This is a genomic window from Pseudovibrio sp. Alg231-02, from assembly GCF_900143565.1.
GTDB lineage: Bacteria > Pseudomonadota > Alphaproteobacteria > Rhizobiales > Stappiaceae > Pseudovibrio.
In genome coordinates this window covers 1035134-1092576 of sequence record NZ_FREX01000001.1, presented here as the reverse complement: position 1 = coordinate 1092576, position 57443 = coordinate 1035134, and the positions used below count along the sequence as shown (strand labels likewise).

Here is a 57443-nt window from a genome sequence, read left to right as displayed (position 1 = left end):
CAGCAGGTCTGAAGTTCGGTGTGACCATCCCGGTGGATTGCTCCAACAAGCATTTAGTCGGCGGTGCGAGCTTTGCCTCCTGTGAACGGACACAGCTCGGTTTTGATGCACAGATGACGGCAAAGTACCCGATCCTGAAAGGGGCGGTGCAACTTTTCCATACCTACGCGCAAGAACCTGAAACCCTGAGTGAGTTCTTCGGGTTCACGCCGAGAGAGCATGAATGTCTGCTGTGGTTGACGGCAGGGAGGGCAAATAAAGAGATCGCCCACATCCTGAATCTCTCAGAGAAAACCGTAGAACATCACATCAAACGGGCCTGCAAAAAGCTGCGAGTAACGAACCGGACGCATGCAGTTGCTCGTGCTATGACCTTTCAGTTGCTTTCGCCCTAGACCTTTGCAACTTTAAGGCGTTAGGGAAAATCCCCCATTGTTATGAGTTGTGCATTTATGCATAATCAAAATTGCTAGAGGTTGCACTTTAGCTCCTGCATGGCAACTTTTCGCCTCGTGCAGTTGTTTGTGGTAGTTTATCAATTTGATCTGTTGGTTGGGCACAGGCTGTCGTTGTCCGACTGAAAGTGTAGATAAATATAACTCCTCCGAAGTTCGCTTCGGAGGATTTTTTTTGGCAATTGTATTCAGTCGGCACAAAAAAAGAGCGGCTCGAAAAGCCGCCCTTTGTAAATATGTCTAGTCCTGCAAAAGAGCAGATCAGTCCTGCTGCTCACGCTCAACTGCGCGCCAGCCGATATCTTTGCGGTAGAACCCGCCCGGCCAGTCGATCTTCTCAACAGCCGCATATGCTTTTTCACGCGCTTGAGAAACAGTCGCCGCCCGCGCTGTGATGTTCAGAACACGGCCACCATTGGACAGCAGTTTCTCATCAGCAACCACGGTGCCGGCATGGAAAATCTCTACGTCTGGATCAGCTGCAGCTTCTACCAGACCTTTAATCTCGCTCAACTTCTCATAGGAACCCGGATAGCCATTGGTCGCCATCACAACAGTGATCGCAGGATCTGTGTGCCATTCCGCATCCACCAGATCCAATGTCCCTTCAGCGCAGCCAAGCAGAATCGGCAGCAGATCGGTCTTCAGGCGCATCATCAGAACCTGACATTCCGGATCGCCAAAGCGCACGTTATACTCAATCAGCTTCGGACCGTCCTTGGTGATCATCAAACCCGCATAAAGCACGCCTTTGAACGGGCAACCCTGCGCTTTCATGTCTGCAATGGTTGGGTGGATGATCTCTCTCATCACCCGGTCCATCATCTCCTCGGTCATCACTGGTGCAGGGGAGTAGGCACCCATACCGCCAGTATTCGGGCCTTCATCACCATCGAATGCTCGTTTGTGATCCTGTGCTGTCGCCAGCGGGAGAGCATTCTTACCGTCTGAGAGAACAAAGAAGCTGGCTTCTTCGCCTTCAAGGAATTCTTCAACAACCACTTCCGCGCCAGCAGCACCGAAGGCACCGTCAAAGCAGCTGTCGATTGCATCGAGTGCTTCCTGCTCGTTCATGGCCATGATGACGCCCTTACCTGCAGCAAGGCCATCTGCTTTCACCACGATCGGAGCGCCTTGCTCACGAATGTAGGACTTGGCAGCCTCGGCATTGTCAAACCGGCCATACGCAGCGGTTGGCACATTTGCGCGGGAGCACATGTCCTTGGTGAAGCCTTTGGACCCTTCCAGCTGCGCAGCAGCAGAAGATGGACCAAATACACGAAGGCCAGCATGGGTAAGACTGTCAGACAGGCCATCAACCAGTGGAGCTTCCGGGCCAATTACAACAAAATTGATGTCGTGGAGGCGGCAGAACTCGATAACACTGCGATGATCAGTCGGGTCCAGTGCAATACACTTGGCAAATTGCTCGATGCCTGCATTGCCCGGGGCAACAAACAGTTCGTTTAGCACCGGAGATTTCGCCAGAGACCATGCCAGCGCATGTTCACGCCCGCCAGAACCGATCAGCAGAATATTCATTGAAGTAGACCCTGAAAATAAGAAGGGAACAGGTTCCCCAGTTGTGCGTCTAGGATGTGATGCAGCCTGTAGCATGAGTATGGCTCACAGTAAACGAACAACAGCTCTGGAGAGACCAAAATGCCCCGTCCATCAGTCGAACTGTTGCTGGTTACACCACTGTTTATGAATGAATTCTTCGAGCTGCTGGCAAAATGGGGAGAGCAAGACACCCTTTCAGAGCCGGTTCGTTCACTGGAAGAAACCGCCCGCAGGTTGCTGGTTGACCCAAGTGCAGGGCAGGCATGGTTGGTCAGGAGCACGGGAAAAAGCCTCGGGTTTGTGCTTGTAAGCTACCGGTACAGTGTCCGGGCCGGTGGCAAAGTCGGGTTCATAGAGCAGGTGGCGCTCGCTCCAATGGAAGGGATTGAGCGGCTGTTACCGCCTGTGCTGCAGGCACTGGAGGATGATCTGGCACAAAAGTCGGTCGTTAAGATGGAAGTTTCGCTGAAGAGACCAGAGCGAAAGACCAGAAAACAGTTCTTCGAGGAATTTGGCTTCTTGACGCAAAGTGTTGATCTGTTGGAAAAGACAATTCACTACGAAGAGGAATTTCCTCTCAGCTTTTAAAGCGAACTTGGAACTTGCTGTGTGAAGGGAAACGAACGCAGATAAGCTCCAGACATGACGGTGAGGTGGCAATGTTCAATACCAAAGACACTGGTCCAGTTGCAGATGCAGTAAAGCGTCATTGGGTTGATACGCGCTTGCCGCCAGGCCTTCGCCCCTTTGCTCGCCTTGCCAGGTGGGAGCGGCCAATCGGCTGGTATCTGCTTATGTGGCCGTGTTTGTGGTCTCTGGCCCTTGCATCCAATGCAGCAGGATCTGCCATCCCAAATATCTGGTACGCTGTGCTGATGTTTATCGGCGCAGTGGCAATGCGCGGCGCAGGCTGCACCTACAATGATATCGTTGATAAGGATATTGACGATAAGGTCGAGCGCACACGCTCTCGTCCAATCCCCTCAGGTCAGGTCTCCAGCAAACAAGCCAAAATCTTTATGGCACTGCAAGCACTCGCCGGTTTGGTCGTACTGCTGCAGTTCAACACCTTCACCATCGTCCTGGGCATATCCTCTCTGGCAATTGTTGCTGCCTACCCATTCATGAAACGCATCACCGACTGGCCACAGTTCGTGCTTGGTCTGGCGTTCTCCTGGGGCGCATTGATGGGGTGGGCCGCTGTCTTTGGCAGTCTGTCACTGGCACCGGTGCTGCTGTATTGCGGGGGTATCCTCTGGACAATCGGCTACGACACCATCTACGCCCATCAGGATAAAGAGGACGACGCTTTGGTCGGCGTGCGCTCAACAGCGCGATTGTTTGGCGAAAAAACCCGTCAGGCTCTGGTCATTCTTTATGGCGCAACAGTTGTTCTGTTTGCAGGAGCCTTCATTGCAGCAGGCAGTGGCCCGCTTGCATTTGCCGGATTGGCGCTCGGTGCATTTCACTTGCTGAACCAGATCCGCGTGTTGGACATTGATGATGGCGACCAGTGCCTTCAGCTCTTCAAGTCCAACTCAACCTTCGGCTTGATCTTGTTTATCGGATTGGTGCTGGACGGCCTTGCGGCCTATTACCTTTAAGAGTTTCAGCGCCGCAAAGATGTGAAACGGCGGGAGCTGGCAAATATCTTCTGCAACCGTGTTGGTTTACCTGTTTCGCGGCCAACAAGAAAACGCGGACGTCGTCCAGTCAACGCTCGAAGTTTTCTGCGTGGCAGCGCCTCTCCTTTGGAGCACGTGTTAAGCCCAAGACGCGCCAGTTTGGAGGTGCCATCGCTGTCGATCATGAGAAGCGGCAGTGCCAAAACATCTGACCAGGCTTCCCAATAATCCGCTGTCAGCTCCATATCTGTGCTGGTATAAAGCGGAATGCTCAAAGCATGATCGCGATGCAGCAAAATGACCTGATACTCCAGCTCATCGCTGATCTTGCTGACTGTCGCTCTCGCTCCAACACCAGAGTAAGACCCAAGCGGAACGGTTAAAGTAAGCGGAAGCCCACCCATCTCACGGCGAATAAGCACCTTGTCCGGATCAATGCGAATATCGGATCTGTTAACGCCCGGTGTTTCAAGAAGATCATCAGGAAGGTCCGCCTGCATGCGAAACGGCAGCGATACACTCACACGATTAATGTGGTTGTCGTTGCTCGCAAGGCCCAAAAACTGCGATTTGTAGTTGATCACGGAACTGCCCCTCCCTCCACAGGTGTGGAGGTTTCAATTCATCTTCTTTTCAAACTAGAGGAAAATTACAGGGTAGAATCTGCGTAAGTCCTTAACTCGAATGGTTAAAAAACTCTGATTTTAAAGAGGCTTAGCGAACCTCTTCCGAACTTGCTAAAATTCTAACTATCTTTAAGTGGGCTCACCTATGTGCAAAGTCATGCCCAGCAAGCCGCTGCAATTTCTGCGTACAGCCCCGCGATTATTGGCAGGTGTGCTTGCTCTTAAGACAGGCACGCCCTAAACACGAAGAGCAAGAAAACAGGAGGTCCATGCGAATGTCTGACGCAATTGCCAATTCAAAGCTTGAAGAGCAAGCAGTGAGCTTGGTGGAAGCTGCAAAAGCAGCCGGCGCCGATGCAGCAGACGCAATCGCAGTTACGGGCATGTCATTGTCTGTTTCCGTGCGCGAAGGCAAGGTTGAAAACACCGACCGCGCAGAAGGTAACGACGTGACACTCCGCGTATTTGTCGGCAAGCAGGTTGCCAGCATTTCATCCAATGCGAGTGACGACCCTGCTGAGCTTGCAGCCCGTGCCGTTGAAATGGCAAAGGTCACGCCGGAAGATCCATACGCTGGGCTTGCTGAACCTGAGCGTCTCCTGAAAGACATCCCTCAGTTGGACCTGATAGATCCACGTGAGGTGAATGCCGAGGAGCTGACCAGAACAGCGCTCGACGCTGAAGCTGCGGCTCTTGCGGTTGAAGGCGTTTCCAAATCAGGCGGTGCTGGCGCAAGCTGGGGACTCTCTGGCATCGTACTCGCCACAAGCCACGGATTTGTTGGTGCTTATCAGCGCTCCCGTTCCGGCTTCTCCATGACAGCCATTGCTGGTGAAGGCACCGGCATGGAGCGTGATTACGAATTCGATTCCCGCACCTATTGGGATGATCTGATGTCCGCGGAAGAAGTTGGCCGGATTGCAGCAGAGCGCACCGTGCGCCGCCTCAATCCACGTCAGCTGGAAACCCGCAAGGCGCCAGTGGTTTATGAACCACGCACAGCGCGCTCCCTGCTTGGTCACTTTGCAGGCGCGATCAACGGAGCAGCCATCGCCCGTGGAACCAGCTTCCTGAAAGATAAAATGGGGCAACAGGTCTTCGGGAAAGGTATCACCATCTCCGATGACCCGTTTAAGGCGCGCGGCGGTGGCACAGCTCCGTTTGATGCGGAAGGAACCGGTGCTGAATACCTCAACATGATTGAAGACGGTATTCTGGGCCATTGGTTCCTTGACGGATATGCAGCGCGTGAACTTGGCCTGACCTCAAATGGCCGTGCACGCCGTTCCGGGTCCTCCACCTCTCCAAGCGCAACCAATCTGACGCTTCAGGCGGGTGAGAAAACACCGGAAGAAATCTTAAGAGATATCGGCGAAGGTTTGCTGGTAACGGATTTGATTGGTCACGGTGCAAACGGTGTAACAGGTGACTACTCCCGAGGAGCCTCTGGCTACTGGGTGGAAAATGGCGAAATCGCCTATCCAGTGAGCGAAATCACCATCGCAGGCAACCTCAAGGATATGTTCCTGAACCTGACACCGGCATCTGATCTGGACGAACGATATGCAGTGGCCACGCCAACAGTGGTTATCGAAGGACTGACGATTGCCGGAAGCTAACAAATATAGCGTGCAGGAAGATTTGGAGCTGTTGGTTTCAGCAGCTCTGGAGGGCGGCAAGATCGCCCTTTCTTATTTTGGGAACTCACCAAAAAACTGGACCAAAGAAGGCGACTCGCCTGTCTCTGTCGCTGACATCGAAGTTGATCAGTTTCTGGCCTCTAAATTGCGCGAAGCACGCCCCGACTATGGCTGGCTCTCGGAAGAAACCGAAGACGATCTGGTCCGTAAAGACTATGAGACAGTGTTTATCATCGACCCGATTGATGGAACTCGTGCGTTTTTGAATGGACGTGATGAGTGGTGCCTGTCGCTGGCAGTGGTCAAAAATGGTCGCCCCACAGCTGGTGTAATTTTTTGCCCGGTGCGTGATGAGCTTTACACCTCCGTAGAGGGAGGAGGCAGCTATCTCAATCAGGAAAAGATTGCGGTTTCAGATCGCCCGTCCGTCACCGGCGCCTACATCGCAGGCCCCGTCAGCTTCCTTGAAAAAGAAGGCGTAAAGAGTGAGCAGATTCGGTTCAGTCCTTATCTGGGCTCACTTGCCTACCGTTTTGCACTGGTTGCCTGTGGGAAATTGGATGCAGGTCTGGCGCGTGCAAGAGCCCGCGATTGGGACCTTGCCGCAGCGGATTTAATCATCAGTGAGGCTGGGGGCCAGTTAGTAGACTTGTCTGGATCGACCCTCTACTACAATAAAACTAGAACAAATCACCCCGGACTAGTGGCATCTTCTGCCAAATTGTTTAAAAGGCTTCAGGGAATATCCGTAGAGGATTAATCCTTATCGGTTTCCGGTCGGACTCTCTGTGAAGAAGGTGAGCGAACACTATGAGTGCTCAAGAAGAAAACCAACAGCTACTTCACCTCGTGTTTGGTGGTGAATTAGAAGATATCAGCAATGTTCGCTTTAAGGATCTTAAGGATCTGGACATTGTAGGCATCTACCCGAACTACGCTGAGGCACACGTCGCGTGGAAAGCAAAGGCGCAAGGTACCGTTGATAACGCATTGATGCGTTACTTTATTGTACACATGCACCGTCTGCTTGATCCGGGCGCAGAAACCAAGTAAGTACTGCGCCTCCCGGGAATTCTGCCCGAACTCAAATGGGCTTGTGAAATGTTGAAAAAACTAGGCAAACACCCGCTTGTCATGAAGCTTGCGGGCACTGCCATGGCGTATTATCTGCTCTTTGTCTACAAGAGCAGTAAACTCACCATTGATCCTCCAGAGGTCTATGAGGAACATGAGGAGGGTGCACCATTCATCGCGTCCATGTGGCACGGTCAGCATTTCATGTTGCCCTTTGCTTGTCCCAAACATTGGGATATTCGAGTTATGATTTCCCGTAGTGCTGATGGCGAAATGCAAGCGATTTGCGCATCAAAACTGGGGCTGGGTACAATCCGGGCCGCTGGTGCGCAGCGCTCCAGCCAAGTCAAAAAACGTGGGGGCATGCGCGGTTTTATTGAAGCTCTGCGCGTGCTCAAAGAAGGCGGCACAGTCTCCATGACTGCAGACGTGCCCAAAGGCCCTGCACGTAAGGCGGGTAAAGGCATCGTACAGCTGGCCAAGCACTCCGGTCGGCCAATCCTGCCCGTAGCAATGGCAACCAGCCGCCATTATGACCTTGATACTTGGGATAAGGCATCCATCAATTTGCCGTTCAGCCATATTGGGTTATGCTTTGGTAAACCTATTCCGGTGCCGGCTGACGCAAGCGATGAACAGGTCGAGGAAATTCGTCAGCGTCTGGAAAACAGCATGAACGAAATAACTGACAAAGCTTACGCAATCGCCAAATCAGGCAAATAACAAACACTGGCAGAACTGGGTCCCATGAGTTCAGTGATCTTCAGAGTCTATCAAGGTCTTGGCCGTCTGGCCGCGCCGCTCCTTGTTGGCTTGTATAAATTGCGCGCCCGCCAGGGCAAAGAAGATCAGAACCGCAAAGGGGAACGGTTTGGTGTCGCCTCGAAAGAGCGGCCATCTGGAAACCTGATCTGGATCCACGCAGCAAGTGTAGGGGAGGCCAACGCCGTCCTGCCACTTGCAAAGCAAGTCGTCGACGGTGGTTCCAAAGTACTGCTCACAACAGCGACACTGACATCTGCGCAGGTGGTTGAAGCCTCTGCGCCAGAGGGCGTGATCCATCAGTTTGTTCCTTACGATACGCGCGGCAACATCAAGAGATTTCTGAACCACTGGTCACCTTGTCTGGCAATCACAGTTGAATCAGAAATCTGGCCGGCAACATTCCATGAGTTGGAAAAGCGGCAAATCCCACTGATCATCGTCAATGGACGCATGTCAGAAGGCTCCTTTTCAAATTGGAACCGCGTTCCCTCCTTTGCTCATTCAGTCTTTGGAACCGTTGATTGCGTGCTCGCCCAGTCAGATGATGATGCGGCCCGGTTCAAGCAACTGGGAGCAATCCGCGTCAAACCTACGGGCAATATCAAGTTTGACGGCAATATTCCTGAGTGTGATCCGGTAGAACTCGCTGACTTCAAAGATCAGCTCGAAGGTCGCCCACGATGGCTTGCAGCCAGCACGCACCCAGAAGAAGAAGTTGAAGTTGCCAAGGCTCATCAAGAGCTCAAGCACAAGTTTGATCGCTTGCTGACGATTATCGTTCCAAGGCATCCGGTCCGGGCACAGGAAATCCGCGAAGAGCTGGAGCAGATGGGCCTTGTGTGCACGCAGCGCTCACGGGGCGAAGCCATTACCAATGCGACCGATATCTATATAGCTGACACGCTCGGCGAGCTTGGCTTGTTCTATCGTGTTGCGCCGATTGTGTTTATGGGCGGTTCCCTGAGGCCAATCGGTGGGCATAACCTCCTTGAACCGGCTCAAGTGGGCTGCGCCATCCTATCTGGTGTACATACTCAAAATTTCGCATGGATCTATCGCCACTTCTCAAAGGAAGAAGGCGTTCTTCTGGTACACAACACCAGTGAGTTGGCCGATCAGATCGAAAACCTGCTTCATAACCCAGCGGAAGTTCAAACGCGTGCTGACACAGCAAAAGCGTTGGTCGAATCTGGACGGGGTGCTCTGGCAGCGACCCAGCTTGAGCTGCAGCAGTATCTGCCAGTGAAGCAACCAGCAGCAGGGAAGGAGTAGAAGATGAACGCTCCTGACTTTTGGTGGACGAAAAACGGAACCTGGCAAGCCAAACTCTTGAGCCCTTTGGGCGCGCTCTACGGCTACATGGCGACACGTCGTTTCAGGTACAATCCCAGATACAAAGCCCGTCAACCTGTCATTTGCATTGGCAACTTCACAGCAGGCGGTACCGGTAAAACACCATTCGCGCTGGCGTTGAATGCTCTGTTGAAAGAGGCTGGCCACAAACCCGGTTTTCTTCTGCGTGGCTACGGAGGTTCGATTAAAGGACCGCTGCTCGTAGAGCCGTCAAAATATGCCGCCGCAGAAGTTGGCGATGAAGCGATGTTATTGGCACGCCGTGGCCCAACAGTGATCTCTGCTGATCGCACAGCCGGTGCCAAGCTTCTGGAAGAACAGGATATTTCTGTCATCATTATGGATGATGGATTCCAGAACCCGTCTTTGCATAAGGACTTCTCCATCGTTCTTCTGGATGCGAAGACCGGTATTGGCAATGCTAGATGTATTCCGGCGGGTCCATTGAGAATGCCGTTCAAGAAACAGCTGCAGCGGGTTGGCCTGCTGATGGTTGTGGGTGAGGGCGATGCGAGTATCGATCAGCAAAAGACTGCACGCCAGGCTGGGATCGATTTGATGCACGCTGCAATCCGCCCTGTGTCCGCAGATGCCTTAGACGGGGAGCGCGTGCTTGCATTTGCAGGAATTGGTCGTCCTGAAAAGCTATATGCCAGCCTGCGGGAGGCGGGAGCTGAGGTCGTTGAGACCATGTCCTTCCCGGATCATCATTACTTCACGAAAGACGACGCGCGCCTGATACTGCGTGAAGCTGAAACGCAGGACTTGCTACCAATCACGACCACAAAAGATTACGTGCGTTTGGATGGCCGCGAAGAGCAATCTATTGCGCGGCTAGCAAAATTGGCAAGCGTGCTGGAAGTGGAGATGAAAATCGCTGAACCAGACGCCCTCATCGAGCGCCTGAAACCTGTGTTGGACTGCGAAAAGCCTTAGGCTTGTAGGCCATTGCTTTCATAGGCTTTAAGGGCAGCATCTGCATCAATGTACGCTTCCTGACGAGATACACTCCAGTACTTGAGTTCTTCAAGCATGATCGTTTTGCCAGTGATCGCACACTTCACAAAGTTACCGGGTGCTTTCACCTGATAATCACCATCCAGAAATTGGATACGTGCTTCTGTTGGAACGCGTGGCTGTTCAAAACGGTTCATTATTTCAGCATCCAAAGTTGTTGCGTTTTTCCTTTCTTACCGCTCAAACCTTAAAAAGGCCAGCGGTAAGAACATGCATCTTATGCAAATAAATCTGGCAGCATTTATGCAGTTGCCAGTTTTTCCTTGCGGATTTTCTCAATCGTTCGCCAGCAAACATATTGGGCCAGAAAGGCGAAAACAACACCGCCGATGGCTTGTCCTGCCAGAACACCGTTTGCCTGATAGAAGTACGCACCGGCAATGGTGAACGGGATAGTCCCAAGAGTTGCTCTGCCCCAGTTAAACAGCATGGAGTAGATTGGGAAGCCCAGATTGTTGAAGACTGCATTGGTGACAAACAAAGCAGCATTGAACAGGAAACCAGCTGCCGCAAATGTGCAGAAGAAGAAGACCAGCGATGCACTGTCGCCCTCAGCATTGAAGAACTGCACCAATGGTTCCTGCAACACAAACAGCAAACCCCAGGCTGACAGCGTATAAACCACGATCAGTAAAAGAGAATCTTTCACAACCTTGCTAAGCCGGTCGAATTCCATGGCCCCAAAATTCTGGCCAATAATAGGACCAACTGCACCGGAAAGAGCGAACAGCGCACCGAAAGCAACAGGAATAATCCGGCCAACAATCGCAAAGCCTGCAACTGCTCCATCGCCAAACTGAGCCATTTCCGCAATAATCCAGGCATTGCCTGCTGGTGTTGCAATGTTGGTCAACATGGCTGGTGTCGCCACTTTGAACAGATCGACCGTATCGCTGACAGTCTTCGAGATCTCAGGCTTGCCGAGCATGTTGTGCTTGATGATCAGGATATAAAGGCCAACACCAACCATCACCAGACGAGAAACAACAGAAGCGATTGCAGCACCAGTGATGCCCATATCAAACCCGAAAATGAGGATCGGATCTAAAATGGCTGTCACAAAGCCGCTGGATAAGGTCACAAACATCGCGCCACGTGCATCGCCCACGGATCTCAACAGTGCAGAAAGTACCATCGCACCAACGAGGAACGGCATGGAAGGCACGACGATGTAAAGGAAGAGCAACGTAAAATCGAGCGTACGCCCAGACGCCCCGAGCAACATCGCCAGATCATCCAGAAACGCCAGACTACCAGCCACGACAGCGAGTGATATCAGTGTTGATATTATAAGCGACATGCTCACAAGGCGGTGTGCGCCTTTCACATCACCTTGCCCGATACGCCGGGCAACGGAAGCACTGGCGGCAATGGAAAGTCCAATGCCAATGGCAGAGTTGAAAAACATGATGGTTCCGGCATAGCCAATTGCCGCCGCAAGTTCTTCAATACCCAACTGTGCGATGTAAAAAAGGTTTGCAAAATCAACGAGAAAAATAGCAATCAATCCGACTGAGCCGGTGGATGTCATCACCAGAACATGGCGCATAGTCGAGCCATAGGTGAATTTTGCATCCCGTGTGCCGGATGAAGTTGGTCTGGACATAAAAACTCACTTTTGGCGATTCTGATAGCAATCGCAAGAGAGGGCCTCAATGACCCTGCAATCGTGTATCTTTCCGCTGGAACAGTGTTTCAGCATCTTCTTCAGCTCGGTTTGTAGGCTTTGGAGACGAATAATCTTGTCTTCCACCTCAGTCAGGTGAGCCCGTGCAATCTCGTCTGCACCCTCGCAGTCATCCTCCGGGTGTTCCTTAAGCAGCATAAGGCTCTCGATCATTTCCAAAGAGAAACCGAGATCACGGCCATGACGGATGAAAGAAAGTCGGTTCAGGTGGTCTTCGCCATAACGACGCTGACCGCCCTCAGTGCGCGGAGGTTCCGGAAGCAGCTTTTTTTGCTCGTAAAAACGAATAGTCTGGACTTTAACGCCAGCCTTCTTCGCAAGATCACCGATTGAGTATTCACCAGCCATATCGAACCATACGGATTAATGTGGTCTCTGCGAGAAAGCAGTGCCGCAGATCACGAAATGTTGAAATGAGAGCGCACCACGCCCACGCAATAAATGTGCTCCAAATCAACCAGCGTCAAGAGCAGTGCTCTGATAACATGATTTAATCAGTCAGGTTTTTCTGATTTACTTTCATCGCGTGGCGTGCGCTGGTGCAACTTGTCAGAGCCAGCAAGATCACCACCGGCAAGCTGCATTGTCAGGCGTTCATCGTCTCGTTTGCGAACATCATCTTCGACTTCGTCAATACGGTCTGACGGCAAACCAAGAAACTCAAGCGCTTTCCGACCAAAGGTCAGACTGGACTCAAAAGTCTCACGGATCTGATAGTCAACGCCAAGACGGGTGAGATCAAGCGCATGAGCTCGGTCCGTGGCTCGGCAATAAAGGGCTGCATTGGGGAACGCGGATCTGATCTGTAAAATTGCCTGCTTCATGACGCGGTCATCCTCAATGCAGAGAGCAATCAAGGTTGCATTCTCACCACCAGCTGCCTTGAGCACGTCGGGCCGCGTCGCATCCCCGTAATAAACCCTGTAGCCATATTGGCGAGCATAGTTGATCCGGTCCGGCTTGTTGTCGAGAGCTGTGACGGAAATCCCTTCTGAAGTCAGCATCTGCGCAACCATCATACCAAAACGCCCAAATCCAACGATTAGTACGCTCGGGCATGCATCCTCAAAGGTCTCTATTTTGTTGGTGGTATCGCCATGTTTCTTCATCCGCTCCGCAACAAAATCCAGACCTACCGCACCAAGCGGAGTGAGCAGCATCGTCAAAATAACAATAGCGCTGAGGATATTCGCAGATTCCTCTGGCAAGATCGCCGCAGCAGTTGCCGTTGAAAACAGCACAAAGGCAAACTCCCCGCCTTGTGGTAGAGTAACTGCCACGCGCAGAGCATCAGAGTTGGAAGAGCCAAACAAACGCGACAGGCCCCAGAGCAGAACACCCTTGGTGAGCATCAGCAACACGACCGCAGAAACGACACGCTGCCAGTTTGCGACAATCAGATCAAGTTCGAGAGCCATCCCCACAGTCATGAAGAACAGACCCATGAGCATAGTACGGAAAGGCTCAATATCTGCTTCCAGCGTATGTCGGTAACTAGATTCCGCCAGCATCACGCCAGAGAGGAAAGCCCCCAATGCCATGGAGAGGCCAACAAGGCTCATCAAACCTGCACTGCCCAGAGCAACCAGCAGTGCTGCAGCAATCATCAACTCACGAGCGCCTGAAGCCGTCAAAAGCTTGAAGAGGGGAGAAAGTAGGAAGCGGCCCGCAAAGATCACAAAGCCAACAGCAGCGACAACTGTGATAACCTGCATAGCAATGGAAGCTTCTTCCACATCCGCTTCAGCAGGGGCTAAAATGCTGACCATGGCAAGCAGAGGCACGATAGCCATGTCCTGCAGCAGCAAGATGCCGAAGGCCCGTTGGCCATACTTGGTGCTCAGGTGTCCGCGCTCTTGCAGCATTTGCAAGGCAAAGGCCGTGGATGACAAAGCAAGACCAAGCCCGGCGATCAGGGCAACCTGCCAGGACAGGCCAAACACCATAGCGCCTAAAGTCAGTATCAAACCCGAGATTACAACCTGCGCTGTCCCAAGCCCGAATATGTCTCGCCGCATGGTCCATAATCGGGCTGGCTCCAATTCCAGCCCAATCACAAACAACAGCAAAACGACCCCAAGCTCCGCGAAGCCCAGTATGCGCTCAGGTTCATTGAAAAAGCCGATGCCATAGGGGCCAATCGCCATTCCTGCTGCGAGGAAACCGACCACAGCACCAAGGCCAAGCCGTTTGGTGATGGGCACAGCGATAACTGCAGCGGAAAGAACCACAATGGTTTCGATAAAGAACGGGGGAACGTGAGCTTCTGCCATTGGCATCCTAAAAAGCGGAATTCAAACTATTAAAACAGACATTTCTGATTTCAGTCGATTTTGAGGGGAATACCTTAATTCTATCTAAGAGAAAATGTAGTTTTCCGTATAAAGCTAGTCTGAAGATGGCTTGTGTGGTGAAGTTTTTTCAGAATTCTCTGATTGTTCTTTCTCTGCCTTCTTTTCGGCCTCCGCAAGGCGGCGTGCAGGTTCGTTCAGGGCAGTTGATTCTGATTTCGGTTTCATCAAAGGTTTTACTGGCACATCGGGCAGCTTGAATTGCTTGTAACCCGCATACAGGCCACCCACCTGCTGCAACGCCAAAAGCTCAGCATCTCTGCGCCGCACATCTGCAAGAATTTCATAGGTGCGGTCTTCATCCTCACCCAACTCCTCCAGTATTTCCCGCCCGAACTGTAATGCCGACTCCAGGGTCTCACGCAGCTGATAGTCTGCGCCCGCTGTCACAAGTTGAATAGCGTGACGACGATCATGCGCGCGGGCGAAGATTTTGGCGAGTGGGAACTGTGTTTTCGTCATGCGCACAATCTGGCTCGTTGTTTCGGCCCGTTCGGTACAAACCGCAATCACACTGGCATTTTCCGCCCCTGCTGCCCGCAAAACATTCAGTCGTCGCCCATCTCCGTAGTAAATCCGGTAGCCAAACCGAGAGGCTTCCCGGATATGCTGTGCGTCTGTATCCAGAACAGTCACGGTTGAGCCCTGCGCAATCAACATCTGGGAAGCCAGTTGTCCAAAACGCCCAAATCCTATCACCAGCACATTGGTGCGGCCTCCCTCTGTATTGGGTATATCCGGTTTCACGGGCTCAGGCCTCAGCTTCACGCCAAACCATTGCGAGAGCCAAACGCTCAGCAGAGTAAACGCCATGGTGAAAGAGATGATTGCGGAGAGCAGGCTGCTCTGATGCGGGTTCAGCAAATCAACGGCGACGGATGCTGAGAAGATGACAAACCCAAACTCTCCAGCCTGAGCCAGCAAACCACCAATCTGCAAACTGTTTTCTGGTGTGTGGCCAGACAGGCGGGTGACAGAAAAAATGCTCAGACACTTCACGACCATCAAACCAAAACTGCAGGCAAGCACTATCACCCAGTTCTGATAGACAAAGTTGAGGTCAATAGACATGCCGACCGTGATGAAGAAGAACCCGAGCAACAAGCCGCGAAAAGGCTCCAGATCAGCCTCAAGCTCATGCCGGAAAGAACTTTCTGCCAGCATCACACCCGCAATAAACGCGCCCAATGCACTCGAAAGACCCACCGCTTTCATCAGCGTTGCTGCGCCAAGCACTGTGAGCAATGCAGAGGCTGTCATCATCTCGCGAGCACCAATACGGGCAAACAGCCGAAACAACGGGGTGAGCAGATAGCGGCCAACAGCAACCAATAGAAGCACGGTCGAAGCCATAATCAGCGCCGTCTCCCAACCTGGCCGTTGGCCCGTATCGATAGGAACAGGCGCCACAATCGCCATCAGCGCGAGAATGGGAACAATCATCATGTCCTGAAACAGCAAGATTGCGATAGATGTTTGCCCCATCGGCGTTGTGCGATCACCGCGATCTTGCAAAATACGCAAGGAAAGAGCCGTTGATGAAAGCGCGAGCGAAAGGCCAATAATGAGAGATTTTTGCCAGGTCAGTCCTGCAAAATAGATAGCAAGCCCAATAAGAAGCGCGGAAAATCCTACTTGAGCTGACCCTGAGCCAAAAATCTCCTTACGCAAAGACCAAAGACGGCCCGGATTCAGCTCAAGCCCGATCAGAAACAGCAGCATGACCACGCCAAGCTCACCAATGGGCCGCAGCTCATCAGGAGCGCTAAAGGGACTGCCAAGATACTGCCCAATGCCCCACGGCCCTAAAATAACGCCCGCTATCAAATAGCCGACGATGGTTCCAACCCGGATCAATTTGGCAAACGGCACCACCAGAATCGCCATGCTTAGAAACAGCATGATGTCTGTCACAAAATCCAGTTGGTGGAGTGTGATCATGAAAGGGTGCGGCTCATTATTATTTTTGAAAGAAGCTACAGACCCAGCGTAAATTCGGTTTGAATGCAATACAGACAAGCTGAGGTAAATCTTCAGCACCCTTAACGAAGTGCCAGTTTGAGCTCTCTGGTTGTAGATTAAATAGATGCAAATTAAGGCTTGAACCTACAGTGACTAGAGCCTTTACAGTCGCCTTATTCTCGATTGGAGGCGCAAAATGCTAGACAAACCAAACACTCACTTAAACATCCTGCTCAAGGAAACCCCACTACTCAACTTTAGTGCGCCAACAATCCGGCAGCTCGTTGAGCAGCGCAAATGGAAGGATCTACCTCTCTTTGATCGTGCTGGAGCAGTCTATGATTTCGTCCGCAATGAAATCCTGTTTGGTTACAATAAAGCAGACAATATTCCGGCAAGTCAGGTGCTGGCTGATGGTATAGGGCAATGCAATACCAAAGGCACACTTCTCATGGCATTGATGAGAGCCGTTGGGATTCCCTGTCGTCTGCACGGCTTCACAATCCATAAAGAACTACAGCGCGGAGTAGTGCCCGAACTGGTCTACCAGATCGCCCCAGACAACATCTTGCATTCCTGGGTTGAGATCTATCTTGAGGACCGCTGGATTAATCTGGAGGGCTTTATTCTGGACGATGCGTTTCTCTCTGCTCTTCAGCAGAAGTTTGCCCCAAGCAGACAATCCCTTTGTGGCTACGGCGTTGGCACCAACTGCCTCAGCGCACCTCAGGTCAATTGGCGGGGGCAGGACACCTACATCCAGAAAACCGGCATTAACAATGACTTCGGAACCTATAATAGCCCGGATGATTTCTACACCGAACACATGCAGGCGTTCTCGCCAATGATGAGGGTGTTATATGAGAACGGGATCCGTCACGTGATGAACTGGAGAACCAATCGCATTCGCGCAGGTAAAGTGCCTGCAATTCCTTTGCGGGATTAGAAGCGTTATCGCAATGAAAAAGGGGCATCTCTGCCCCTTCCAAACTCATAGACGTGTCTGAACCAATCAGGTCGCAGTGCCACCAATCGTCATCTCGTTGATACGCATGGTTGGCTGTCCAACACCCACTGGTACGCCTTGACCGGCTTTGCCGCAAGTTCCTATACCTGGATCCAGCTTCATGTCGTTGCCAATCATGGACACCCGTTTGAGCGCATCTGGACCGTTCCCGATCAACATCGCGCCTTTCACTGGAGCGCCAATCTTTCCGTTCTGGACACGATAGGCTTCAGTACAGGAGAACACGAACTTGCCAGAGGTGATATCAACCTGACCACCACCAAAGGAAACAGCATAAATGCCGTCTTCCAGGCTTTCGATGATCTCTTTTGGATCCTGATCACCATTCTCCATGATGGTGTTGGTCATGCGTGGCAGAGGCTGGTGTGAGAAGGATTCTCGGCGGCCATTACCAGTTGGCTCAACACCCATCAGGCGAGCGTTCTGACGATCCTGCATGTACCCAACAAGGACACCATCTTCGATAAGCGTGGTTCGACCAGTCGGCGTGCCTTCATCATCAACTGAAAGAGAGCCGCGACGCTTGGAGATTGTACCGTCATCAACAATGGTCACACCTTTTGCGGCAACCTGCTGTCCCATCAAGCCTGCAAACGCCGATGTTTTCTTGCGGTTGAAGTCACCTTCAAGGCCATGCCCAACTGCTTCGTGCAGCAAAATGCCCGGCCAGCCGTTGCCAAGCACTACATCAAACGTGCCAGCAGGGGCTGGGATTGCCTCCAGATTGACCAGCGCCTGACGCAGAGCTTCTTCAACAGCATGCTGCCAGCTTGTTTCAGCAACAAACTCACCAAATCCTTCGCGGCCACCAGAGCCAAAAGAGCCAGTCTCCTGCTTGTCGCCGTCACCAGCCACAATCGAAACGTTAAGGCGCACAAGCGGGCGTACATCACGAATACGGTGACCATCAGCTCGCAGGATGTCCACTGTCTTCCAGCTGCCTGCCAGCGAAACAGTTACCTGCTGTACGCGCGGGTCTTTCGCACGGGCATACGCGTCAATTTCCTGCAGCAGCTGTACTTTTTCAGCAAAACTTGGGCTGCCAATCGGGTTTTCATCCGTGTAGAGCTTTTGATTGGTACGAGCTGGCGGTGCTGCATAAGTACCGGAATGACCGCTCTGGACTGAAGCAACCGCATCAGCTGCGCGTTTCAAAGCAGCCTCGGAAATGTCGTCAGAATGGGCATAACCAGAAGCTTCACCCACAACAGCGCGTAGGCCAAATCCCTGACCGGTGCTGAACGTGGAGGACTTCAGGCGTCCATTGTCGAACACAAGCCCTTCGTTCTGGCTGTATTCCAGATAAAGTTCCCCATCATCAGCGCCTTTCAGCGCTGCCGCAGTAATCTGGCGCGCTGTCTCCTCGTCCAGTCCTGAGGTCTGGAGAAGATCAATAGGTTTATCGCTCATGGGTAAAACTCCGAAATAATGGATTTGCTCTGTTGTGGCGAACAATCCGTGCACTTTCAAGGCTTACTATTCAATAAAGGAGGCGGGAAGGCCATCGCTCCCAAGTATTTGAGGGTCAATGCAGGAAAGCGAGCACCAATCCGGCACACACCAGAACGGCGCCAGAAACTCTATCAAGCCTGAATCTTGCGGAAGGAGCAGACAGCCAGTTGCGGGAATACCCGCCAAGAACGGCGATCAGTCCGTCAATTAAAATCGCCATCACAAGATAAGTCACACCCATCACCGTAAGCTGCGGATCCGCTGGATAAGCCTTGTCAATAAACTGCGGGAAAAATGCCGCCATGAATAGCAGTGATTTTGGGTTTGAAAGGCCAACAAAGAAACCAACTTTCAAATGCTTATGGCTTCCGCTCACTACTCTGTCATGCCGCCCCGCACACAACCAACTGGAGATGCCCAGGTAGATTAAATAGGCCGCTCCTCCAAGCTGAATAACCTCAAAGGCATCAGGGTAGGTGCGCACCACCCAGGAAAGGCCAAGCACAACAGCAATGATCTGGACAGCTTGTGCGATCGTCATGCCGGCCATAACAATCAGGCCCGCTGAAGTGCCTTCACGAGTGGATTTAGCCAGTATCATCATCACGTTAGGCCCAGGGATAGCCAGTAAGATGAATGTCGCTACAATAAATCCGAGGTAAAGGCTGATATTCATCATCTGAAAACCAACAGTCCCATAAGGAAAACTCCGGCAGTGAGCAAAACACCACTGTTGAACCGCTTCAGCACACCTTCAACACGTGGAGATCGAAACAACCGCTCAACCAGTCCGCCGCCCACCACAAGCGGTAGATCCAGGCAGGTCGCAATCAGAAGAAAAGTTGTACCCAGAACAACAAACTGGGCATCTACCGGATGCGCGTGATTGAGAAAATGAGGGAAAAGAGCTGCGAGAAAAATGAGAGTTTTGGGATTGGCAATGCTGATCATGAAACCTGTCAGAAAATCAGAGCCCTGGCTGGTGGGTTCAGCAATCCTGCGGCTTGCAGCTCTCCATCTTCGAAGCCCGAGATAAATCAGATAAGCCGCCCCCAAAACGGTCACAGTCTCAAAGACATAGGGATAACTGACAATGAGCCAGGAAAGCCCAAAGGAAACCAGCACCACCTGAATGGCTTCTGCTGCTTTGACGCCAATGAGAGTAAAGAGACCAGCAAAAGTTCCTCCGGATGCGGATCTGGAAAGGATCAACATTTTACTGGCGTCAGGCACCGACATGATAATCAATGTGGTGACAACAAACGCAATATAGACATGCATTGCTATGGGCACGGATCACCTGCAAAGGTCCGGTCTGTTTGCATCAGGAGGCTGACGCTGCCGCAATCAAACAGAATGTGCTCCCATAGAAAACAGCACACCGGATTTAAGGTGCAAAAACCCTTTGCTTTGCGTGCCTCATTTTAGGAAAACTAAGAGGTCTCTTTGAAAACTGCAGAGACTGATCTCAAATTTTTAAGTGACGGAAATAACAGTGCTTCAATATTTTCAAGCGCAGGCCAAAAACAACGCTTGGGCGAATTATCGGCTACTTTCCAGTTGCAAGAAACTCTCTGAAGACGAGCTAGCTGCAAAACGGACAAGTTTTTTCCCTTCAATCCTGATGACACTGAATCATATTCTCACGGTGGATTGGTTCTATGTCAGCGCTCTGGAAGGAGCGCCGCTCGGGATTAATGCATTTGATCCTGAGTACCCTTTTGAGCAACTACCACCTCTTTTCGAGGCTCAAAGAAACTCAGATCAGAAGTTAATTGCACACATAGGCTCAATGGATCTCGCTGACCTCTCCAAAATACATGTGCTGAGAGATGACAAGCCTTTGAGTGAACGAGCAGACAGGCTTCTTTTGCATCTCTTTCAACATCAGATGCACCATCGCGGGCAAGTGCACGCCATGTTGAGCGGAACTTCAGTCGCACCACCTCAGCTCGATGAATTCTTTCTTAGCAATGAGATGGAGCAGCAGGCCCGTAAGGATGACTTCGGCGCACTCGGGTTCTGTGAGACTGACATCTGGCCAGATCGTGGGTGATCAGCTAGTTAGGCAGGATCTTTCCTCACGCCTGAAAAGACAAAAGCCGAGGCGATTTTCATCATCTCGGCTTTCAGATTACATTTGAGGGCAAGCACTTACACTTAAGGCAGAGCCGCGATTGCTTCTTTCAGACCAACCAGTGAGATCGGAATGCCGATACCCTCCTCTGGTGTCTCAAAGATGATGAAAGTTGCAGTCTGACCTGTTGTGAGCTTGTCGATCAGATCCTTTTCCAGCATCGCTTCAGAAACGCAACCGCTTGGGGCAGGCAGACAGCGGATGAATGGCATCCGGCCAACATCTTTACCATCTACATTCAGACCAAGTTGCATCGGTAGCAAAACGCCAAGTGGAGCGAGAATGCGCAAAACGGTCGCTTGCTGGTCAGCCGTCTTAAGAATAATCGCTGTCAGGCCTACAGTATCACGTGCAGAATCTGTCACACTTTGAATAAGAGCACACTGCTCGACGTTAGAACCTGGGGATTTGGCGCAACGCTGCTGCCAATCACCAAACTCGCCTTTGAGTTCGCCAAGCGCTTGTTGAGCATGACCAGCTCCGGAAAATCCGGCGGCACCCGCCACTGTCATCGCAACTGTTAGAGTCAGCGTGCGTAAAAACTGCTTCAAAAAACCTTCCTCCAGTTCACCGGCTGTGCAGTGTCTGTCTCCCCAGCCAGCCAGCGTGGGGTGTTTCCCTAAAATATTGGAATACCGCTCCTGACGTCAAAGCGCAAACTGGCATTCTTGGCTGTCCACTTAACTGACGAGGAAGGAGGGATCCGACTCACATTGTTCACGCCGAGGTAACGTTCCTTTTTGCCGATAAAGTGACGATTTAGTGAGTGAAATTGGACGCATGGATAGAAATGATCGATTTTCGATATAGGGAAAAGTAACTAGGTGAAAACAGCGGAGATCGTTCAAAATCCAATTGCATCTGCGGATTTCTTATGTTTTTTGTCCAACTCATTGATTCAAGTCAAATGATACTGCGACTTATAGTCGCTATAACCTTAGGGGAATCGCGTAGAAACCCTTATTGGGTTATTATGTCGCAGATATTCACGCAGGTGTGAGGACTGGTCGGACGGGCCAAAGTGGGCACCCCACATGTGTGGACAAGAAGAGGATTGCCGTTTCGGCGGCATTTAAGAGGGACAGGGAGCGCAAGACGTGATGAAGCTCTTGAAGCATCACCTGGCGACCATTGCCGCAACTATGGCAATCGGATTGACGGGTTTTATGGCAGGTGCAGCCAATGCAGCACAGCCAACGCCGTGGCAGATGGGCATGCAGCCTGCGGCGACGACAGTGATGGAAGACATTCGCTGGTTTAACGATTTTACCCTGATCATTATGGCCGGCGTGACGGTTTTCGTAGCACTCCTGCTGCTTGTTGTGATCATCAGATTCCGCAAGAAGGCGAACCCAACGCCATCTCGCACTTCACACAACACTATGATCGAGGTTGTTTGGACGGTTGTCCCAATCCTCATTTTGGTGATGATCTCAGTTCCGTCTTTCCGTTTGCTCTTCAAACAGCTTGATATCCCTGAATACGAAATGACCATCAAGGCAACTGGTTACCAGTGGTATTGGGGTTATGAGTACGCGGATGAAGGCATGGAAGATGTCTCATTCGACGCCTTGATGATTCAGGACGATGAGCGTGCAGACATCATGGCTGAAAAAGGCCTGACAAACGCTGAGCTTCCTCGCCTTCTTGCGACGGACTACAACATTGTTGTTCCAGTCGACACCACAGTGCGTGTTCAGGTAACCGCAGCAGACGTGATCCACTCATTTGCTGTTCCTGCATTCGGCATCAAGATCGACGCTGTTCCATACCGTCTCAACGAAACCTGGTTCCGTGCTGATAACACCGGCATGTTCTACGGCCAGTGTTCAGAGCTTTGCGGTAAAGACCACGCGTTCATGCCAATCGCCGTGCAAGTCGTGACCAAAGAGCAGTATCAGGCTTGGGCCGAAGCTGCGAAGTCCGACGTCGACGAAGCAAACACACTTCTCGCAAAGCTGATTGCTGATGAGAAGAAGGTTGCTGCCACCGCAGCCACCGACGTGAAGGTTGCGTCCCGTTAATCGGGGCCACTGATTGAGCCGAGTATGCGCGCGTCAAGGGCTGCTGCGCATACGAGCAAGAACTTTACGAGGGAGCACAACTATGTCTGCGTCTGAAACGCATGCACATGACCATCCAACTGGATGGGTGCGGTGGGTCTACTCCACCAACCACAAGGATATCGGTATCCTTTACCTGATCTTCGCGATCATGGCTGGTATCATCGGCGGTCTTCTGTCCATCGCAATGCGTATGGAACTTCAGGAGCCGGGGATGCAGTACTTCTCCGATCCACACTTGTTCAACGTGTTCACCACAGCGCACGCGCTGATCATGATCTTCTTCATGGTTATGCCAGCGCTTATCGGTGGCTTCGCGAACTATTTCGTTCCGATCATGATCGGTGCGCCTGACATGGCGTTCCCACGCATGAACAACATCTCCTTCTGGCTTCTGCCACCAGCATTTATCCTGCTGCTCCTGTCACTCTTCGTGCCAGGTCCACCAGGTGCAAACGGTGTCGGCGGTGGCTGGACGATCTATCCTCCGCTGTCCACCTCCGGTCAGCCTGGTCCTGCAATGGACTTTGCAATTCTGGCACTGCACGTTGCTGGTGCATCTTCCATTCTGGGTGCCATCAACTTCATCACCACCATCTTCAACATGCGCGCGCCTGGCATGACCATGCACAAGATGCCGCTGTTCGTTTGGTCCGTGCTGGTAACAGTCTTCCTGCTGTTGATCTCTCTGCCTGTTTTGGCTGGCGCGATCACCATGTTGCTGACAGACCGTAACTTCGGCACCACCTTCTTTGAAGCTGCTGGTGGCGGTGACCCAATCTTGTTCCAGCACTTGTTCTGGTTCTTCGGTCACCCTGAAGTGTACATCCTGATCCTGCCTGCATTCGGCATCATCTCCCACATCATCTCCACCTTCTCGCACAAGCCTGTGTTCGGTTATATCGGCATGGCCTACGCGATGGTTGCGATTGGTGTTGTTGGGTTTGTTGTTTGGGCGCACCACATGTTCACTGTTGGTCTGTCTGCAGATACGCAGGCGTACTTCCTGTTCGCCACCATGGTGATTGCAGTGCCGACTGGCATTAAGATCTTCTCATGGATTGCGACCATGTGGGGCGGTTCCATCGAATTCCGCACGCCAATGATCTGGGCGATCGGCTTTGTGTTCCTGTTCACCGTTGGCGGTGTAACCGGCGTTCAGCTGGCAAACGCAGGTCTCGACCGCGCACTGCATGACACTTACTACGTTGTGGCTCACTTCCACTACGTTCTGTCTCTGGGTGCTGTGTTCGCGATCTTTGCAGCCTGGTACTACTGGTTCCCTAAGATCTCCGGTTACATGTACTCCGAGTTCCTCGGCAACCTGCACTTCACCCTCATGTTCATCGGTGTGAACCTCGTGTTCTTCCCGCAGCACTTCTTGGGTCTTGCTGGTATGCCACGCCGTTATGCCGACTACCCGGACGCATACGCTGGCTGGAACATGGTTTCCTCCTACGGTTCCTATCTCACCGGTTTTGCAGTGCTCATCTTCTTGTGGTGTGTCCTTGACGCATTCATCAAGAAGCGTGTGGCTGGCGATAACCCATGGGGCAAAGGCGCAACTACTCTGGAATGGACACTGTCTTCACCTCCTCCATTCCACCAGTTCGAGATCCTTCCAAAGATCAAGTAACTGCACCGAAATTGCCGGGGGCGTGTCAGCGCCCTCGGTTCTAGGTAAAGCACAAGCCCGGAAGTGCTCCAATGTTCCGGGGATGAAGTCTAGAACGCTGAAAAACGGCACAGGTTTCAATATCGCGACAGAGGTACAGGCATGACAATGCTGGAACAGACACAGGGACTTCACGAGGACGCAACCGATCTTGGTGGTCGTGGAAGCGTTTCTGATTACATCGCGCTGCTCAAGCCGCGGGTAATGTCTCTTGTTGTGTTCACAGCAGCTGTTGGTCTTGTCATGGCTCCGGGCAATCAACACCCGGTCCTCAGCTTCATTTCTATTCTTTGCATCGCCATTGGTGGTGGTGCATCTGGTGCGCTGAACATGTGGTGGGATGCAGACATTGATGCTGTCATGTCCCGCACTAAAAAGCGCCCGATCCCGGCAGGCAAAATCACACGTCAGGAAGCCTTTGCTTTTGGCATGGTTCTGTCCTTCGGTTCTGTCCTGACCCTCGGTCTGGTGGCAAACTGGATGGCCGCTGGTCTGTTGGCGTTCACGATCTTCTTTTACGTGGTCATCTACACAATGTGGCTCAAGCGCAGCACGCCGCAAAACATCGTTATCGGTGGTGCAGCTGGCGCGCTTCCGCCAATGGTCGGCTGGGCAGCTGTTACAGGTGACGTAACACTGGTCAGCATCGCACTGTTCATGATCACCTTCACCTGGACACCTCCACACTTCTGGGCCTTGGCGCTGGTTAAAAACGGCGACTATCAGGCTGCTGGCGTCCCAATGTTGCCGGTCGTCGCAGGCGAAACCGCGACCCGTCACCAAATCGTTTTGTATTCTTTGCTGTTGCTACCAGTTGGCATGGCACCGTACTTCCTAGGCTTTGCCTCGGTGTTTTATGGTGTTGGTTCTGCCATCCTTGGCTTGGTGTTCCTCGGTTATGCAATCCGTGTCTGGAGAGTGCGCGAGGGTGATGCAGCTAAGAAAACAGCAATGTCTCTCTTCAAGTTCTCTTTGTTCTATCTCATGCTGATTTTTGCTGGGTTGCTCGCTGAGAACATGATTGGTCTGGTCTAACGCATAACTGGAAAGAGAAGAAAATGAGCAAACAAAAAGCAGTTCTTTCTGAAGAGCAAGCCAAGACCCGCCGCGGACGTTCAGTGGCTCTTGCAGTCACACTCGGCGTTCTTGTTGCAATGTTTTATGTGATCACCATCGTGAAGCTCGGTCCGGGCATCATGGATCGTCCACTGTAAGAGACGCAAATGACTGATCAAAAACCAAAAACAGCAGAACAGGCCAAAGTAAACCGCAGCAACGCTACCGTCGCTGTGATTTGCGGGGGCGTGTTCTTTGGAATGGTTGGTTTGTCCTTTGCAGCTGTCCCGCTTTATCAGCTCTTCTGTCAAGTGACGGGCTATGGCGGCACCACACAGCGAGCAGAAGAGGCATCCGATACGATCCTTGATCGTGAGATCATCGTGAGCTTTGACGCCAACGTCGCTCCGGGTCTGGATTGGGATTTCAAACCAAAACAAAAGAAAGTCCGCGTGAAACTGGGTCAGATGACCGAGATTATGTACGAGGCCCAAAGCCTCGCGCAGCAGGTTTCTACCGGAACTTCCACGTTTAACGTGGCGCCTTTCGAAGTCGGGGGCTACTTCAACAAAATTGATTGCTTCTGCTTTACCGAGCAACCGCTTGAAGCAGGAGAATCGATCGATATGCCGGTCGTGTTCTTCATCGATCCGGAACTGGACAAGGACGAGGGCCTGAAGAATATCAAGGAAATCACCTTGTCCTACACATTCTTTGAATTGCCGAAAGACGGCGAGGAAGAAACAGCTGCAGTGGCTTCTCCAAGCGACGCGGCCACTGACAAGCTTTAGGTTGCGAGACGGATCTGCCTTTTGCAGAAGCGACCTTTTTTGAAATGGGGAGAAAGATATGGCTGGTGTTAAAAACCACGATTATCACATTATCGAGCCAAGCCCATGGCCATTTGTTGGGTCAGTTGGGGCGCTGGTTATGGCAATCGGCGCGATTGTATTCATGCGCATGAGTGAGGGCGGCGTAAGCTTCTCATTTCTGAGCAACGCTGATGGCGAAACAACCGTTGGCTTTACGCTGAACGGTTGGGGCCTGTTTGCAATTGGTCTTGGTATCGTTCTTTACACCATGTTTATGTGGTGGCGTGACACGGTTAAGGAATCTCGCGAAGGGCACCACACACGCGTTGTATCTTTGCACCTGCGTTACGGCATGCTGCTGTTCATCCTGTCCGAAGTTATGTTCTTTGTTGCATGGTTCTGGGCATTCTTTGATGCATCCCTGTTCGCGGGTGAAGCCGCGCAGTTTGGTCGTGTTGAGCACACTGGCGGTGTTTGGCCTCCACAAGGTATCGAAACCTTCGATCCGTGGCACCTGCCACTGTTGAACACATTGATCCTGCTTCTGTCTGGTACAACAGTCACCTGGGCACATCATGCACTGGTTCATGGGGACCGTGATGGCCTGAAATGGGGTCTGATCGCGACCGTCGTTCTGGGTGTGATCTTCACCATCTGTCAGGCCTACGAATACTCTCATGCAGCCTTCGGCTTCTCCGAGAACATCTACGGCGCAACCTTCTTCATGGCGACAGGGTTCCATGGCTTCCACGTGATCGTGGGCACCATCTTCCTCGCTGTGTGTTTGTTCCGTGCACTGGCTGGACACTTCTCCACCACCAAGCACTTCGGCTTCGAGGCAGCAGCCTGGTACTGGCACTTTGTGGATGTGGTTTGGCTGTTCCTGTTTGCATCCGTTTACATCTGGGGCGGCTAAGCTTGCGGCATTAGCCAAGAGTGGGTCTGGAATTCAGACGAAAAACGAAAAAAGATAAGGGCGGCGCAAGCCGCCTTTTCTATATGTATATGACCTAGGTGCCTTACGAGCGTTCAAAGTCACCTGTGTATCCGAGGCTTCACATGAGTGAGAGGAAGAAGACAAAGGCTTATCTTGGCCTTCCTGCCAATCCATTTTCAGCTGGTCTTCGCGGAAAATGTCCACGGTGTGGGGAAGGGCCATTGTTTCAGGGCCTGCTAAACCTGCGTGCGTCTTGTTCCAGATGCGGTCTTTCCTATGACTTTGCAGATTCTGGAGACGGACCTGCAGTCTTTGTCATTCTCATTCTGGGGTTTATTCTTGTTGGTGGTGTTTTGTTCGTTGAGTTTGCGTACGAACCTCCACTCTGGCTGCATTTGATTATCTGGGCACCCGTGACTGTGGTGTTGAGTGTGACGCTTCTGCGCATACTCAAAGGCCTGTTGATTGCATTGCAGTACAAGAACAATGCAGCGGAAGGAAAGCTTGATGATCGCTGAAAGGGAGATTGGCGATGCTTCATCTGATTCAAAGCCTGCGCGAAAAAACGATGTCGCCTGGCATGAGGAACCTGAACCGGTTCCTGAACACACTCATCGCAACACGAGAAAAAACAAAGATAACACCGTGACAGATGATCAAATGGAACATGACGACACTGATGCTGAGGATGCAGTAGCAAAGCCTGGGTTCGTTGCATTTCTCAAGCGCTATTGGATCTTGCACCTGTGTGCTGCAGTTGGGCTAGCTATTCTAGCCAATCTGAGTTTGTGGCAGTTCAATCGTCTGGATGAAAAGGTGGCGTTGATTGCGCGCGCTGAAGTGCGGGCGACTGAACCTGCTGTTGCAGCGCCCGGCCCGGCAACCTGGGAGGATATGTCGAGCGACGAAATCGACTATATGCCTGTTGAGCTGTCTGGCCAGTTCATTATCGGCGAGCTGTACTACTTTGATACTCTAACCAAGCCGAAAGGCCCACTGGGCGGGCAGGGGTATTTTGTCTACGCACCCTTCATCACGAATGACGGCTGGAACGTTTTGGTCAATCGTGGCTTTGTTCCAATTGATCGTAAAGAGTTCAGCACACGTTTGGGCTCCGCTCCACCGCGTGGGCAATTAACCATCACCGGCCTTGCTCGCAGAGCCGAGGTGGCGAGCATGTTCTCCGCAGAACCAAACCAGAAGACCAATGTGTGGTATGTGCGCGAGCCAAAGGCGATGGCTGAAGCTATGGGATTGCTGCCGGATCAGACCGCACCCTACACGATTGACCTTCAGGAGACAGTGAGCGTTGCTGGTGACCTGCCGCAAGCGGGTGAGACCCGTATGACGTTCTCGAACAATCACCTGCAATATGCCTTCACATGGGCAGGTCTCGCACTCACTCTGGTCGGCGTCTACTTTGCGTTCCTGATCAAGGCATGGCTGGATCGAGGCAAGGTCTCTTCTGAGAATGAAGATGATGATGAAGACGACGAAGACTTTGATGCAGAAGAGGAAAAACGGAAGGCTGATCGCTTCCGGATGATATCTGACGCGGCACGGCGCAAGCGAAATAAATTTCAGCGATAGACCACAAAAAAGGGGAGCATGGCTCCCCTTAAACGTTCTTGGACAACTTGCTTTATAGCTGAGAAAGAATGTTTTCAGCAGAGGAGATCGTTGCTTCTCCCGGAGCTTCTTCAATATTCAGAGAAGCCAGCACACCATCTTTCACGATCATGGAATAGCGCTTGGAGCGGATGCCCATTCCAAAGGCGCTTGCGTCAAGCTCAAGGCCAACTGCCTTGGTGAAATCAGCGCTGCCATCAGCGAGGAAGAGGATCTTGTCATCAGCGCGCGTGTCACGTGCCCAGGCCCCCATGACAAACGCGTCGTTCACGGAAACAACAGCAATTGTTTCAACGCCTTTTGCCTTGATGGCTTCTGCATTGTCGATGAAACCCGGCAGGTGGTTCAGGTGGCAGGTTGGCGTGAAAGCGCCAGGAACTGCGAACAGAACTACGGTTTTGCCGGCAAACAGCTCTTCACTGGTCGCATCCACTGGCCCGTCTGCACTCATGGTTTTGAATGTAACGCTTGGCAGCTTTTCGCCTACTTGAATGACCATGGAAAGTTCCCCCAATTTGCTTTTGCTGATCACAACATAACAGACATCTCAATCAGAGGTCTGCATCTAAAAAGAAACGGGCTTCAGTTGTAGCTGCGAGCTCTCTATTTCGCAAATACAACTAAAGCCCGTAAACAAGCTTATTTCGAAGCGCTGGCCTGAGGAACTGAAACACTTTGCGTTTCCTCAAAAGCACCATCCTTGGTCACCAGTGTAAGGCGGAGCTCAATGTCGCTCACATCTTCTGGCAGTCCAATATAGGACATAGTCCAGTGTGCCCTACCTTTTTTCACAGAGGCCAGCTTGGGCACTCCATGATAAGAACCTGCAGGGCCTTCAATGAAGAGCTCCGGCGATTTGTCCTTGGAGGAGACTTTCGCGCTGATGTTTACAGTGCGGTCCTTGCCTTCTCCGGTGATTTTTATCTCTGGAAACAAGCTCGGCATGTCGCCTTGCGTAATTGGAACCTGCGCAAAGGCATCATTGACCAGTTTGTCAGCAACATCATCTTTCATCGTGGCCGCAGGAAAGACGAGAGAGACCTCGGCCTGTCCTGGGATACAAATGTCTTTGCAGATGCCAAAGGTCAGGTTTGCATTCAAAATGGCCGGGCGTCCGTCATCCATGCGCTTAATCAGCAAAGGCAGCACCACCTTGTCTGAATATATCAGAGATGTGGAAAATCCGTCAGAGTAAGCCTTCGGCGCAGGGAACATCAGCTCCGCGCTAGCTATATTGACTGAATTAACAAAGCTGGCTTCTGTCGGAATACCGGCTTCACCTGGATATCTCCAGTATGTGTGCCAGCCTTCTTCAAGGCGAAATTCAATCCCGCCGCGATAGAGGCCATCGGTGTTAGGCTCGCTCGCACGTAAAAGGCGAACTGCACCGCCTTGAACAATAACCCATTCAGACACACTTGATGACAAGGCGCTTGAAACAGAGGCGGAGAGCACCGCAGCAGCGATGAGGGTCGATTTGAAGAATCTAGAAATCATAGAGTCTATTTAAACGGTCCCTTTTCAAATTCCCATTAAGATTGCCTCTCAGACAATCAATGATCCGTGAACAATCTCACCTTTTTTCCACTGATCATTGATCACCGGAAAAATCCGTGAGTACCTATAATATAATTGCCTCTACACTGAACTGAGGCAATCCGTTTGAAGCATGAGGAGAGCGCCCCCAACATGTCTGGTGAAAAACCGGGTTACATTGACGGACAATATCTCATTGCCATGCCCACTATGGAGGATGGCCGTTTTGCCCATTCCGTCATCTACGTGTGTGCTCACTCCGAAGAGGGAGCGATGGGGATTGTGCTCAATCAGCCGGCCCCTAACATCACATTTGGGCAACTTTTGGGTCAACTGAATATCGTCGAAGACGAAAATGAAGATCCGCTGGCAATCGATATTTCTGAACGCAAAGTCTATCGCGGTGGGCCAGTTGATGCCGGTCGCGGTTTTGTCCTTCATTCAGACGATTATTTTCTGGAGGAGACGAGCCTCAAGATTGAAGACGGCGTTGTCCTAACCGCCACGGTCGAAGTTTTGCGCGCCATTGCAGCAGGCAAAGGCCCTAAGAAGTCATTGTTGGCATTGGGTTATGCTGGCTGGGCACCCGGGCAGCTTGAAACGGAATTACAGGCAAATGGTTGGCTGACGTGTCAAACAGATCCCTCATTGATCTTTGAGGGAGAGGGCGATCAGAAGTGGCACAACGCGCTTGATATTCTTGGTATTGATCCCGGGATGTTGTCCAGCGACATTGGCCACGCATGATCTTACGTGCCTAAACGAGATTTCGCCGTGCAACTTCCTACAATTTCTGCTATTTCCCTGTGCGCACTTGAAACGCAAATGCGACAGTTTTGGGAATCTAATTTCAGATTCCAGCTAAAAACCTGATAAATACCAATGGGGTATGGCACTAAAATGCCCTGATTCAGGTTGAGCGAGAAGGGATGTAACGGTGAGATATGTAAGTACGCGCGGCGATGCACCAGAACTCAACTTTTCTGAGGTGCTGCTCACGGGGTTGGCACGCGACGGCGGTTTGTATCTACCAAAAGAGTTCCCGCAATTATCTACTGAGGAAATTTCAGGATTTGCTGGAAAGCCTTACAGCGAAGTCGCTCTCAAGGTCATCGCCCCATTCGTTGGCGACTCCATTCCGCATGGCGACCTGAAAAAAATGATCGACGAAGCCTATGCCAGCTTCTCGCATAAGGCTGTCACGCCGCTCATCCAAACTGCTCCCAACACCTACGTACTGGAACTTTTCCACGGCCCGACCCTTGCATTCAAAGATGTTGCAATGCAGCTACTCGGTCGTTTGATGGATTATGTGCTGGCTCAAAAAGGTGCACGTGCAACCATCGTTGGCGCCACTTCAGGCGACACGGGCGGCGCTGCAATTGAAGCATTCCGTGGTCGTGAGCGCACAGACGTCTTTATTCTATTCCCTGAGGGGCGTGTCTCTCCTGTTCAACAACGCCAGATGACCACCTCCAAGGAAGACAACATTCATGCTCTCGCAGTCGAAGGCAACTTTGATGATTGTCAGGGCATCCTGAAAGACCTCTTCAACGACTTCTCCTTCCGCGAGCGCGTGGGCTTGTCTGGTGTAAACTCCATTAACTGGGCACGCATTGTGGCTCAGGTGGTGTATTACTTCACCTCCGCAGTGTCTCTGGGTGCTCCACATCGCAAAGTGTCCTTCACAGTGCCGACTGGCAACTTTGGTGACGTGTTTGCAGGTTATGTGGCAGCTCAGATGGGGCTGCCAATTGAGAAGCTGGTGATCGCGACCAACACCAACGATATTCTGGCCCGTACTCTGGACACAGGCCGCTATGAAATGCGCGGCGTTGTGGCGACCACTGCACCGTCCATGGACATTCAGGTGTCGTCCAACTTCGAGCGTCTGCTGTTTGCTGCAAATGGCGAAGACAGTGCAACTGTTAAAGCTCAGATGGACAGCCTCAAACAGTCCGGTGGCTTCACTCTCTCAGAAAAAGCCCTAGGTTTTATCAAAGAGAAGTTCTCAGCAGGCCGCGCAAGCGAAGAAGAGACAGCTCAGACCATCACTGATACTCTTAAGGAGAGTGGTTATCTGCTTGACCCGCATACTGCGGTCGCGATCCATGTCTCCAAAGAGCACAATGATGGTGTTACCCCGATGATCGTGCTGTCGACAGCACACCCGGCAAAATTCCCAGCGGCAGTGGAAAGTGCATCAGGTATTCATCCTGACCTGCCAGCTCATCTTGCTGACCTGATGGAACGTGAAGAGAAGTTTTCCGTTCTGCCAGCAGATGCGCAGGAAATTGCGAAATTCGTTGAAGGCAATGCACGTGCCGTGAAAGCAGGCGTTTAATGGCGGTCAAACTAACAAAATTAGAAAATGGCCTGACTGTAGTTACTGATCAAATGGAATACCTCAAGACAACAGCTCTTGGGGTATGGGTGAAAGCTGGTTCTCGCTCTGAAGGCGAGCATGAAAACGGCATCACTCACCTTCTGGAGCACATGGCATTCAAGGGTACCAGCAAGCGCAATGCCCGCGAAATTGCAGAGGAAATCGAAGCCGTTGGCGGCGAGATGAATGCCTCCACAAGTGTTGAGCATACAAATTACTATGTGCGCACCTTGGCAGATGATGCACCTTTGGGTTTGGATATTCTCTCCGACATCCTTCAGGATTCCATCATCGACCCTGAAGAGCTTGCTCGCGAAAAGCACGTAATCCTTCAAGAAATTGGCGCAGCACAAGACATGCCTGATGATCAGGTATTTGATGTGCTTCTGGAAACCGCATGGCCGGACCAGCCACTCGGTCGCCCAATTCTTGGTACGCCTGAAACTGTCACCGGCTTTTCTGCGGATGCCATCCGTCAGTACGTCGCGCGCAAGTACACAGCATCCGATATGGTGCTTGCTGCTGCTGGTGCCGTCGATCATGAAGCGCTCGTAGACTTGGCTGAAGCCAGCTTCTCAAAGCTGTCGAACGCAGCGCCGGATGAAGACTATGTGGCAAAGTATGTCGGCGGTGAAGGCTCCATTGAGCGTGAACTGCAGGAATTGCAGGTCATCCTTGGTTTCGAAGGCCTGCCCTACGAACATGAAGACTACTATGCTGTGCAGGTGCTTGCCTCGATCCTCGGCGGCGGCATGTCATCGCGCCTCTTCCAGGAAGTGCGCGAAAAGCGCGGTCTATGCTATTCTGTCTATGCCTTCCATTGGGCGTTCGCGGATACCGGCTTCTTTGGTGTTCATGCCGCAACCGGACCAGAAGATGCCGCAGAACTGACTGAAGTGCTGGTGGAACAGCTGAAAGAAATTGCCAAGGGCGTGACTGAAAAGGAAGTGTCCCGCGCCAAAGCGCAGCTGCGATCCGGATTGCTGATGGCATTGGAAAGCCCAGCAGCACGTGCAGGCCAGATCGCCCGTCAGGTGATGATCTACGGTCATCCCGTCGCGCTGGAAGAACTGGAACGCCGCCTCAATGTTGTGTCCGCTGACCGTGTGCAGATCTTGGCAGAAAGGCTGTTTGCCTCTGACAACCCTACATATGTGAAGGTTGGACCAAAGGCACCTATGCTAAATTATGCTGAGCTAAAAGAGCGTTTGGCAGGGATCAAAGCATAAGCCTATTGCAATTCAGGTAATGCTTTTTGCATAATGGAGCTCTGATTAAGAGGGGAGAGAAGCTGTGTCATTTTTCAAAACAAGCACATCTCCCCAATCTCTTGCGACATTGACCACAGGCCGACTGTATTTACGTGCGCCATCCATGGCGGATTACGCGCAGTGGTCTGATCTGCGAGCTCAAAGCAGAGCTTTCCTGCAGCCGTGGGAACCCACGTGGCCGGCAGATGATCTGACAAAAGCTGCCTTCCGAAAACGCATCCGGCGTTACAATCGCAACATCCGCGAAGGCTCTCACTACCCGTTTTTTCTGTTCAACCGGGATACCGACGAGTTGATAGGTGGTTTGAACCTTTCCAACGTCCGTCGTGGTGTCGCACAGGCAACCTCGCTTGGGTATTGGATGGGAGCTTCCTTTGCCGGCAATGGCTTTATGAAAGAGGCCGTTCAGCGCGTCTGTTGTTTCTGCTTCAATGATTTGCACCTGCACCGGATCGAAGCAGCCTGTCTGCCTTCAAATGAGGTCTCCAGAGCGCTCTTAATGAAGGTTGGATTCTCTGAACTGGGCTTTGCACCCTCGTATTTATTCATAAACGGAATGTGGCAAGACCATATTTTGTTTGGCAAAATCCGGGATTCCGCGCCTATACCAGCCAAAGTCCTGCCACAATCAGAGGCAGATGGGGATAAATTGCCTGTAACACATGCTTGAACCATGAAACTGGCGCCTTGACGATGTAATGATCTTGGCAAGGAATTCAGTTAATTTTTCGTTATCGTGGAGAAGCCGGTGTCAGGGACTTATTGTCAGCGCATGCAGAACGTTATTCAGGCTGTTCTGTTAAGCGCTCTCCTGCTCATTGTGGTTGCGTCACAAGCCTTGGCTTTGGAGGCGATTGTCGTCCCCAAGGATGTTGATGCACTCGATCTGACCAGCTCCGTCGATATCTACCCCAACACCAGCAAAAGCATTCAGGTTTCCACCGCTCCAGACTCGGATGGCATCGTCAGACGCATCGAAGTGCGTTCCATTGACGATACTGCCAGCTCTTGGGCCGTGTTCGCGCTCTCCAATCCGGGGGAGGAGCAGATCGACCGCCTGCTTGTTGCACCTTACTACAAGATGACTGGCGGTGGTGTACTGGTGCCGGACCTTGGTCAGCGCCGCATCGTATCTCTGACGCCTAGTCAGGGCATCCCACCAATTCGCGAGCGCAGCACAGAAGCAGATATTTACCGTATCACGCTAGATCCGGGTGCGAATGTGACCTTCATCGCGGAGGTCAACACCCCAAGCCTACCGGAACTCCGCCTCTGGAAGCCAGAAGCTTACAAAGACAACATCAACGCTTACACGCTTTACCGCGGCATCGTGCTTGGCATTGCGGGCCTCTTGGCGCTGTTCCTCACTATCTTGTTTGTGGTGAAGGGAACGGTTCTCTTCCCGGCAACTGCGGCTCTGGCGTGGGCTGTTCTTGTTTATTTATGTATCGACTTCGGCTTTTGGAATCTCGTCTTCGGGCGAACGCTGGGGGATGATCAGCTCTATCGAGCGGTGGCGGAAATCAGTCTCACAGCCGCGCTTGTGGTCTTCCTTTACGCCTATCTCGGCCTCAGCCGCTGGCACATCCATTATACGCACCTCGCAATCGGCTTGTTCATCACTGTGCTCAGCTTGTTTGGCTTAGCGCTTTGGGATCCAACCATTGCAGCTGGTATCTCCCGTATCCTGATGGGTGGTGTGGCAATCGCTGGCTTCGGTGTCATCCTGATGCTCACCGTTCGTGGGTTCGAGCGCGCGATTATGCTGCTGCCGACATGGTTCCTGTTCCTCGCATGGCTGTTCGCTGCGTGGATGGCAACGACTGGCATGTTGCAAAGTGATCTGGTGCAGCCAGCGCTGGCAGGCGGTCTTGTTCTCTTCGTTCTGCTGCTCGGTTTTACCGTCATGCAGCACGCCTTTGCGGGGTCTGGTCTCTCCCACAGTGTGATGAGCGATGTCGAACGCCGAGCGCTGGCTCTGACAGGCTCCGGCGACATCATCTGGGACTGGGACGTCGACCGCGACAAGATCCACACCAGCGGTGGTCTTGAAGAAGCTCTGGGCATCAAGCCAGGTCTTCTGGATGGTCCAGCCCGCCTCTGGCTCGAAATTCTGCACCCGCAGGACCGTGACTTGTTCCGTGGCACATTGGACGCCGTGATTGATCATCGTCGTGGCCGCGTTAATCAGGCTTTCCGCCTCCGTGGTGAAGATGGCCATTACCGCTGGTTCAAAATGCGTGCCCGTCCAGTGCTCGGCTCTGATGGTGAAGTGATCCGCTGCGTTGGTACGCTGCTGGACATCACCTCTCAGAAAACCGCTGAAGAGCGTCTGATGCATGATGCCGTGCACGACAACCTGACCGGCCTGCCAAACCGCGAACTGTTTATGGACCGCCTTGTTGCTGCGCTCGCTCGTTCCAGAGCAGAAGGCAATGGCAACCCGACTGTTATCCTGATCGATCTCGACCGCTTCAAGCAAGTCAACGACAGTATCGGTCAGACAGCTGGCGATTCCATGCTGCTCACCGCTGCACGCCGTCTCTCTCGTCTGATCAAACCGCAGGACTCTCTGTCTCGCATTTCAGCGGATACCTTCGCAGTGCTGATGATCTCCGAGCAGGACGCAACACGCATCGCATCCTTTGCAGATGAGCTCCGCAAATCTCTGCGCACACCAGTCACCTTCGGTGATCAGGAAGTGTTCCTGACGGCATCCATCGGCGCTTCCATCTTTGATGGTGGTCCTGAAAAGGCAACCGACTTGATGCGCGACGCGGAGATCGCACTCAACCACGCCAAGCGCCTCGGCGGTGATCGCATTGAGATCTTCCGCCCAACGCTGAAGCCAGTGGCAAGTAACACGCTCGTGCTGGACAACGACCTGCGCTCCGCTCTTGAAAAAGACGAGATCAAGGTTTTCTTCCAGCCAATCGTACGTCTGTCTGACAAGACGACTGCGGGCTTCGAAGCACTGGCGCGCTGGGAACATCCAAGCCGCGGCCTGATCCCACCATCTGAGTTCATTCCGGTTGCTGAACAAAGCGGCCTGATCAACGAGCTTGGCCTGCGTGTGATGGAGAAGGGGGCTCGTCAGCTTGCACAATGGCAGCGCGAGTTCAAACACGCACTACCGTTGTTTGTTTCCGTCAACATCTCTTCTCGTCAGCTGTTGAAGCCGGACCTCATTAACGATGTGAAAGCAGTTCTGGCACGCACAGCGCTGACGCCGGGCTCTTTGAAACTGGAGCTGACTGAATCTCTGGTCATGCAGAATCCGGAATTCTCCGTGCAGGTTCTTGAACGTCTGAAGGGTCTGGGCGCTGGTCTGTCTTTGGATGATTTCGGCACTGGCTACTCATCTCTGAGCTACCTCCAGCGCTTCCAGTTCGACACCATCAAGATCGATCAGTCCTTCGTCCGTCCTAACGGCCAAAGCGCTCGTCCGGTCATCCTGCGTACCATCGTAGCGCTGGGGCATGACCTTGGTATGGAAGTGGTTGCGGAAGGCGCTGAGACTGAGTCAGATGCACTGGAGCTGTTCCAGCTTGGCTGCGAATACGTGCAGGGCTTCCACTTCGGCCAGCCAATGCGTGCTGCCGAAGCAGGCCGCATGCTCAAAGAGCAGTTCGCCCAGCAGGGCCGCAACAACCAAAGCTGATACGGCAGGTAAGTTAGAAAGGCTCTGCATGGTTGCAATGGAAAATTGTAACCATGTGGCCTTCGCAGTAGAGCTGGAGAAAAATTGATCTATCTCCACCAAGTTTCCTCTGAATAACTCCTGCGATGACATACTCGAGGCAATTTTCTAAGAGCATCTGTTCGGGCTCTCTTTTCCCTATCTGAGATTATTAGCTGCATGTTTTGTTTTGGTAATGCGTGTCGAAAACTACACGTCGCTTTGGGCTTGATTCTGGTTACATCCAGTACCCTAACACCGGCAAGTGCCACGCCATCGCTGGTGTTGAACCTCGACACTCAAAAAGTCCTGTACGCTGAGGATGCCGGCGATCCATGGTATCCCGCTTCAACAACCAAGTTGATGACCGCACTCGTAACCTTTGAGGCTCTTGCCAACAGAGAGGTCGACCTTGAAACGTCAGTGGTGATGTCCCCTTGGGCGATGAGGCAGGACTCATTGAAGTCCGGCCTGAAGGTTGGAAGCGTCATGACACTGCAGGATGCGCTTTTTGCAGTGCTCGTTGGATCAGCCAATGATGTCGCAGTGGCACTGGCTGAAAGTGTTGCGGGGAGTGAAGATGCATTCGCGCAACGCATGAATGCCACCGCGCAACGTCTTGGAATGACCGCAAGCCATTTTGTTAACGCCAACGGCTTGTTCGAACGCTCTCAGCAAACAACCGCACGAGATCTGGCCATTCTGGCGAGCGAAGTCTATCTGCGCTACCCTCAATACCGGGATGTGTTCGCCACATCAAAAGTGTTCATTGATGGTGCCGAAATCAAATCTTACAATGAGTTGCTGACACGACTGCCGGGCACAGTCGGCATGAAGACAGGTTTTGTCTGTTCATCTGGCCGCAATATCGTTGCACTTACAGATCGTGGTGGGCAGCGCTTTATGGCTGTTGTTCTTGGTGCAACGACAGGGCGGGAGCGCAGCGAAAGAGCAGCTAAACTCCTGACTGAGGCAATGACTGGTGAACTGACACCCACTGGTCTGCAGCTGAATGAAATTGCTAACGATCTGCATCGTCAACCTGAAAATATGCGCAAACGGGTGTGTAGCAGCCAAAGTGCAGCCTATGAGGCGCAGCAAAACAAGCGTTATCCGATGGGCATCGGCAGGAACAAGAGTTATCTGAAGGCGGCGGTGAAGCACAAAAGCTATAGCATCCGCACTTGGAAGGCTGCTGTGGGTTTTAGCGGCCCGCTACCCTATCCAAAGCCAAAGTAACTTGTTGCAATTCCTGCCACATGTCAGAGTTTGGCAGGTTTGGAAGTGAACTTGATACCGGCTTCTTCGCAATGCAGCCAGACGACCTTGCCGCTGAAGGAAAGTTTGCGGGCTGGCACCTGAATTTTCACCATGTCACCGGACACGAGCTTTCCGGTATTGATCAGCAGCCGACAACCACCGTTGCTGATGTCCTCAATCACGCAGGATCGGTTGAAATTATCCGTAAGCAGAACAGCAGGCCAATGACAGGCATGCCGTTTATAGTCCCGGTTTTCTATTTCTAAAAGTTTCGGACGAGGTATCATGAGACCGCCGGCCCTTACATCAATATGCGATAACTAGAATCATTAGTTTGGAAAACTGATATACGCATTATCAATTATATATTGCGCAGATGTTAACGTGCGAGCGGCCTATCGTCTCAGCCTAAGTTATTCATATCATGAAGGAAATTTAGAAAATTTCGGCTCTAAATATGCTGAGCGTACAGGTTGTCTGTAACCTGCCGGAAGCACTACGTAAATTTGAGGCTGTAACCATCAAGTGGATTGTGAAAGGGAAGGGCTGTTCTATTTTCCAGAAATAATCGTCAATTCACAGTCGCCAACAGAAACCTCAAGCGGTGTGCCGCCAAATGGCTCTCCGTCGATTTGAACTGCCGCTGCGCGATAGGCATCTATGCGGGCAGTTCTGATTGCCTTGCACTCAACATTACGGGATTTTGCGACGCTGCCAGTAAGTAAGCGGCATGCGTATTTGAAGAGCGCCCACACCCCGTCCTCTTTAAAGACCAGTAGATGCAGTTTCTTCTCCAGAATGGACGCATCAGGCACCACGAGGTGTTTACCAGCGTAGTAGCGGCCATTGGTGATCAAAGCCATCGCGCACTGCAGCTCTTCATCGTCTGCCCGCACTTTAAAGCTGCCTTTGCGGCGCGAAAATGCCAGCTGAGCCGCAATGAAGAGATAAGCAAACCGACCGTAACGTCGCTTCAGACGCAGAGGTACAACATGCACCACTTCTGCATCAAAGCCGGTTGACGTGGATAGGAAGAACGGGCGTCCATTGGCAAAACCATTGTGCAGTTTCTTCGTCTTGCCTGCGATGATGGTCTTGGCAATCTCTTGCGGCGTACTCGGTACGCCCAGTTCATGAGCAAGTACATTTGCGGTGCCCAACGGAATAATCGCCAGATGCGGTTTCATTCCACGCCCCAGCAAAGCAGAAGCAGCCTCACTCACAGAGGCATCCCCACCAGCAACAGCCAGAATATCTGTGCTTAGGTCAGGGTCCGTGCAAGTCTCAGCGATCTCGCTTGCACGGCTGGTGAGTTTCAGCTCCACCTTCATCCCGGCGTCTTCAAGGCATTGCACAATCTCTGTGATGTTTTGAAAACGGAAAGATGTCGCGGTCGGATTAGCAAGAATCAGCACACGCTTGGCTTTGCGTGATTTCTTTTTCGCCTCTTCCGGCCGAGAGTGGGGAAGCTGGTTTTCCATAAACCTGACCTTGCCTTCCCGACTTACTTGGATTTCTGAAAGGGTTTCATACCCTTGCGGGCAAGCTCATCAGCACGTTCGTTTTCTTCGTGCCCGGCATGACCTTTGATCCAGTGCCACGCAACATCATGCCGTTGTGCTGCCGTATCCAGCAGTTGCCATAAATCAGCGTTTTTAACGGGTGAGTTGGAAGCAGTCCGCCAGCCCTTGCGCTTCCAGTTATGCATCCACTGCGTAATGCCGTTTTTCACATAGGAACTGTCGGTATAAAGATCGACGGCACAAGAGCGCTTCAGGGAATCAAGAGCCTGAATGGCTGCCATCAACTCCATGCGGTTGTTGGTTGTATCAGGCTCGCCGCCGCACAATTCTTTCTCATGCTCGCCAAAGCGCAGCAGCACGCCCCAGCCGCCAGGTCCCGGGTTGCCGGAGCAAGCTCCATCAGTCCATGTCTCAACACGTTTGGTATCGGTCATTTATCCAGCCCGTATGCACTCGCATTGGATACGCCACGATGGAACCTGAGTTTATGCAGGTATTCAAGTGGATCTTTTGGAACAACAAGCGCACCTTCCGGCACCGACAGCCAGTCGTAAAGACGGGTCAGCAGGAAGCGCAGCGCTGCACCACGACACAACAAAGGCAGGTTGTCGAATTCAAGCTCGCTGAACGGACGCACACTGCGATAACCTTCCAGCAATGCCCGCGCTTTCGTGACGTTGAACATGCCATCCGGTTCAAAGCACCAGGCATTGATGCAGATTGCCACGTCATAGGCAAAGGCATCATTACAAGCAAAGTAGAAGTCGATCAGACCGGAAAGTTCTTTGCCCAGATAAAACACATTGTCCGGGAATAGGTCAGCATGAATAACACCGTTTGGCAGTTCTTGCGGCCACAGTGCCTGTAGCTCATCCAGTTCCGCAGTCAGCTCTTCTGCAAGGCCAACCTTCACTTCATGCGCACGCCCACGGCTGGCATCTAGTAAAGGAGCCCAACCATCAACGCTCAGAGAGTTTGGTCGTTTGATCTCAAAGTCGGCGCCTGCCAGATGCATCCGCGCCATGCCTTTACCCAGCTCAGCGCAATGCACCAGCTGAGGCTTACGAACCCACATACCATCAAGGAAGGTAACCATGGCTGCAGGACGTCCCGCAAGCTCGCCAAGCATCTGCCCGTCACGGTCAATAAGCGGAGTAGGGCAGTTCAGGCCATTATTGGCAAGATGCTGCATCAGCCCCAGAAAAAACGGCAAATCATCAGGATTAACGCGTTTTTCGTAGAGCGTCAGGATGTAATAGCCCGTCTCCGTATGAACCAGATAGTTGGAGTTTTCGACACCTTCAGCAATGCCCTTGTAAGAGAGCAAATTGCCAATGTTGAAACGGTCGATGAAAGCGCCCAGCTCTTCATCGGAAACATCGGTATATACAGCCATAACTATTCAGCCGGACTTGTTCCGCTAGGCGCGGCAGCGGTCCGTAACTCTTTCGGTAGATTGAATGAAATGTCTTCTTCAGCAGTTGTAACGGTTTCCAGTGTCACATCATAATGCTCACGGAAGGATTCAACAATTTCTTCAACAAGGATTTCAGGGGCAGACGCACCGGCGGTGATACCGATTGTTTTTGCACCTTCAAAATCATCCCAGAAGATCTCGGAGGCTCGCTGAATGAGGAAAGCCTTGTCACAACCTGCTCTCTCACCAACTTCGCGCAGGCGCTTGGAGTTGGAGGAGTTTGGTGCACCAACAACAATCATGGCATCGCACTTCGGTGCAATTTCCTTCACAGCATGCTGGCGGTTGGTTGTTGCATAGCAGATGTCATCCTTGTGCGGCTTCGCAATGGTTGGGAAGCGTTCTTCAAGAATTTTGACAATCTCTTCTGTGTCATCAACAGAAAGAGTCGTTTGAGAAATCCACGCCAATTGCCGGTCGGTCTTCGGTTTAAACTGGCGAGCATCCTCTGCTGTCTCAATAAGCGAGACACGTCCTCGCGGTAGCTGACCCATGGTGCCAACAACTTCTGGATGGCCTTTATGGCCGATCAGCAGAATTTCGCGCTCGCGCCTGTCATGCAAAATAGCTTCTTTGTGCACCTTGGAAACCAGCGGACAAGTGGCATCAAGGAAGAACAGATTACGCAGTCGCGCAGCCTCTGGCACAGATTTTGGTACACCGTGTGCAGAAAAAATAACAGGACGGTCGTCTGCCGGTATCTCATCTAATTCCTCAACAAAAACAGCACCTTTGTTGCGCAGAGATTCAACCACATACTTATTGTGAACGATCTCGTGGCGCACATAAACAGGAGCACCGTATTTCTCGAGAGCGAGGTCGACGATCTGGATCGCGCGATCAACACCGGCACAAAAGCCACGTGGAGCGCAAAGAAGAATTTTGATCGGTGCCTTTGTGGTCGGCGTAACCTGCATGATGTATTCCTGAGTTTTGACTTTGAGCAATTGAAGGATGTTGACTGCCTCTGTCAAGAAAAAGAGTTTTTAATCGGGCATCAAGGGCTGATTTTCTCCAATATTCAGCCTGTCAGCTTCCTCTACTGTGTTTCAGGTGCCTGATGTATCTCGCCATTTGCGTTTGTGGCTGATATAGAAACAAAAACTGCAGGTAAATTTGGGATTCGTATGGTGGGCAATTTATTGGCAAAATCACTGCTCAAAAACACAGGCCGGGCAATTCTTCTGGCAGCACTTGGTGCTTCACTGGCAGGATGCGGCAGCTTTATGTCATCGGACAACGAGCTGGAAGCTTCCTCTACAAACCCGCCTGCAACTGAGAAGACCTTTGATCTGTCCGTTCTTCAGGCGCCAGCCTTATGCCCCGCTTTGCAGGAGCTTTCAGGAACAACCATCCTGACGGTGTACCCGCGCGGAAAAGAAAAGACGCCTGAGAATCTGAGCTATCAGGCCATCATCAGGGATTGGGCGCGTACTTGTAAAAAGTCCGGTCAGAATTCCGCGATGAAATTGGGCATCGCAGGCAACATTACACCCGGTCCAACCTGGAAAGGCGGCGAAATTTTGCTTCCTGTGCGTGTAGCAGTCACACAAGGTGTGGATGGCGGAGAAAAAACAATCTACTCCAAACTCTTCAGCGTTCCTGTCACTTTAGGGGCCGGATCGCCGTCTGCAACATGGGCATTTGTGGAAGAAAATATTATCCTTCCGAATGAACCGGGACAAAATGTTGTCTTTGGATTCGACGAAAAGTAAAAAATAGGTTAGTAAGTGATTACAGCTTGGCGTCATAGTGTCGCGCCAGCCTTCTTGAATGACACGTTGCAGTCATTCAGGGGGAATACATTCGCCGGTCTGAGGAGGGCTGGCGCGTGATAGAGCTGTGCGGGAGAGAATAAGCCACCCATTGGGTTATCGCCGAAGGAGCAACCGCCCCGGAAACTCTCAGGCAAAAGGACCGCACAGTAAGCAACACTCTGGAAAGCAGTGCCGAGCACGCAATCCTGTTGGATCGCATGTTAAGGCTCTCACCGAAGGAGTAACCATTCTGGTTTTTGTAGCTGCCAGCGTGGGAAATCTCTCAGGTTCTCGAGACAGAGGGGGCGTACTCGATCATTCCGCGACTTTGGAATGGTCGTTGATGTGTACGCCACTGTCTGAGGGGACCATATGGCTGAAGCTGCAGACCTGCTAAAAACACCGCTTTTCGATCTTCATGTAGAGCTTGGCGCTAAAATGGTGCCGTTCGCTGGTTATGATATGCCAGTGCAGTTCCCGCTTGGCGTGATGAAAGAACACCTCTTCACACGTGAAAGCGCAGGCCTCTTTGATGTGTCTCACATGGGGCAGGCTTGGCTCGTAGGCCCAGACCATGCAACCACTGCTGCTGCTCTGGAAACACTTGTTCCTTCCAACATGAAGGAACTGAAGCCGGGCAAACAGCGTTACACCGTTCTGCTCAACGACAACGGCTGCATCATTGATGACCTCATGGTCTCTCGCCCTCTGGCGAGCGAAGATGATGGTCGCCTCATGCTCGTCGTAAATGCTGCATGTAAAGACAACGACTATAAAATCATCGCAGCAGCCCTTCCAGAAAACGTAAAGCTTGAGATCGTTGAAGATCGCGCATTGATCGCAATCCAAGGTCCAAAAGCCGCTGAAGTGATGGCGCTGCACGCACCAGAAGCTGCAGAAATGGGCTTCATGGAAGCGCGTCCTCTGGAATTTGACGGCATCTCCGTTATTGCCTCCCGCTCAGGGTACACTGGCGAAGATGGCTATGAGATTTCCATTCCGGCTGGCGCTGCTGAAGCAGTTGCAAAAGCGCTGCTCGCAGATGAGCGCGTAGAATCCATCGGGCTTGGCGCTCGTGACAGCCTGCGTCTTGAAGCAGGTCTTTGCCTTTATGGTCACGACATCGACGAAAACACCACGCCTGTTGAAGGCAATATCACCTTCTGCATGCAGAAGCGCCGTAAAGAAGCAGGTGATTTCCCAGGTGGTGAACGTGTGCTGAAACAGCTGGCTGAAGGCACCGAAAATCTCCGTGTAGGCTTGCTGCTTGAAGGCCGTGCACCAGCACGTGAAGGCGCGGAAATCCGCGTCCCGGGTACAGAAGAAATTATTGGCCGCGTCACATCTGGCGGTTATGGGCCAACTCTCGGCGCACCAGTTGCGATGGGCTATGTCCCGTCCAATCTGGCGGAAATTGGTACAGAATTAGAGCTTGTGGTCCGTGGCCGCGCGCTTCCTGCCAAGGTTGCTGAGATGCCGTTTGTAGCGCAGCGCTACTACCGCAAACCAAAATAATTCCGGTGAGGGCAGCGGGCTGCCCCAATCACATTTCAATCGACAAACGACAGTGTAGGGAACGCTTAAATGAGCACATATTTCACAAAAGACCACGAGTGGCTGAAGGTTGAGGGAGACGTAGTAACCGTCGGTATCACTGAGTTCGCACAGAGCCAGCTGGGCGATGTTGTGTTCGTCGAACTGCCAGAAAACGGCAAAACCGTCGATCAGGACGATGAAGTTGCTGTTGTGGAATCCGTGAAAGCTGCATCTGAAGTATATGCGCCGCTCGATGGTGAGATCGTTGAGGGCAACGAACTGCTCGTTGATGAGCCTGCAAAAGTGAATGAAGACCCAGAAGGCGCTGCATGGTTCTTCAAAATGAAGCTCGGGAATGCTGCACAGCTAGAAGCCCTGATGAGCGAAGCTGACTACAAAGCATTTGTAGAAACGCTTTAAGGCAAAGCGTACTCCCGAAAAGCCCGACCGGTTTTCGGAATAAGAATACGCAATAAGCCAAAAGCCGTTCATCACCTGCCATGCACGACAGCCGCATGGCAGGAAATGGCAGAAGCCCTGTTCGCTTTTGCTGCAATGTGCATCAGACAATCTGATGGAGAGAGAACATGCGGTATCTTCCGCTTTCAGACAACGACCGCGCCGACATGCTGGCGCGTATCGGCGTAGACTCAATCGATGAGCTGTTTGCCGATATCCCAGAGGCCGTTCGCCTTGAAGAACTGACAACTTTGCCGCGTCGCAAGACAGAAATGCAAGTTGAGCGTCAGCTCAGCGCAATGGCGAACAAGAATGTCAGTGCTGGATCTCTACCGTTCTTCGTTGGGGCAGGGGCGTACAAACACCACGTGCCAGCAACGGTTGATCATCTGATCCAGCGTTCTGAATTTCTGACAAGCTACACTCCGTATCAGCCAGAAATCACACAGGGCACGCTTCAGGCACTCTTCGAGTTCCAGACACAGGTGGCAAACCTGACCGGAATGGAAGTCGCCAACGCGTCCATGTACGATGGATCTACCGGCACAGCTGAAGCTGTGTTGATGGCGCACCGTGTAACCCGCAAGAAAAAAGCGGTTCTTTCCGGTGGCTTGCATCCGCAGTACCGTGAAGTGGTTGAAGGTGTTTCTGCAAAACTGCCTGGTGCATCTGTTGCGGCACTGCCGGCAGACCCAACTGGTACAGAAGATATTCTGGCACAGATCGACGACGAAACCTCCTGTGTGGTGGTTCAGTCTCCGTCCTTCTACGGCCAGTTGATCGATCTGAAGCCGATTGCAGAAAAAGCGCACAAGCACAAAGCTCTGTTGATCGCAGTGTTCACTGAAGTTGTTTCCCTCGGCCTTCTGGAAAGCCCAGGTGCTCAGGGCGCGGACATCGTGGTTGGCGAAGGCCAGTCCATCGGTAACCCGCTCACCTTCGGTGGCCCTTACGTTGGTCTGTTTGCAACCCGCCAGAAGTACATCCGCAACATGCCGGGTCGTGTTTGTGGTGAAACAACGGATGCAGAAGGCAAGCGCGGTTTCGTGTTGACCCTCTCCACCCGTGAGCAGCACATTCGTCGTGACAAAGCGACTTCCAACATCTGCACCAACTCCGGTCTGTGCTCCTTGGCGTTCACCATCCACATGACCTTGTTGGGCGGCAAAGGCCTCGCACGCCTTGCCCGCATCAACCACATGAGCGCAGTTGCACTGGCAGATGCTCTTTCTGCGGTTGAGGGGGTTGAAGTGCTGAACTCCGCGTACTTCAACGAGTTCACAATTCGCACGCCAAAGAATGCACATGACGTGATTGAAGCTCTTGCTGTAAAGGGCGTTCTGGGCGGTGTTCCTGTTTGCCGTCTGGACAAATCCGGTGGTGATATCGACAACCTGATCGTTGTTGCAAGCACAGAAGTGAACACCGATGAGGACCGTGCAGCCTACGCGCAGGCTCTGAAGGAGGTGCTGGCATGACTATGAACCATCAGGGACGTCCAACACGTGCTGGTGAAGCTGGCCCCCCAATGCCGCACCAGACCTTTACGGGCAACAAAGCATTGGACATGGAAGAGCCGCTCATCTTTGAGATCGGCCACATGGACAACTGTGGTGTAGACCTTGACGAGCCAATGGACTTCGTTCCACGCCTCGGCAACCACATGCGTTCTGAGCCGGTAGAGCTTCCAGCTCTGTCCGAGCCAGAAACCATGCGTCACTACGTCCGCATGTCCCGCAACAACTATGCGATTGATTCAGGCCTGTACCCGCTGGGTTCCTGCACCATGAAGCATAACCCGCGCCTTAACGAAAAAATGGCGCGTCTGCCGGGCTTTGCTGACATTCACCCACTGCAGCCAATCTCCACAGTTCCGGGTGCTTTCGAGCTAATCTCTGAACTGGCTGACTGGCTGATGGAACTCACCGGCACCAACGCTGTGGCCATGAGCCCGAAAGCTGGTGCTCACGGTGAACAGTGCGGCATGATGTCTATCAAGCACGCAATTGCAGCCAAAGGTGAAGAACGCTCCATCGTTCTGGTTCCGGAAAGTGCTCACGGCACCAACCCGGCAACCGCTGCACTGGTTGGCTACAAGGTTGTGTCCATCCCGGCACGCGAAGACGGCACAGTGGCCGTGGAAGCTGTGATCGAAAAGATCGAAGCCCACGCAGGTCAGGTGGCAGCGCTTATGCTCACCAACCCGAACACCTGTGGTCTGTTTGAGCCAGAAGTGATTGAGATTGCAAACGCAATCCATGAAGCTGGTGGCTACTTCTACTGTGATGGCGCAAACTTCAACGCGATTGTTGGCAAGGCAAAACCGGGTGATCTTGGCATCGACGCCATGCACATCAACCTGCACAAAACCTTCTCCACGCCGCACGGCGGTGGTGGCCCAGGTTCTGGTCCGGTTGTTCTGTCTGATCGTCTGGCACCATACGCTCCGCTTCCATTCATCCGCAAAAATGGCGATGAGCTGGAAATTGTTGAAACAACCGATCAGCTGAAGGACGGAGAACAGCCATTTGGCCGTATGACCGCATTCTTCGGTCAGATGGGCATGTATGTACGTGCGCTGTCTTACATGCAGTCTCACGGTTCCGATGGCCTCAAGCAGGCATCTGAAGATGCTGTACTGAACGCCAACTACGTCCGCGTTGGCCTGCAGGACCTGATGACCTTGCCATTCGGTGTAAAGCCATGCATGCATGAAGTTCTGTTTGACGACAGCTTCCTGAATGACACTGGCGTATCCACGCTCGACTTCGCAAAAGCGATGATCGACGAAGGCTACCACCCAATGACCATGTACTTCCCACTGGTCGTAAGTGGTGCAATGTTGATCGAACCAACCGAAAGCGAAAGCCGCGCTTCTCTGGACCTGTTCGTTGCAACCATGCGCGATCTGGTGATGAGTGCAAAAGCAGGCGAAAAAGACCGCTTCGAAGGTGCTCCGTTCCTGGCTCCGCGCCGTCGTCTGGATGAAACAGCGGCTGCGCGTAAACCAATCCTAAAATGGGTGGCTCCAGAACCAACCAAGGTGGAACCAGAACTCGCGTAACAACGAGCTTTCTGTAAAAACTTATAGCCCGGCTCTTGAAAAAGACGCCGGGCTTTTTTCTGTGCGGCCCAATCCATGCCCATACCGATGCCCATGGATATTGATTGATCAGAATATGCGGATACTGGCAGTGTCCTGCCCGGTATACGGTCATTCGTGCTTAGCAGATAAAACGGGTGAGGTGGGGGATGCGTAAGGCACCTAAATGGCGCAGTTGGCTGCCAACAAGTCGGCAACTTCGGTTCCGGGTGCAATCGACCCTTGCCAGAACCTTCCCGTCCATCGGTGATCGAAACAACTTTTTTCCAGACAATGCAAACCCAAGGCTTGCACCAAATGAACACTTGCTAACCGTTGATGAGCGCAGCTCTCGTGCGCTGCCGCAAGAGATGCAGGCGTTTTTTGAAGAACACGGCGCATTGGAGCAAAGCCGCTATCCTTTGCCAATCACCCCCGCCGGTCACACGCAGCTCAGGATGTATAAGCTCGTTGATGCACTGGTCCTCGGCAGCACCGGAGCAACCGTCTTAAAGGCGCAACATCGCCAGATAGAAGCCGCAGCACCCAACACCATGCGGTTTGCGCGGTTAAAGGACAGGACGATCCAGACTGCAGCCATCAACATGCTGGGCATGGCCGCTGGTCATCGCCACTACTACCACTTCCTGTGCGATGTAGCCTTCCCGCTTCTGTTTCTGCTAGAGCAACTGGGGCCGCTGACATTCCCGCTGAAAATACTGCTTCGGGAAAATATCCCAGAGTTTCAGAAAGAGTTTTACGAGCATCTGGCTCAGGAGACGCCTCTTCTCAGCCTGGAAGAGTGCAAAGCGAACGAACGCATCCATTGCAAGACGTTGTTTCACTGCACGCCAGCAATGAACTGCGAATACAGAGTCCCAGCCAGCGAGCAGGCAGCATCTATGGTTGCGACGCATTATTTGGCAGCATACCAACTTGATATGCACAAGACGCCAGCCACAAGGATCTATATCGCGCGAGATGATGCAAAAACACGCCGAATAGTGAACGAGAAGTCACTCAAAGAGCAGTTGGAGGCACGGGGTTTTCAAAGCGTCATTCCCGGCAAACTAAGCCACAAAGAGCAGGTGGAACTCTTCAACAACGCCAGAATCATCGTTGGAACCCACGGCGCAGGCCTGACAAACCTGCTGTTCACACAAGCAGGCGGCAAGCTGATTGAGATCTTCCCTGCAGATTACGTCCAGAGCGCTTATGCATGGCTCGCACATGTACGGGGGCTAAGATACGCGCCGGTTATCGGAGAAAAGAGCGGCGCGCACCAACACTTCTCTCTGTCTCAAAACGCAATCGGACAGATCCTGCACGAAGTTGATGCTTTGGAACTCGCTTAAACCGACTTGGGCATTGCAGGCACTATAATCGCTGCCAGTGCGGCGGAACGATCAAACTGTCATCCAGATTGGGGTTCTTGAACCACTTAAGCGGCGCTATCACGTGTTTCTCTTCATTCCCGTTCAAAAAAGCAGCCCACCAGCTGAAGGTGCTGTTGGCGGTGACGATGTGATCGCAAGATGACATAACCAACAGATCTTCATAGTCTTTTCCATCCTGCATCGGATCCGCAAAAAACACATTGTTTTGCTGCGGAACCACTTCGCGCGCTCGTTCAGGACTGTCGGAGAAGACATAGAAGGTCAGGCCGGGAATGCGCTCTGAGAGGAAATCCATCGCACCCTTGTAATAGCCAGCAGAGCACAGTCCAAAATTCTGCAGATTGTGCGCCTGACTATAATCGCCATAGCGCACATGCAAGGCAACGGATGGCCCGGAGTTAATTCGTTGCAGCAGTTTCAGCCGCTCAAGCACCATTGGTTTCTTGAGCGTGATCTCTTCTCGCAACTGCTCCATGATGGAGAATGGCATCTCCCACTTTTGCCAATACCCGTCCAGATAAGCGCTTTGCTTGAAGACGGGAGTATCTCCATCTCGCAGCAACTCATCCTCGCGGATGTAGCGGCGCTGGTAGAAGGGATAGAACTTGCGGCATATCTTGACGGTTTGCCCAAACCCCTGCGCTGGCCAAAGCACTGCAGACATTTCAGATTCAGTAGCAGATAAGCCTTGCGTTTTGAAAAGGTTGAGGCAATAGGAGCGGTTGAAGTACTGCGCGTACTCACTGTGGTCGAAACGAAGTTTCATCCCCGTTTCAAGCGCGATTTTCCGCCCAAAAGCATACTGAAAAAGCTGATTGCCAATGCCGCCACGGATACGGACAATCAATGTTGTTTTGAGCTTGCGCCGTCGCGCAGCACCAGACTTTCGCACCTGAGAAGCAACTGACATACGTCCCCCGTACACAAATCAGCGTGTTTACCCCTCAGCCTACCGGAGCTTTGGCAAAGGCTCACTACTAGGTTTTTGGGAGTAAATCTCCTAGGTCGAGCTGAAACTGTGCTAGGTCTGCGAGGATAAGTTGTAATGAACCCCCGCGGTATCATGAAAATGCCATTCTTGCTGACAACACTGTGCCTGATATAACCAATTGGATTTGCTTATGAACTACGATTTACTCATTTGGGATTGCGACGGCTGTTTGATTGACAGCGAGTGGATTGGCTGTCAGGTCGAGGCCGAAGGCTTCACCAAAGCTGGATACCCGATCAGCACGGAAGAAATGATCGCCCGCTTCTGCGGTGTGTCATCTGCAGAAGTATTCAGCCAGGTTGAAGCGGAAATTGGCGTCAACATTCGCCACCACGAGGCGATCGTAAATCAGGATGAGGCGCTAAAGGCAGCCTTTGAGCAGCATCTCAAGCCAATCGCTGGCATCCATGAAGCATTGCATGAGTTGGACAACTCATTCCCGAATTTGCAAATGTGCATCGCCTCTGGCAGTTCCATGGACCGCCTGGAACATACCCTCAAGCTCACAAATCTATATGATCGGTTTGAGAATAAATATTTCTCGGCTGATCTGGTTGAAAAGGGCAAGCCAGCGCCAGATGTGTTCCTGAAAGCAGCAAGCGAGATGGGCGTCGCTCCCGAAAAATGTATTGTTGTTGAAGACAGCCACCTCGGCTTGCAAGCAGCCCGGGCAGCAGGCATGACCGCCCTCGGCTTCACCGGAGCCTCCCACGGCAACGCAGATTTACACAGCCGCCTTGAACAGCAAAACCCTATGGCAATCTTTAATGATATGAAAGAGTTAGCCGGTCTCATCAAAAAGCTGAATATGCTCAAAAGTACGGCTTGAGGAGCGCCGAGTAGCACAAACTGCCAAAACTTTCTTGACAGGGCAGGGCCGTTGCGGTCATACACTTGGGCATGAACAATAGCCTGACCATCATTTCTGCGGTTTATTATTATGCGCCCGACATATCGGCGGCCGCGTTCCTATAAACTCATGTAAAATTGAGGTCAGAACCAAAAGCCGCCGCGTAGGCGGCTTTTGTGTTTTAGCTCTCCTGCGCGGCGAAGGAGAGCATTATGAAACATACAATGGTAGATACAACGCGCTGCTTCCGTCCCAAATCTGAAGCCCTTCAACTGCTGATCGATCGCGGTTTCCTGCATCAATGCACGGATTTGGAAGCGCTGGACGAAAAACTCCAAGCAGGCCCCATCACAGCATACGCTGGATTTGATGCAACGGCTGACAGCCTGCATGTCGGCCACCTGCTGCCATTAATGGCCATGCGCTGGTTGCAGAAAACCGGACACAAACCAATCCTGTTGGTGGGCGGCGGTACCACGCGCGTAGGCGACCCAAGCTTCCGCTCCGAAAGCCGACCACTGCTGGATGATACGCAGATAGAACACAATCTCGTAGGTATCCGCGCAACCGTAGAACGCCTCTTCGACTTGTCTGAAGGACAGGGCCAAATCGTCAACAACGCTGAATGGTTGGATGAATTCCGCTTCCTCGAGTTCCTGCGGGACTTCGGCACGCACTTCACCGTCAACCGCATGATGACCTTCGACAGCGTCCGCTCCCGCCTTGAGGCACAACAACCACTCTCCGTGCTCGAGTTCTGCTACATGATGTTGCAAGCTGTTGATTTTGTTGAGCTCAACCAACGTTTCGACTGCACATTGCAGATCGGCGGTTCTGATCAATGGGGCAACATCGTCAATGGTGTGGACCTTGGACGCCGCTCAGGCAGTCAGCTCTTTGGCTTCACACTGCCATTGCTGACAACAGCCTCGGGCAGCAAAATGGGCAAAACCGCAGAAGGCGCGGTGTGGCTCAACCCATCCCGCCTGTCCAGCTTCGGCTTCTGGCAGTTCTGGCGCAATGCGGATGATGCTGATGTACCTCGGCTACTGAAACTCTTCACCGATCTACCACTGGGCGAAATCGACCGCCTGTCTTCCTTACAAGGGCAGGAGCTGAATGAGGCCAAAAAGATACTGGCAACACAAGTCACCGGCATCGTCCACGGTCTGGCCGCAGCAGAAGCAGCGCTTCAGCAGGGAGAAGCTCTGTTCAGCGGTCAGGAAGACCTCTCTCAGCCAACCCACGAGCTACCTCTCTCCCTCCTCGCCAAACCACTCGGTCTCCTGGACCTGCTGGTAAAAACCGGCTTCGCCACCACCAACAGCGAAGCCCGCCACCTCATCCGCGGCGGCGGTGTTCGTCTGAATACATCCATCGTCCTGGAAGAAACCCGGGTGATTTCAGAAGGCGACCTGAAACCGGGTGAAAGGCTGACCCTAGCGGTTGGCAAGCGCCGTAAGGCGCTGGTGGAGTTCGGTTAAAGTGGATCAAGATGGTCAGCTTGCTGCTGGCCATCTTCCATAGACACCTGTCGCTTAAGCCTCAAAGTTATTAATGAAGCTTTTCACCACATTGAACTGTTCATCTCGACTGCTGAACATATTCTCTGGAAAATAGTTTGTGTTGGTTGCGACAGTCATAAGGGGCCCCAACAACCCGTTTTGAGAAACGCGGAAACTCTGTTCCTTGGAACCAAGAAGCAAAACCGCCTGATAAAGCGAGGGTGCATTGGAGAAACCTTGAGGCAGTGAGTTGACGAAGGCGACCATTGCTTCTCGAGTAATCAGCGTATGACCAGTATGAACAGAGCTATAAGCTGTTCGTGCATCTGCGATATTTAACGGGGTCAGTAAGCCGTTGGTTATTTCGGAATGACACCCAAAAAACGCACCTCTTAGCGGGCCTTCAGACATGTAGTAAATACCATCGGGCAGGTATTGTTTTATTCGATTGTTGTACCTCAGATTGTTCAGTGAGATTTCATTTTTTTTCAGGTGGTCAATTGTGGTGAGCATATTAGTCTTGGTGTGACCTAACGGGGCGAAAATTATGTCGTCGGTATAGCGGAATGTCTGAGTGTAGTCGTAATCGTGCTGGTAGTTTACGGTTTGGTCAGAATAAGTAGCGTGTGTTCTCTGGTTTGTGACCTGCTGATAAGGCTCAGTATTACCTGTAATTGAAGCTCGTGAGTTCCAGTCCCCCGAAAATGCAACCACAGTGGTTGTTTCTCTAGGCATAATCTTGAAGCCGTTAGCATGCATCAAGCGCAGACGAATGAACTCATTGTCCCCATTCATGAAATAGGAACTTGGAAGCTGTGGCAAAGCAAAACGCTCATTTTTGATACGGATAGTACCGAAAATGAGGTGATCCTCTGCTATCAACGGGATCGGGGTATTTACGGGCATATTTGCTGACCTTCTAATTATTTCACTGGACATGCGGGCGTGGGCTTTAAGTAGGGCGAGGCTGATTAGCAGAAGTTGCAGCTTCATCACGCTTAAAGCCCTTAATTGCTCACCTTCAGTAGACGCAGCATTCAGAAACTCGTGAAACAAAAAAAGCCCCCGCCTAGAAAGGCAAGGGCCAAGTCATATGGATATGAAGCAGGGACAAACCCTGTAAACCGTGGGGCGAGGTCGCCACACGAACTGTGTAAGACGCTACTTAGGCATTTGCGAGCGGACGACTTCCCGAAGGGCGTCAACCGGCTCAAGAGCCTTGCCACGTTTAATGTGCCAGAAGGTCCAGCCATTGCAGGCTTGCTGACCCTGAACGAGCGCACCCACCTTATGGATGGATCCTGAATGCTCGCCGCAGATCAAGGAACCATCGGCGCGAACCGTAGCCTTGAAGCGTCCACGGGCATCGGTCAGTTCCGCGCCCGGTGTCAATAATCCTGTCTCCAACAAATTGCCAAACGGAACTCGTGGAAGAGCACGTTTACCTTGTGTCATCGCCAGAAAATCATCGTTGGCAGGTGTAACCCGGTCAATCCGTTCGGAAGCGGCTTTAATGTAAGAGTCTTCACGCTCACATCCCACAAAGTGGCGGCCAAGCTTCTTGGCAACAGCACCAGTGGTGCCTGTGCCAAAGAATGGATCAAGGATCACATCGCCCTGGTTTGAAGTGGAGAGCAGCACGCGGTAAAGCAGGCTCTCCGGCTTCTGAGTTGGATGCACTTTGTCGCCGTTGTCGTCCTTCAGGCGTTCATGACCAGTGCAGATAGGCAGCACCCAGTCAGACCGCATCTGAAGATCGTCGTTAAACGTCTTCATCGCATCGTAGTTAAAGGTCGGCTTGCTCACTTGTGAAGGGCAGGCCCAGATGAGCGTCTCATGAGCATTAGTAAAACGTTTGCCACGGAAGTTCGGCATCGGGTTTGTTTTCAGCCAAACCACATCATTGTTGATCCAGAACCCAAGGTCCTGCATCACCGCACCAACGCGGAAAATGTTGTGATAAGAGCCAATAACCCAGATGGACCCGTTTGGCTTTAACACGCGGCGAACCGCTTGCAGCCAAGCACGAGTGAACTCATCATAAGCTTTAAAGCTGGAGAACTGATCCCAGTGATCATCGCAGGCATCTACCTTCGAATGATCAGGCCTGTGCAGATCTCCGCCCAGCTGTAGGTTATAAGGGGGATCGGCGAAAACCACATCCACGCTGTTGTCAGGAAGCTTGTTCAAAGCCTCAACACAGTCGCCCTTAATAATTGTATCAAGCCAGTCTGGCTTGGTGGAAATGTGGGGTGCCATCAAGGACACCCCTTCTTTACGCTGTACTCTCATTGCGACGCAACACCTCACGCAATTCATGAGTGCTATGGTTACCCACTATGGTAAACCAGAGGTTAATAGTGGATATCTTTTATTCTTTTAGAATCAACGCTTTATTTACAGATTCGAATATTCGTCTCGAAGTTAACTCCCATTAATATTCGACCGCGGATTCCCTTGGGGTAGAGGTTTATGAGGAGTTAAAATGGCGAAAATAGAGACCCTAAATATTTTTTTGAGAGTCAAGCTTTTTTGCTGGCTAAAGAGAACAAGGTAAACGCACTGCGGGGACAGCGGGCAAATCGGTTAACGAGTGTGGCAGGGCTTACGCTGCGGACAGCGCAAAAAAAAGCGCGCCATGTAAGGCGCGCTTCCAAACTGCAAATCAGTGCAGGAGAGGGGCTTACTCAATCCCCATGCAGTTGGCGTAAAATGTCACTGTTGCTGGCCAGTCAGAAAACACACCGCTGACCTTCACGTCCTGTGCCAGCACATCCAGCAGCTCATAAACGCTGCCTTCGCTGGTGATCGCATTATTGATGCTGCGATAGTACCAGCCGCCTTTGTTGTGAGAGAGCAGGCCAGAGCGCTCCAGCGTCCAAGTGAAGATCTTGATGCCAGCCTCATTCGCAGCCTTTGCATAAGCCGACGGCACGATCTTCCCGTTATCCAGAGTGACAAGCATCCAAAGAGGAGGGGAGATATAGTTCACACCCATCTCTTTCAGCTCAGCCATGGACGGCTTGAAGCTGGTTGGATCAGATGTGTCAAAGCCCTGCATACGGAAGCGACCATCAAGGAACACGGCCTGCTTGCCAAACTCAGGCTCATTCTTGATCCAGTACAGCACGTCATCCAAAAAGAAGGACTGCGGATAAACGTCAGAAGCCGGAATACCTGCTGCTTTATACTCTTCAATCAGCTTCTGAGCGAAATCTTCCTGAGTGAACCCGTCAAACGGCATCTTCACGCTCGGGTGCTTCAACTCCGGCGTAAATTTAACGCCCTGTTTTTTGAAGAGCTCAATGGATTGAGCATGGGTCATCAAAGTGCCACCAGCGCCAGCTGCCGCATAAAGGTCCGTGCGCCAGTCAGCTGTGCCTTTCAGGAAGTCCTCAACCGTTGTTGCAGCTGGATTAGAGGCGTCCATCTTGCCAGTGATACCTTGGAACTCTGCCAATGTGATCTCAGAGGTTCTGCACTCCGCCGCTGCCTTCTCGCCATTGGCAGCAGCAGTAAACGGAGCAACACACGTGCTTGCCAGGTCAGTCGCGAGGATATCTGTCGTTGTCGCCAGATCATTTTGAGAATGACGGCAGACCAGCTCCTTATCCTTGGTGAAGGTGACATCGCATTCCTGCACCCCCGCACCCATCACAGCTGCAGCTTGATAAGACTCTAACGTATGCTCAGGAAACTGCAGGGGAGCCCCACGGTGCCCGATCGTGAAACTGGAAGCCTTTGCAGGATTGCCGATACAGGCGCGCAACTTATCCTTCAACGGGCTCTCTTGCATCTGCTCAACGAGAAAAGCAGGCCGCGGCCCCA

The 57443-nt window shown here is 52.1% G+C and carries 55 protein-coding genes and 1 riboswitch (2 of these 56 running past the window's edge); of the genes, 33 read left to right on the top strand and 22 right to left on the bottom strand.

Annotated features, from left to right (window positions below; translation table 11 throughout):
* Positions 1-395, top strand: the 3' portion of a protein-coding gene (locus DHN43_RS04815) for a helix-turn-helix transcriptional regulator (RefSeq protein ID WP_057462284.1). The gene continues 370 nt to the left of window position 1, outside the view; 395 of the gene's 765 nt are visible here — the last part of the coding sequence; the start codon falls outside the window, past its left edge; the stop codon is at positions 393-395.
* A gap of 321 nt (positions 396-716) precedes the next feature.
* On the opposite strand, the gene purD is transcribed toward DHN43_RS04815, so the two are convergent.
* A complete protein-coding gene (gene purD, locus DHN43_RS04810; protein ID WP_063302444.1) occupies positions 717-1997 on the bottom strand; it encodes a phosphoribosylamine--glycine ligase in 1281 nt (426 codons plus the stop codon).
* A 120-nt stretch (positions 1998-2117) separates the two neighbouring features.
* Between purD and DHN43_RS04805 the strand changes: the two genes are divergently transcribed.
* Entirely contained in the window at positions 2118-2606 is a 489-nt protein-coding gene (locus DHN43_RS04805; RefSeq protein ID WP_063317837.1) for a hypothetical protein, read from the top strand.
* A gap of 71 nt (positions 2607-2677) precedes the next feature.
* Positions 2678-3622 carry a 4-hydroxybenzoate octaprenyltransferase gene (gene ubiA / locus DHN43_RS04800; protein ID WP_108817874.1) on the top strand — a complete coding sequence of 315 codons (945 nt, stop codon included), beginning with the start codon at positions 2678-2680 and terminating at the stop codon, positions 3620-3622.
* Positions 3623-3627: 5 nt separating this feature from the next.
* Here the strand turns inward: ubiA and DHN43_RS04795 are convergent, their stop codons facing one another.
* The gene (locus tag DHN43_RS04795; protein ID WP_108817873.1) at positions 3628-4227 is read right to left on the bottom strand and encodes a DUF6101 family protein; all 600 of its coding nucleotides are present in this window, start codon (positions 4225-4227) and stop codon (positions 3628-3630) included.
* Positions 4228-4544: 317 nt separating this feature from the next.
* Between DHN43_RS04795 and DHN43_RS04790 the strand changes: the two genes are divergently transcribed.
* The 6 genes from DHN43_RS04790 to lpxK are packed head-to-tail and all read left to right on the top strand — an operon-like array spanning position 4545 to position 10037.
* The gene (locus tag DHN43_RS04790) at positions 4545-5888 is read left to right on the top strand and encodes a TldD/PmbA family protein (RefSeq protein WP_063298799.1); all 1344 of its coding nucleotides are present in this window, start codon (positions 4545-4547) and stop codon (positions 5886-5888) included.
* Entirely contained in the window at positions 5875-6669 is a 795-nt protein-coding gene (locus DHN43_RS04785) for a 3'(2'),5'-bisphosphate nucleotidase CysQ (RefSeq protein ID WP_063295492.1), read from the top strand. The genes DHN43_RS04790 and DHN43_RS04785 overlap by 14 nt, the downstream gene beginning before the upstream one ends.
* A gap of 50 nt (positions 6670-6719) precedes the next feature.
* Complete coding sequence (locus DHN43_RS04780) at positions 6720-6962, top strand: DUF4170 domain-containing protein (protein ID WP_057462263.1); 243 nt, start codon at positions 6720-6722, stop codon at positions 6960-6962.
* A gap of 48 nt (positions 6963-7010) precedes the next feature.
* The gene (locus tag DHN43_RS04775) at positions 7011-7706 is read left to right on the top strand and encodes a lysophospholipid acyltransferase family protein (protein WP_108817872.1); all 696 of its coding nucleotides are present in this window, start codon (positions 7011-7013) and stop codon (positions 7704-7706) included.
* 24 nt (positions 7707-7730) lie between these two features.
* Positions 7731-9020, top strand: coding sequence for a 3-deoxy-D-manno-octulosonic acid transferase (locus DHN43_RS04770; protein ID WP_108817871.1), 1290 nt, complete (start codon positions 7731-7733; stop codon positions 9018-9020).
* A 3-nt stretch (positions 9021-9023) separates the two neighbouring features.
* The gene (lpxK, locus tag DHN43_RS04765) at positions 9024-10037 is read left to right on the top strand and encodes a tetraacyldisaccharide 4'-kinase (protein ID WP_108817870.1); all 1014 of its coding nucleotides are present in this window, start codon (positions 9024-9026) and stop codon (positions 10035-10037) included.
* Here the strand turns inward: lpxK and DHN43_RS04760 are convergent.
* The 5 genes from DHN43_RS04760 to DHN43_RS04740 form a co-directional block, all read right to left on the bottom strand.
* The gene (locus DHN43_RS04760; protein ID WP_108817869.1) at positions 10034-10255 is read right to left on the bottom strand and encodes a DUF2093 domain-containing protein; all 222 of its coding nucleotides are present in this window, start codon (positions 10253-10255) and stop codon (positions 10034-10036) included. The genes lpxK and DHN43_RS04760 overlap by 4 nt on opposite strands.
* 104 nt (positions 10256-10359) lie before the next feature.
* A complete protein-coding gene (locus DHN43_RS04755) occupies positions 10360-11724 on the bottom strand; it encodes an MATE family efflux transporter (protein ID WP_108817868.1) in 1365 nt (454 codons plus the stop codon).
* A 6-nt stretch (positions 11725-11730) separates the two neighbouring features.
* On the bottom strand, positions 11731-12153 hold the full coding sequence (locus tag DHN43_RS04750; RefSeq protein WP_108817867.1) for a MerR family transcriptional regulator: 423 nt from the start codon (positions 12151-12153) through the stop codon (positions 11731-11733).
* A gap of 146 nt (positions 12154-12299) precedes the next feature.
* Positions 12300-14078 carry a monovalent cation:proton antiporter-2 (CPA2) family protein gene (locus tag DHN43_RS04745; protein ID WP_057462270.1) on the bottom strand — a complete coding sequence of 593 codons (1779 nt, stop codon included), beginning with the start codon at positions 14076-14078 and terminating at the stop codon, positions 12300-12302.
* Between the two features lie 114 nt (positions 14079-14192).
* On the bottom strand, positions 14193-16097 hold the full coding sequence (locus tag DHN43_RS04740) for a monovalent cation:proton antiporter-2 (CPA2) family protein (RefSeq protein ID WP_108817865.1): 1905 nt from the start codon (positions 16095-16097) through the stop codon (positions 14193-14195).
* A gap of 217 nt (positions 16098-16314) precedes the next feature.
* Here DHN43_RS04740 and DHN43_RS04735 point away from each other — a divergent pair, with 217 nt between their 5' ends.
* A complete protein-coding gene (locus DHN43_RS04735) occupies positions 16315-17064 on the top strand; it encodes a transglutaminase-like domain-containing protein (RefSeq protein WP_108817864.1) in 750 nt (249 codons plus the stop codon).
* A gap of 66 nt (positions 17065-17130) precedes the next feature.
* On the opposite strand, the gene tldD is transcribed toward DHN43_RS04735, so the two are convergent.
* The 3 genes from tldD to DHN43_RS04720 all read right to left on the bottom strand — a co-directional run bounded on the left by tldD (position 17131) and on the right by DHN43_RS04720 (position 19890).
* Positions 17131-18555, bottom strand: a complete 1425-nt coding sequence (tldD, locus tag DHN43_RS04730) for a metalloprotease TldD (RefSeq protein ID WP_063293732.1) — start codon at positions 18553-18555, stop codon at positions 17131-17133.
* A 115-nt stretch (positions 18556-18670) separates the two neighbouring features.
* Positions 18671-19276, bottom strand: coding sequence for a LysE family translocator (locus tag DHN43_RS04725; RefSeq protein WP_208994822.1), 606 nt, complete (start codon positions 19274-19276; stop codon positions 18671-18673).
* Positions 19273-19890 carry a LysE family translocator gene (locus DHN43_RS04720; RefSeq protein WP_208980500.1) on the bottom strand — a complete coding sequence of 206 codons (618 nt, stop codon included), beginning with the start codon at positions 19888-19890 and terminating at the stop codon, positions 19273-19275. The genes DHN43_RS04725 and DHN43_RS04720 overlap by 4 nt, the downstream gene beginning before the upstream one ends.
* Positions 19891-20077: 187 nt before the next feature.
* Here DHN43_RS04720 and DHN43_RS04715 point away from each other — a divergent pair, with 187 nt between their 5' ends.
* Entirely contained in the window at positions 20078-20653 is a 576-nt protein-coding gene (locus DHN43_RS04715) for a DinB family protein (protein ID WP_306418662.1), read from the top strand.
* Between the two features lie 104 nt (positions 20654-20757).
* Here DHN43_RS04715 and DHN43_RS04710 read toward each other — a convergent pair whose 3' ends face one another.
* Entirely contained in the window at positions 20758-21285 is a 528-nt protein-coding gene (locus DHN43_RS04710) for an invasion associated locus B family protein (RefSeq protein WP_082830689.1), read from the bottom strand.
* A 591-nt stretch (positions 21286-21876) separates the two neighbouring features.
* On the opposite strand from DHN43_RS04710, the gene coxB reads away from it, so the two are divergent.
* From coxB to DHN43_RS04675, 8 genes are all read left to right on the top strand, one after another.
* Positions 21877-22758 carry a cytochrome c oxidase subunit II gene (gene coxB, locus DHN43_RS04705; protein WP_373456180.1) on the top strand — a complete coding sequence of 294 codons (882 nt, stop codon included), beginning with the start codon at positions 21877-21879 and terminating at the stop codon, positions 22756-22758.
* Between the two features lie 82 nt (positions 22759-22840).
* Positions 22841-24433 carry a cytochrome c oxidase subunit I gene (gene ctaD, locus DHN43_RS04700; RefSeq protein ID WP_063287203.1) on the top strand — a complete coding sequence of 531 codons (1593 nt, stop codon included), beginning with the start codon at positions 22841-22843 and terminating at the stop codon, positions 24431-24433.
* 141 nt (positions 24434-24574) lie between these two features.
* Entirely contained in the window at positions 24575-25507 is a 933-nt protein-coding gene (locus DHN43_RS04695) for a heme o synthase (protein WP_063287204.1), read from the top strand.
* A 23-nt stretch (positions 25508-25530) separates the two neighbouring features.
* On the top strand, positions 25531-25686 hold the full coding sequence (locus DHN43_RS27175; protein WP_199914768.1) for a hypothetical protein: 156 nt from the start codon (positions 25531-25533) through the stop codon (positions 25684-25686).
* A 9-nt stretch (positions 25687-25695) separates the two neighbouring features.
* Complete coding sequence (locus DHN43_RS04690; protein ID WP_108817863.1) at positions 25696-26319, top strand: cytochrome c oxidase assembly protein; 624 nt, start codon at positions 25696-25698, stop codon at positions 26317-26319.
* Positions 26320-26377: 58 nt separating this feature from the next.
* Positions 26378-27256, top strand: coding sequence for a cytochrome c oxidase subunit 3 (locus DHN43_RS04685; RefSeq protein ID WP_063293734.1), 879 nt, complete (start codon positions 26378-26380; stop codon positions 27254-27256).
* A 143-nt stretch (positions 27257-27399) separates the two neighbouring features.
* Positions 27400-27795, top strand: a complete 396-nt coding sequence (locus tag DHN43_RS04680; RefSeq protein WP_208989245.1) for a DUF983 domain-containing protein — start codon at positions 27400-27402, stop codon at positions 27793-27795.
* Positions 27785-28867 carry an SURF1 family protein gene (locus DHN43_RS04675; RefSeq protein ID WP_108817862.1) on the top strand — a complete coding sequence of 361 codons (1083 nt, stop codon included), beginning with the start codon at positions 27785-27787 and terminating at the stop codon, positions 28865-28867. The genes DHN43_RS04680 and DHN43_RS04675 overlap by 11 nt, the downstream gene beginning before the upstream one ends.
* A 52-nt stretch (positions 28868-28919) precedes the next feature.
* Here DHN43_RS04675 and DHN43_RS04670 read toward each other — a convergent pair whose 3' ends face one another.
* Together DHN43_RS04670 and DHN43_RS04665 are read right to left on the bottom strand one after the other, a co-directional pair.
* The gene (locus DHN43_RS04670; RefSeq protein ID WP_057462915.1) at positions 28920-29405 is read right to left on the bottom strand and encodes a peroxiredoxin; all 486 of its coding nucleotides are present in this window, start codon (positions 29403-29405) and stop codon (positions 28920-28922) included.
* A 140-nt stretch (positions 29406-29545) separates the two neighbouring features.
* On the bottom strand, positions 29546-30403 hold the full coding sequence (locus DHN43_RS04665) for a protein-disulfide reductase DsbD domain-containing protein (protein WP_063302434.1): 858 nt from the start codon (positions 30401-30403) through the stop codon (positions 29546-29548).
* A 192-nt stretch (positions 30404-30595) separates the two neighbouring features.
* Here DHN43_RS04665 and DHN43_RS04660 point away from each other — a divergent pair, with 192 nt between their 5' ends.
* The 6 genes from DHN43_RS04660 (at position 30596) to DHN43_RS04635 (ending at position 39017) form a co-directional block, all read left to right on the top strand.
* Positions 30596-31189 (top strand): YqgE/AlgH family protein, encoded by a 594-nt coding sequence (locus tag DHN43_RS04660; protein WP_057462914.1) that lies wholly within the window; start codon positions 30596-30598, stop codon positions 31187-31189.
* A 190-nt stretch (positions 31190-31379) separates the two neighbouring features.
* Positions 31380-32786, top strand: coding sequence for a threonine synthase (gene thrC / locus DHN43_RS04655; protein WP_108817861.1), 1407 nt, complete (start codon positions 31380-31382; stop codon positions 32784-32786).
* Positions 32786-34057: a M16 family metallopeptidase gene (locus DHN43_RS04650; protein ID WP_108817860.1), complete on the top strand. Its 1272-nt coding sequence runs from the start codon at positions 32786-32788 to the stop codon at positions 34055-34057. The genes thrC and DHN43_RS04650 overlap by 1 nt, the downstream gene beginning before the upstream one ends.
* A 64-nt stretch (positions 34058-34121) precedes the next feature.
* On the top strand, positions 34122-34769 hold the full coding sequence (locus DHN43_RS04645) for a GNAT family N-acetyltransferase (protein ID WP_063293740.1): 648 nt from the start codon (positions 34122-34124) through the stop codon (positions 34767-34769).
* Positions 34770-34871: 102 nt separating this feature from the next.
* Positions 34872-37760, top strand: coding sequence for an EAL domain-containing protein (locus DHN43_RS04640; RefSeq protein WP_108817859.1), 2889 nt, complete (start codon positions 34872-34874; stop codon positions 37758-37760).
* Positions 37761-37958: 198 nt separating this feature from the next.
* Entirely contained in the window at positions 37959-39017 is a 1059-nt protein-coding gene (locus DHN43_RS04635) for a D-alanyl-D-alanine carboxypeptidase family protein (RefSeq protein ID WP_108817858.1), read from the top strand.
* A gap of 23 nt (positions 39018-39040) precedes the next feature.
* On the opposite strand, the gene DHN43_RS04630 is transcribed toward DHN43_RS04635, so the two are convergent.
* From DHN43_RS04630 to ispH, 5 genes are all read right to left on the bottom strand, one after another.
* On the bottom strand, positions 39041-39325 hold the full coding sequence (locus tag DHN43_RS04630) for a PilZ domain-containing protein (protein WP_082826818.1): 285 nt from the start codon (positions 39323-39325) through the stop codon (positions 39041-39043).
* Between the two features lie 264 nt (positions 39326-39589).
* Entirely contained in the window at positions 39590-40519 is a 930-nt protein-coding gene (locus DHN43_RS04625) for a diacylglycerol/lipid kinase family protein (protein ID WP_063287215.1), read from the bottom strand.
* Positions 40520-40542: 23 nt separating this feature from the next.
* Positions 40543-40995 (bottom strand): ribonuclease HI, encoded by a 453-nt coding sequence (rnhA, locus tag DHN43_RS04620; protein ID WP_057462906.1) that lies wholly within the window; start codon positions 40993-40995, stop codon positions 40543-40545.
* A complete protein-coding gene (locus DHN43_RS04615; protein WP_108817857.1) occupies positions 40992-41957 on the bottom strand; it encodes a homoserine kinase in 966 nt (321 codons plus the stop codon). Before DHN43_RS04615 ends, rnhA begins: the two co-directional genes overlap by 4 nt.
* Before the next feature lie 2 nt (positions 41958-41959).
* Positions 41960-42955 carry a 4-hydroxy-3-methylbut-2-enyl diphosphate reductase gene (gene ispH, locus DHN43_RS04610; protein WP_199914779.1) on the bottom strand — a complete coding sequence of 332 codons (996 nt, stop codon included), beginning with the start codon at positions 42953-42955 and terminating at the stop codon, positions 41960-41962.
* A gap of 210 nt (positions 42956-43165) precedes the next feature.
* Between ispH and DHN43_RS04605 the strand changes: the two genes are divergently transcribed.
* The 6 genes from DHN43_RS04605 (at position 43166) to DHN43_RS04580 (ending at position 50227) form a co-directional block, all read left to right on the top strand.
* Positions 43166-43753 carry a hypothetical protein gene (locus DHN43_RS04605; protein WP_057462917.1) on the top strand — a complete coding sequence of 196 codons (588 nt, stop codon included), beginning with the start codon at positions 43166-43168 and terminating at the stop codon, positions 43751-43753.
* 120 nt (positions 43754-43873) lie between these two features.
* Positions 43874-43968: riboswitch (glycine riboswitch) on the top strand.
* 199 nt (positions 43969-44167) lie between these two features.
* Complete coding sequence (gene gcvT / locus DHN43_RS04600) at positions 44168-45310, top strand: glycine cleavage system aminomethyltransferase GcvT (RefSeq protein ID WP_063287218.1); 1143 nt, start codon at positions 44168-44170, stop codon at positions 45308-45310.
* 69 nt (positions 45311-45379) lie between these two features.
* Complete coding sequence (gene gcvH / locus DHN43_RS04595) at positions 45380-45751, top strand: glycine cleavage system protein GcvH (protein ID WP_057462902.1); 372 nt, start codon at positions 45380-45382, stop codon at positions 45749-45751.
* Between the two features lie 167 nt (positions 45752-45918).
* Complete coding sequence (gene gcvPA, locus DHN43_RS04590; protein WP_057462901.1) at positions 45919-47268, top strand: aminomethyl-transferring glycine dehydrogenase subunit GcvPA; 1350 nt, start codon at positions 45919-45921, stop codon at positions 47266-47268.
* A complete protein-coding gene (gcvPB, locus tag DHN43_RS04585) occupies positions 47265-48854 on the top strand; it encodes an aminomethyl-transferring glycine dehydrogenase subunit GcvPB (RefSeq protein WP_108817855.1) in 1590 nt (529 codons plus the stop codon). The genes gcvPA and gcvPB overlap by 4 nt, the downstream gene beginning before the upstream one ends.
* 188 nt (positions 48855-49042) lie before the next feature.
* Entirely contained in the window at positions 49043-50227 is a 1185-nt protein-coding gene (locus DHN43_RS04580) for a glycosyltransferase family 61 protein (RefSeq protein ID WP_108817854.1), read from the top strand.
* Between the two features lie 22 nt (positions 50228-50249).
* Here the strand turns inward: DHN43_RS04580 and DHN43_RS04575 are convergent, their stop codons facing one another.
* Positions 50250-51179 (bottom strand): alpha-1,2-fucosyltransferase, encoded by a 930-nt coding sequence (locus DHN43_RS04575; RefSeq protein WP_108817853.1) that lies wholly within the window; start codon positions 51177-51179, stop codon positions 50250-50252.
* Positions 51180-51390: 211 nt separating this feature from the next.
* On the opposite strand from DHN43_RS04575, the gene DHN43_RS04570 reads away from it, so the two are divergent.
* Both DHN43_RS04570 and tyrS read left to right on the top strand, forming a co-directional pair.
* Complete coding sequence (locus tag DHN43_RS04570; RefSeq protein WP_108817852.1) at positions 51391-52089, top strand: HAD family hydrolase; 699 nt, start codon at positions 51391-51393, stop codon at positions 52087-52089.
* A 233-nt stretch (positions 52090-52322) separates the two neighbouring features.
* Complete coding sequence (tyrS, locus tag DHN43_RS04565) at positions 52323-53594, top strand: tyrosine--tRNA ligase (RefSeq protein WP_108817851.1); 1272 nt, start codon at positions 52323-52325, stop codon at positions 53592-53594.
* Between the two features lie 54 nt (positions 53595-53648).
* Here tyrS and DHN43_RS04560 read toward each other — a convergent pair whose 3' ends face one another.
* The 3 genes from DHN43_RS04560 to DHN43_RS04550 form a co-directional block, all read right to left on the bottom strand.
* A complete protein-coding gene (locus tag DHN43_RS04560; RefSeq protein ID WP_159096786.1) occupies positions 53649-54671 on the bottom strand; it encodes a hypothetical protein in 1023 nt (340 codons plus the stop codon).
* A 105-nt stretch (positions 54672-54776) separates the two neighbouring features.
* Positions 54777-55874 (bottom strand): site-specific DNA-methyltransferase, encoded by a 1098-nt coding sequence (locus DHN43_RS04555; RefSeq protein WP_108817849.1) that lies wholly within the window; start codon positions 55872-55874, stop codon positions 54777-54779.
* A 424-nt stretch (positions 55875-56298) separates the two neighbouring features.
* Positions 56299-57443, bottom strand: partial view of a glycerophosphodiester phosphodiesterase family protein gene (locus tag DHN43_RS04550; protein ID WP_108817848.1) — the 3' portion only. 76 nt of this gene lie beyond the right edge of the window; only the last 1145 of its 1221 coding nucleotides appear in the window; its start codon lies beyond the right edge, outside the window — the gene reads right to left on this strand; it ends in the stop codon at positions 56299-56301.

Bases quoted from the DNA above. Each gene is read 5' to 3' on its own strand.
- purD (WP_063302444.1), bottom strand. From the start codon at position 1,997: ATGAATATTCTGCTGATCGGTTCTGGCGGGCGTGAACATGCGCTGGCA.
- DHN43_RS04805 (WP_063317837.1), top strand. From the start codon at position 2,118: ATGCCCCGTCCATCAGTCGAACTGTTGCTGGTTACACCACTGTTTATG.
- ubiA (WP_108817874.1), top strand. From the start codon at position 2,678: ATGTTCAATACCAAAGACACTGGTCCAGTTGCAGATGCAGTAAAGCGT.
- DHN43_RS04790 (WP_063298799.1), top strand. From the start codon at position 4,545: ATGTCTGACGCAATTGCCAATTCAAAGCTTGAAGAGCAAGCAGTGAGC.
- DHN43_RS04780 (WP_057462263.1), top strand. From the start codon at position 6,720: ATGAGTGCTCAAGAAGAAAACCAACAGCTACTTCACCTCGTGTTTGGT.
- DHN43_RS04775 (WP_108817872.1), top strand. From the start codon at position 7,011: ATGTTGAAAAAACTAGGCAAACACCCGCTTGTCATGAAGCTTGCGGGC.
- DHN43_RS04770 (WP_108817871.1), top strand. From the start codon at position 7,731: ATGAGTTCAGTGATCTTCAGAGTCTATCAAGGTCTTGGCCGTCTGGCC.
- lpxK (WP_108817870.1), top strand. From the start codon at position 9,024: ATGAACGCTCCTGACTTTTGGTGGACGAAAAACGGAACCTGGCAAGCC.
- DHN43_RS04760 (WP_108817869.1), bottom strand. From the start codon at position 10,255: ATGAACCGTTTTGAACAGCCACGCGTTCCAACAGAAGCACGTATCCAA.
- DHN43_RS04755 (WP_108817868.1), bottom strand. From the start codon at position 11,724: ATGTCCAGACCAACTTCATCCGGCACACGGGATGCAAAATTCACCTAT.
- DHN43_RS04750 (WP_108817867.1), bottom strand. From the start codon at position 12,153: ATGGCTGGTGAATACTCAATCGGTGATCTTGCGAAGAAGGCTGGCGTT.
- DHN43_RS04745 (WP_057462270.1), bottom strand. From the start codon at position 14,078: ATGGCAGAAGCTCACGTTCCCCCGTTCTTTATCGAAACCATTGTGGTT.
- DHN43_RS04740 (WP_108817865.1), bottom strand. From the start codon at position 16,097: ATGATCACACTCCACCAACTGGATTTTGTGACAGACATCATGCTGTTT.
- DHN43_RS04735 (WP_108817864.1), top strand. From the start codon at position 16,315: ATGCTAGACAAACCAAACACTCACTTAAACATCCTGCTCAAGGAAACC.
- tldD (WP_063293732.1), bottom strand. From the start codon at position 18,555: ATGAGCGATAAACCTATTGATCTTCTCCAGACCTCAGGACTGGACGAG.
- DHN43_RS04725 (WP_208994822.1), bottom strand. From the start codon at position 19,276: ATGATGAATATCAGCCTTTACCTCGGATTTATTGTAGCGACATTCATC.
- coxB (WP_373456180.1), top strand. From the start codon at position 21,877: ATGGCAATCGGATTGACGGGTTTTATGGCAGGTGCAGCCAATGCAGCA.
- ctaD (WP_063287203.1), top strand. From the start codon at position 22,841: ATGTCTGCGTCTGAAACGCATGCACATGACCATCCAACTGGATGGGTG.
- DHN43_RS04695 (WP_063287204.1), top strand. From the start codon at position 24,575: ATGACAATGCTGGAACAGACACAGGGACTTCACGAGGACGCAACCGAT.
- DHN43_RS27175 (WP_199914768.1), top strand. From the start codon at position 25,531: ATGAGCAAACAAAAAGCAGTTCTTTCTGAAGAGCAAGCCAAGACCCGC.
- DHN43_RS04690 (WP_108817863.1), top strand. From the start codon at position 25,696: ATGACTGATCAAAAACCAAAAACAGCAGAACAGGCCAAAGTAAACCGC.
- DHN43_RS04685 (WP_063293734.1), top strand. From the start codon at position 26,378: ATGGCTGGTGTTAAAAACCACGATTATCACATTATCGAGCCAAGCCCA.
- DHN43_RS04680 (WP_208989245.1), top strand. From the start codon at position 27,400: ATGAGTGAGAGGAAGAAGACAAAGGCTTATCTTGGCCTTCCTGCCAAT.
- DHN43_RS04675 (WP_108817862.1), top strand. From the start codon at position 27,785: ATGATCGCTGAAAGGGAGATTGGCGATGCTTCATCTGATTCAAAGCCT.
- DHN43_RS04670 (WP_057462915.1), bottom strand. From the start codon at position 29,405: ATGGTCATTCAAGTAGGCGAAAAGCTGCCAAGCGTTACATTCAAAACC.
- DHN43_RS04665 (WP_063302434.1), bottom strand. From the start codon at position 30,403: ATGATTTCTAGATTCTTCAAATCGACCCTCATCGCTGCTGCGGTGCTC.
- DHN43_RS04660 (WP_057462914.1), top strand. From the start codon at position 30,596: ATGTCTGGTGAAAAACCGGGTTACATTGACGGACAATATCTCATTGCC.
- DHN43_RS04650 (WP_108817860.1), top strand. From the start codon at position 32,786: ATGGCGGTCAAACTAACAAAATTAGAAAATGGCCTGACTGTAGTTACT.
- DHN43_RS04640 (WP_108817859.1), top strand. From the start codon at position 34,872: ATGCAGAACGTTATTCAGGCTGTTCTGTTAAGCGCTCTCCTGCTCATT.
- DHN43_RS04635 (WP_108817858.1), top strand. From the start codon at position 37,959: ATGTTTTGTTTTGGTAATGCGTGTCGAAAACTACACGTCGCTTTGGGC.
- DHN43_RS04630 (WP_082826818.1), bottom strand. From the start codon at position 39,325: ATGATACCTCGTCCGAAACTTTTAGAAATAGAAAACCGGGACTATAAA.
- DHN43_RS04625 (WP_063287215.1), bottom strand. From the start codon at position 40,519: ATGGAAAACCAGCTTCCCCACTCTCGGCCGGAAGAGGCGAAAAAGAAA.
- rnhA (WP_057462906.1), bottom strand. From the start codon at position 40,995: ATGACCGATACCAAACGTGTTGAGACATGGACTGATGGAGCTTGCTCC.
- DHN43_RS04615 (WP_108817857.1), bottom strand. From the start codon at position 41,957: ATGGCTGTATATACCGATGTTTCCGATGAAGAGCTGGGCGCTTTCATC.
- ispH (WP_199914779.1), bottom strand. From the start codon at position 42,955: ATGCAGGTTACGCCGACCACAAAGGCACCGATCAAAATTCTTCTTTGC.
- DHN43_RS04605 (WP_057462917.1), top strand. From the start codon at position 43,166: ATGGTGGGCAATTTATTGGCAAAATCACTGCTCAAAAACACAGGCCGG.
- gcvT (WP_063287218.1), top strand. From the start codon at position 44,168: ATGGCTGAAGCTGCAGACCTGCTAAAAACACCGCTTTTCGATCTTCAT.
- gcvH (WP_057462902.1), top strand. From the start codon at position 45,380: ATGAGCACATATTTCACAAAAGACCACGAGTGGCTGAAGGTTGAGGGA.
- gcvPA (WP_057462901.1), top strand. From the start codon at position 45,919: ATGCGGTATCTTCCGCTTTCAGACAACGACCGCGCCGACATGCTGGCG.
- gcvPB (WP_108817855.1), top strand. From the start codon at position 47,265: ATGACTATGAACCATCAGGGACGTCCAACACGTGCTGGTGAAGCTGGC.
- DHN43_RS04580 (WP_108817854.1), top strand. From the start codon at position 49,043: ATGCGTAAGGCACCTAAATGGCGCAGTTGGCTGCCAACAAGTCGGCAA.
- DHN43_RS04575 (WP_108817853.1), bottom strand. From the start codon at position 51,179: ATGTCAGTTGCTTCTCAGGTGCGAAAGTCTGGTGCTGCGCGACGGCGC.
- DHN43_RS04570 (WP_108817852.1), top strand. From the start codon at position 51,391: ATGAACTACGATTTACTCATTTGGGATTGCGACGGCTGTTTGATTGAC.
- tyrS (WP_108817851.1), top strand. From the start codon at position 52,323: ATGAAACATACAATGGTAGATACAACGCGCTGCTTCCGTCCCAAATCT.
- DHN43_RS04555 (WP_108817849.1), bottom strand. From the start codon at position 55,874: ATGGCACCCCACATTTCCACCAAGCCAGACTGGCTTGATACAATTATT.